General features: G+C 70.1%; 59 protein-coding genes and 1 tRNA gene (1 of these 60 cut by a window edge). 33 read left to right on the top strand and 27 right to left on the bottom strand.

All coding sequences use genetic code 11. The features are described from left to right. Positions 1 to 25 precede the first annotated feature (25 nt). On the bottom strand, positions 26 to 946 hold the full coding sequence (locus tag BJP65_RS05795; RefSeq protein WP_070408523.1) for an alpha/beta fold hydrolase: 921 nt from the start codon (positions 944 to 946) through the stop codon (positions 26 to 28). A gap of 65 nt (positions 947 to 1,011) precedes the next feature. Between BJP65_RS05795 and tsaB the strand changes: the two genes are divergently transcribed. The 4 genes from tsaB to BJP65_RS05775 are packed head-to-tail and all read left to right on the top strand — an operon-like array spanning position 1,012 to position 3,780. Then, positions 1,012 to 1,644, top strand: coding sequence for a tRNA (adenosine(37)-N6)-threonylcarbamoyltransferase complex dimerization subunit type 1 TsaB (gene tsaB, locus BJP65_RS05790; RefSeq protein ID WP_070408522.1), 633 nt, complete (start codon positions 1,012 to 1,014; stop codon positions 1,642 to 1,644). Continuing rightward, a complete protein-coding gene (gene rimI / locus BJP65_RS05785) occupies positions 1,644 to 2,237 on the top strand; it encodes a ribosomal protein S18-alanine N-acetyltransferase (RefSeq protein ID WP_070408521.1) in 594 nt (197 codons plus the stop codon). The genes tsaB and rimI overlap by 1 nt, the downstream gene beginning before the upstream one ends. Beyond that, positions 2,237 to 3,337: a tRNA (adenosine(37)-N6)-threonylcarbamoyltransferase complex transferase subunit TsaD gene (gene tsaD / locus BJP65_RS05780; protein ID WP_070408520.1), complete on the top strand. Its 1,101-nt coding sequence runs from the start codon at positions 2,237 to 2,239 to the stop codon at positions 3,335 to 3,337. Before rimI ends, tsaD begins: the two co-directional genes overlap by 1 nt. Then, the gene (locus BJP65_RS05775) at positions 3,334 to 3,780 is read left to right on the top strand and encodes a hypothetical protein (RefSeq protein WP_070408519.1); all 447 of its coding nucleotides are present in this window, start codon (positions 3,334 to 3,336) and stop codon (positions 3,778 to 3,780) included. Before tsaD ends, BJP65_RS05775 begins: the two co-directional genes overlap by 4 nt. A 9-nt stretch (positions 3,781 to 3,789) precedes the next feature. On the opposite strand, the gene BJP65_RS05770 is transcribed toward BJP65_RS05775, so the two are convergent. Beyond that, positions 3,790 to 4,977 (bottom strand): class I SAM-dependent methyltransferase, encoded by a 1,188-nt coding sequence (locus tag BJP65_RS05770; RefSeq protein WP_070408518.1) that lies wholly within the window; start codon positions 4,975 to 4,977, stop codon positions 3,790 to 3,792. 129 nt (positions 4,978 to 5,106) lie between these two features. Between BJP65_RS05770 and groES the strand changes: the two genes are divergently transcribed. The 3 genes from groES (at position 5,107) to BJP65_RS05755 (ending at position 7,972) form a co-directional block, all read left to right on the top strand. After that, positions 5,107 to 5,403, top strand: coding sequence for a co-chaperone GroES (gene groES / locus BJP65_RS05765; protein WP_039394204.1), 297 nt, complete (start codon positions 5,107 to 5,109; stop codon positions 5,401 to 5,403). 138 nt (positions 5,404 to 5,541) lie between these two features. Beyond that, entirely contained in the window at positions 5,542 to 6,483 is a 942-nt protein-coding gene (rarD, locus tag BJP65_RS05760) for an EamA family transporter RarD (RefSeq protein ID WP_055936180.1), read from the top strand. A 205-nt stretch (positions 6,484 to 6,688) separates the two neighbouring features. Further along, positions 6,689 to 7,972 carry an ABC transporter substrate-binding protein gene (locus tag BJP65_RS05755; RefSeq protein WP_070408517.1) on the top strand — a complete coding sequence of 428 codons (1,284 nt, stop codon included), beginning with the start codon at positions 6,689 to 6,691 and terminating at the stop codon, positions 7,970 to 7,972. A gap of 168 nt (positions 7,973 to 8,140) precedes the next feature. Here BJP65_RS05755 and BJP65_RS05750 read toward each other — a convergent pair whose 3' ends face one another. The 5 genes from BJP65_RS05750 to BJP65_RS05730 form a co-directional block, all read right to left on the bottom strand. Continuing rightward, complete coding sequence (locus BJP65_RS05750; protein ID WP_156784825.1) at positions 8,141 to 8,878, bottom strand: hypothetical protein; 738 nt, start codon at positions 8,876 to 8,878, stop codon at positions 8,141 to 8,143. A gap of 104 nt (positions 8,879 to 8,982) precedes the next feature. Continuing rightward, positions 8,983 to 9,765: an ABC transporter ATP-binding protein gene (locus BJP65_RS05745; protein WP_055833979.1), complete on the bottom strand. Its 783-nt coding sequence runs from the start codon at positions 9,763 to 9,765 to the stop codon at positions 8,983 to 8,985. Next, positions 9,765 to 10,697 carry an ABC transporter ATP-binding protein gene (locus tag BJP65_RS05740; RefSeq protein WP_055833982.1) on the bottom strand — a complete coding sequence of 311 codons (933 nt, stop codon included), beginning with the start codon at positions 10,695 to 10,697 and terminating at the stop codon, positions 9,765 to 9,767. Before BJP65_RS05740 ends, BJP65_RS05745 begins: the two co-directional genes overlap by 1 nt. Continuing rightward, positions 10,690 to 11,670: a branched-chain amino acid ABC transporter permease gene (locus BJP65_RS05735; protein ID WP_055936190.1), complete on the bottom strand. Its 981-nt coding sequence runs from the start codon at positions 11,668 to 11,670 to the stop codon at positions 10,690 to 10,692. Before BJP65_RS05735 ends, BJP65_RS05740 begins: the two co-directional genes overlap by 8 nt. A gap of 11 nt (positions 11,671 to 11,681) precedes the next feature. Beyond that, positions 11,682 to 12,980, bottom strand: a complete 1,299-nt coding sequence (locus BJP65_RS05730) for a branched-chain amino acid ABC transporter permease (RefSeq protein ID WP_070408515.1) — start codon at positions 12,978 to 12,980, stop codon at positions 11,682 to 11,684. A 300-nt stretch (positions 12,981 to 13,280) separates the two neighbouring features. On the opposite strand from BJP65_RS05730, the gene guaB reads away from it, so the two are divergent. The 7 genes from guaB to BJP65_RS05695 all read left to right on the top strand — a co-directional run bounded on the left by guaB (position 13,281) and on the right by BJP65_RS05695 (position 21,098). Continuing rightward, a complete protein-coding gene (gene guaB / locus BJP65_RS05725; RefSeq protein ID WP_055833991.1) occupies positions 13,281 to 14,783 on the top strand; it encodes an IMP dehydrogenase in 1,503 nt (500 codons plus the stop codon). A 74-nt stretch (positions 14,784 to 14,857) separates the two neighbouring features. Beyond that, positions 14,858 to 15,538 (top strand): TMEM175 family protein, encoded by a 681-nt coding sequence (locus tag BJP65_RS05720; RefSeq protein ID WP_070409867.1) that lies wholly within the window; start codon positions 14,858 to 14,860, stop codon positions 15,536 to 15,538. A gap of 15 nt (positions 15,539 to 15,553) precedes the next feature. Beyond that, positions 15,554 to 16,669 (top strand): GuaB3 family IMP dehydrogenase-related protein, encoded by a 1,116-nt coding sequence (locus tag BJP65_RS05715; protein WP_055833994.1) that lies wholly within the window; start codon positions 15,554 to 15,556, stop codon positions 16,667 to 16,669. A 12-nt stretch (positions 16,670 to 16,681) separates the two neighbouring features. Next, entirely contained in the window at positions 16,682 to 17,551 is an 870-nt protein-coding gene (locus tag BJP65_RS05710) for an SURF1 family protein (protein WP_070408514.1), read from the top strand. A gap of 10 nt (positions 17,552 to 17,561) precedes the next feature. Beyond that, a complete protein-coding gene (locus tag BJP65_RS05705) occupies positions 17,562 to 18,083 on the top strand; it encodes a DUF3817 domain-containing protein (protein ID WP_055834000.1) in 522 nt (173 codons plus the stop codon). Next, positions 18,080 to 19,660 (top strand): glutamine-hydrolyzing GMP synthase, encoded by a 1,581-nt coding sequence (gene guaA / locus BJP65_RS05700; RefSeq protein ID WP_055834003.1) that lies wholly within the window; start codon positions 18,080 to 18,082, stop codon positions 19,658 to 19,660. Before BJP65_RS05705 ends, guaA begins: the two co-directional genes overlap by 4 nt. Positions 19,661 to 19,730: 70 nt before the next feature. Beyond that, entirely contained in the window at positions 19,731 to 21,098 is a 1,368-nt protein-coding gene (locus BJP65_RS05695; RefSeq protein WP_070408513.1) for a glycosyltransferase, read from the top strand. Positions 21,099 to 21,202: 104 nt separating this feature from the next. On the opposite strand, the gene BJP65_RS05690 is transcribed toward BJP65_RS05695, so the two are convergent. Continuing rightward, a complete protein-coding gene (locus BJP65_RS05690; protein WP_070408512.1) occupies positions 21,203 to 21,916 on the bottom strand; it encodes an MBL fold metallo-hydrolase in 714 nt (237 codons plus the stop codon). Positions 21,917 to 21,984: 68 nt separating this feature from the next. On the opposite strand from BJP65_RS05690, the gene BJP65_RS05685 reads away from it, so the two are divergent. Then, on the top strand, positions 21,985 to 22,542 hold the full coding sequence (locus BJP65_RS05685; RefSeq protein ID WP_070408511.1) for a TetR/AcrR family transcriptional regulator: 558 nt from the start codon (positions 21,985 to 21,987) through the stop codon (positions 22,540 to 22,542). On the opposite strand, the gene ligD (BJP65_RS05680) is transcribed toward BJP65_RS05685, so the two are convergent. Together ligD (BJP65_RS05680) and BJP65_RS05675 are read right to left on the bottom strand one after the other, a co-directional pair. After that, the gene (ligD, locus tag BJP65_RS05680) at positions 22,509 to 23,738 is read right to left on the bottom strand and encodes a non-homologous end-joining DNA ligase (protein WP_070408510.1); all 1,230 of its coding nucleotides are present in this window, start codon (positions 23,736 to 23,738) and stop codon (positions 22,509 to 22,511) included. The genes BJP65_RS05685 and ligD (BJP65_RS05680) overlap by 34 nt on opposite strands. Positions 23,739 to 23,947: 209 nt before the next feature. Further along, positions 23,948 to 24,817 carry a Bax inhibitor-1/YccA family protein gene (locus BJP65_RS05675; protein WP_055834018.1) on the bottom strand — a complete coding sequence of 290 codons (870 nt, stop codon included), beginning with the start codon at positions 24,815 to 24,817 and terminating at the stop codon, positions 23,948 to 23,950. A 142-nt stretch (positions 24,818 to 24,959) separates the two neighbouring features. On the opposite strand from BJP65_RS05675, the gene BJP65_RS05670 reads away from it, so the two are divergent. The 5 genes from BJP65_RS05670 (at position 24,960) to BJP65_RS05650 (ending at position 29,831) form a co-directional block, all read left to right on the top strand. Continuing rightward, a complete protein-coding gene (locus BJP65_RS05670; protein WP_070408509.1) occupies positions 24,960 to 25,940 on the top strand; it encodes a glycerophosphodiester phosphodiesterase family protein in 981 nt (326 codons plus the stop codon). A gap of 238 nt (positions 25,941 to 26,178) precedes the next feature. Further along, complete coding sequence (locus BJP65_RS05665) at positions 26,179 to 27,108, top strand: NAD(P)/FAD-dependent oxidoreductase (protein ID WP_070408508.1); 930 nt, start codon at positions 26,179 to 26,181, stop codon at positions 27,106 to 27,108. Positions 27,109 to 27,169: 61 nt separating this feature from the next. Then, a complete protein-coding gene (locus BJP65_RS05660; RefSeq protein WP_070408507.1) occupies positions 27,170 to 28,195 on the top strand; it encodes an ABC transporter ATP-binding protein in 1,026 nt (341 codons plus the stop codon). Continuing rightward, entirely contained in the window at positions 28,192 to 29,277 is a 1,086-nt protein-coding gene (locus tag BJP65_RS05655) for an ABC transporter permease (RefSeq protein ID WP_070408506.1), read from the top strand. Before BJP65_RS05660 ends, BJP65_RS05655 begins: the two co-directional genes overlap by 4 nt. Before the next feature lie 128 nt (positions 29,278 to 29,405). After that, positions 29,406 to 29,831: a hypothetical protein gene (locus tag BJP65_RS05650; RefSeq protein WP_070408505.1), complete on the top strand. Its 426-nt coding sequence runs from the start codon at positions 29,406 to 29,408 to the stop codon at positions 29,829 to 29,831. A 57-nt stretch (positions 29,832 to 29,888) separates the two neighbouring features. On the opposite strand, the gene BJP65_RS16495 is transcribed toward BJP65_RS05650, so the two are convergent. The 3 genes from BJP65_RS16495 to BJP65_RS05640 all read right to left on the bottom strand — a co-directional run bounded on the left by BJP65_RS16495 (position 29,889) and on the right by BJP65_RS05640 (position 31,903). Further along, positions 29,889 to 30,212: a hypothetical protein gene (locus BJP65_RS16495; protein ID WP_156784824.1), complete on the bottom strand. Its 324-nt coding sequence runs from the start codon at positions 30,210 to 30,212 to the stop codon at positions 29,889 to 29,891. Between the two features lie 434 nt (positions 30,213 to 30,646). Continuing rightward, positions 30,647 to 30,853: a hypothetical protein gene (locus BJP65_RS05645; protein ID WP_055834028.1), complete on the bottom strand. Its 207-nt coding sequence runs from the start codon at positions 30,851 to 30,853 to the stop codon at positions 30,647 to 30,649. Positions 30,854 to 30,907: 54 nt separating this feature from the next. After that, a complete protein-coding gene (locus BJP65_RS05640; protein ID WP_070409866.1) occupies positions 30,908 to 31,903 on the bottom strand; it encodes a GTP-binding protein in 996 nt (331 codons plus the stop codon). Between the two features lie 80 nt (positions 31,904 to 31,983). Between BJP65_RS05640 and ykgO the strand changes: the two genes are divergently transcribed. The 4 genes from ykgO to BJP65_RS05620 all read left to right on the top strand — a co-directional run bounded on the left by ykgO (position 31,984) and on the right by BJP65_RS05620 (position 33,001). Further along, the gene (gene ykgO, locus BJP65_RS05635) at positions 31,984 to 32,106 is read left to right on the top strand and encodes a type B 50S ribosomal protein L36 (protein ID WP_055834032.1); all 123 of its coding nucleotides are present in this window, start codon (positions 31,984 to 31,986) and stop codon (positions 32,104 to 32,106) included. A gap of 20 nt (positions 32,107 to 32,126) precedes the next feature. Then, entirely contained in the window at positions 32,127 to 32,315 is a 189-nt protein-coding gene (locus BJP65_RS05630; protein WP_055834035.1) for a hypothetical protein, read from the top strand. 84 nt (positions 32,316 to 32,399) lie between these two features. Further along, on the top strand, positions 32,400 to 32,708 hold the full coding sequence (locus BJP65_RS05625) for a helix-turn-helix transcriptional regulator (RefSeq protein WP_070408504.1): 309 nt from the start codon (positions 32,400 to 32,402) through the stop codon (positions 32,706 to 32,708). Next, entirely contained in the window at positions 32,705 to 33,001 is a 297-nt protein-coding gene (locus BJP65_RS05620; RefSeq protein ID WP_055936231.1) for a hypothetical protein, read from the top strand. Before BJP65_RS05625 ends, BJP65_RS05620 begins: the two co-directional genes overlap by 4 nt. 114 nt (positions 33,002 to 33,115) lie before the next feature. On the opposite strand, the gene BJP65_RS05615 is transcribed toward BJP65_RS05620, so the two are convergent. The 7 genes from BJP65_RS05615 to BJP65_RS05590 form a co-directional block, all read right to left on the bottom strand. Further along, on the bottom strand, positions 33,116 to 33,340 hold the full coding sequence (locus BJP65_RS05615) for an RNA-binding S4 domain-containing protein (RefSeq protein ID WP_055834045.1): 225 nt from the start codon (positions 33,338 to 33,340) through the stop codon (positions 33,116 to 33,118). Positions 33,341 to 33,410: 70 nt separating this feature from the next. After that, entirely contained in the window at positions 33,411 to 33,827 is a 417-nt protein-coding gene (locus BJP65_RS05610) for a hypothetical protein (RefSeq protein ID WP_070408503.1), read from the bottom strand. Further along, entirely contained in the window at positions 33,824 to 34,228 is a 405-nt protein-coding gene (locus tag BJP65_RS05605; RefSeq protein ID WP_070408502.1) for a helix-turn-helix domain-containing protein, read from the bottom strand. Before BJP65_RS05605 ends, BJP65_RS05610 begins: the two co-directional genes overlap by 4 nt. A 125-nt stretch (positions 34,229 to 34,353) precedes the next feature. After that, a tRNA-Met gene (locus BJP65_RS16490) sits at positions 34,354 to 34,429 on the bottom strand. Positions 34,430 to 34,521: 92 nt separating this feature from the next. Then, a complete protein-coding gene (locus BJP65_RS05600) occupies positions 34,522 to 35,250 on the bottom strand; it encodes a GntR family transcriptional regulator (RefSeq protein ID WP_083285723.1) in 729 nt (242 codons plus the stop codon). Continuing rightward, positions 35,231 to 36,145 (bottom strand): DMT family transporter, encoded by a 915-nt coding sequence (locus BJP65_RS05595; RefSeq protein ID WP_070408501.1) that lies wholly within the window; start codon positions 36,143 to 36,145, stop codon positions 35,231 to 35,233. The genes BJP65_RS05600 and BJP65_RS05595 overlap by 20 nt, the downstream gene beginning before the upstream one ends. A gap of 30 nt (positions 36,146 to 36,175) precedes the next feature. After that, positions 36,176 to 36,613 carry a MarR family winged helix-turn-helix transcriptional regulator gene (locus BJP65_RS05590; protein WP_070408500.1) on the bottom strand — a complete coding sequence of 146 codons (438 nt, stop codon included), beginning with the start codon at positions 36,611 to 36,613 and terminating at the stop codon, positions 36,176 to 36,178. Positions 36,614 to 36,667: 54 nt separating this feature from the next. Between BJP65_RS05590 and BJP65_RS05585 the strand changes: the two genes are divergently transcribed. Together BJP65_RS05585 and BJP65_RS05580 are read left to right on the top strand one after the other, a co-directional pair. Beyond that, complete coding sequence (locus tag BJP65_RS05585; RefSeq protein WP_070408499.1) at positions 36,668 to 37,036, top strand: VOC family protein; 369 nt, start codon at positions 36,668 to 36,670, stop codon at positions 37,034 to 37,036. A gap of 106 nt (positions 37,037 to 37,142) precedes the next feature. Next, positions 37,143 to 38,081: a hypothetical protein gene (locus tag BJP65_RS05580; RefSeq protein WP_070408498.1), complete on the top strand. Its 939-nt coding sequence runs from the start codon at positions 37,143 to 37,145 to the stop codon at positions 38,079 to 38,081. 42 nt (positions 38,082 to 38,123) lie between these two features. On the opposite strand, the gene BJP65_RS05575 is transcribed toward BJP65_RS05580, so the two are convergent. Then, entirely contained in the window at positions 38,124 to 38,519 is a 396-nt protein-coding gene (locus BJP65_RS05575; protein WP_055936254.1) for a YccF domain-containing protein, read from the bottom strand. Between the two features lie 143 nt (positions 38,520 to 38,662). Here BJP65_RS05575 and BJP65_RS05570 point away from each other — a divergent pair, with 143 nt between their 5' ends. The 3 genes from BJP65_RS05570 (at position 38,663) to BJP65_RS05560 (ending at position 42,868) form a co-directional block, all read left to right on the top strand. After that, positions 38,663 to 39,139, top strand: coding sequence for a general stress protein (locus BJP65_RS05570; RefSeq protein ID WP_070408497.1), 477 nt, complete (start codon positions 38,663 to 38,665; stop codon positions 39,137 to 39,139). A 94-nt stretch (positions 39,140 to 39,233) separates the two neighbouring features. Then, entirely contained in the window at positions 39,234 to 41,678 is a 2,445-nt protein-coding gene (locus tag BJP65_RS05565) for an ATP-dependent helicase (protein ID WP_055834088.1), read from the top strand. A 107-nt stretch (positions 41,679 to 41,785) separates the two neighbouring features. After that, positions 41,786 to 42,868, top strand: coding sequence for an SseB family protein (locus BJP65_RS05560; protein WP_070408496.1), 1,083 nt, complete (start codon positions 41,786 to 41,788; stop codon positions 42,866 to 42,868). A 169-nt stretch (positions 42,869 to 43,037) separates the two neighbouring features. Here BJP65_RS05560 and BJP65_RS05555 read toward each other — a convergent pair whose 3' ends face one another. After that, complete coding sequence (locus tag BJP65_RS05555; protein ID WP_070408495.1) at positions 43,038 to 43,664, bottom strand: DUF1684 domain-containing protein; 627 nt, start codon at positions 43,662 to 43,664, stop codon at positions 43,038 to 43,040. 111 nt (positions 43,665 to 43,775) lie between these two features. Here BJP65_RS05555 and ligD (BJP65_RS05550) point away from each other — a divergent pair, with 111 nt between their 5' ends. Continuing rightward, positions 43,776 to 44,807, top strand: a complete 1,032-nt coding sequence (gene ligD, locus BJP65_RS05550; protein ID WP_070408494.1) for a non-homologous end-joining DNA ligase — start codon at positions 43,776 to 43,778, stop codon at positions 44,805 to 44,807. 24 nt (positions 44,808 to 44,831) lie between these two features. On the opposite strand, the gene BJP65_RS05545 is transcribed toward ligD (BJP65_RS05550), so the two are convergent. After that, positions 44,832 to 47,084 (bottom strand): S8 family serine peptidase, encoded by a 2,253-nt coding sequence (locus tag BJP65_RS05545; RefSeq protein ID WP_070408493.1) that lies wholly within the window; start codon positions 47,082 to 47,084, stop codon positions 44,832 to 44,834. Positions 47,085 to 47,190: 106 nt separating this feature from the next. On the opposite strand from BJP65_RS05545, the gene BJP65_RS16485 reads away from it, so the two are divergent. Then, entirely contained in the window at positions 47,191 to 47,829 is a 639-nt protein-coding gene (locus BJP65_RS16485; protein WP_156784823.1) for a hypothetical protein, read from the top strand. Between the two features lie 267 nt (positions 47,830 to 48,096). On the opposite strand, the gene BJP65_RS05535 is transcribed toward BJP65_RS16485, so the two are convergent. After that, complete coding sequence (locus tag BJP65_RS05535) at positions 48,097 to 48,462, bottom strand: bleomycin resistance protein (protein ID WP_070408491.1); 366 nt, start codon at positions 48,460 to 48,462, stop codon at positions 48,097 to 48,099. Between the two features lie 99 nt (positions 48,463 to 48,561). On the opposite strand from BJP65_RS05535, the gene BJP65_RS05530 reads away from it, so the two are divergent. Next, positions 48,562 to 49,002 carry a DUF732 domain-containing protein gene (locus BJP65_RS05530; protein ID WP_070408490.1) on the top strand — a complete coding sequence of 147 codons (441 nt, stop codon included), beginning with the start codon at positions 48,562 to 48,564 and terminating at the stop codon, positions 49,000 to 49,002. A gap of 365 nt (positions 49,003 to 49,367) precedes the next feature. Next, entirely contained in the window at positions 49,368 to 51,026 is a 1,659-nt protein-coding gene (locus tag BJP65_RS05525; RefSeq protein ID WP_181015991.1) for a S8 family serine peptidase, read from the top strand. 26 nt (positions 51,027 to 51,052) lie between these two features. Here BJP65_RS05525 and BJP65_RS05520 read toward each other — a convergent pair whose 3' ends face one another. From BJP65_RS05520 to BJP65_RS05510, 3 genes are all read right to left on the bottom strand, one after another. Then, positions 51,053 to 52,096 (bottom strand): ATP-dependent DNA ligase, encoded by a 1,044-nt coding sequence (locus tag BJP65_RS05520; protein WP_070408488.1) that lies wholly within the window; start codon positions 52,094 to 52,096, stop codon positions 51,053 to 51,055. 3 nt (positions 52,097 to 52,099) lie between these two features. Then, positions 52,100 to 53,278, bottom strand: a complete 1,179-nt coding sequence (locus BJP65_RS05515; RefSeq protein WP_070408487.1) for an AI-2E family transporter — start codon at positions 53,276 to 53,278, stop codon at positions 52,100 to 52,102. Positions 53,279 to 53,457: 179 nt separating this feature from the next. Further along, positions 53,458 to 53,478, bottom strand: the final stretch of a protein-coding gene (locus BJP65_RS05510; RefSeq protein WP_070408486.1) for an acyl-CoA dehydrogenase family protein. Its footprint extends 1,227 nt past the window's final position; 21 of the gene's 1,248 nt are visible here — the last part of the coding sequence; the start codon falls outside the window, past its right edge; the stop codon is at positions 53,458 to 53,460.

The raw sequence follows: 53,478 nt of genomic DNA, 5'->3' as shown, positions 1-53,478 counted from the left end.
CCCCTCGCCCGTCCGCCGACCAGGCTCAGGCGCGCGCGTCGGAGCGGCGTCGCGCCGGAGCGCGGTCGGCGGCCCACACCTCGCGCAGGGCCCGCAGGGTGAGGACGGGCTGTTCGACGTGGGCGAAGTGCCCGCTGTCGTCGAGCACACGGTCGTCGTAGTCGCGCATCAGTCGCCCCCAGGTGCGCGCATCGCGCGCGGCGACGAAGACGTCGTGCGATCCGCGCACCGACCTCACAGGGCACGCGATGCGGCGCCACACCCCGTCGTCGTGCGTGCGTGACAGGCGCGCGGCGGCGAGGAAGGCCGCGGGGCGGATCTCGGTCGCCAGGGCATCGGTGACTTCGCGGTCGACGTGCTCCGGATGCCGGAACAGCGGCCGCGACAGCGTGCGCAGCGCCCCCGTGCGGCGGAGCAGGCGCAGCAGGGGCCCAGCGAGCGGCCCGAGACCTCGCAGCACCCGCATCGCGACCACCATGCCGGCCAGCCACGGGAGCCGTACGGCGCCGGAGACCGGGCGCCGCGTCACCGCGCGTGCGCCCGCCCCGCTGGGCGACACGACACCGACGGCCACCGTCTCGCGCGGGAAGCGTGCGGCGATGTCGAGGGCGATCACCCCGCCGAGCGAGTGCCCGACCACCCGCCACCGGGGATACCCCAGCGCGCGGGCCACCGCCGCGATCGCGACCGCCAGCTCGGCCGGATCGGGGACGGGTCCCGGTGACTCGCCCCAGCCGGGCAGGTCGAGCGCGACGATATCCGACAACGGGAGCCCGAGAGCATCGGAGGCCGCGATCATCGGCTCCCAGGTGTGCCACGATCCGGCGGCACCGTGCAGCAGCACGGTCGCGACCGGACTGCCCGAACCACGCCCGGCGTGCGCCACGATCGGCCCCACCCCCGTGGGGACGACGACACGGCGCAGGTCGAGGTCGATGGCATCCATGCCCTCTCTTCGGAGCGGACGACGAAGTCGGATGGCACAGGGGAGGTGCCGGATACGCTGGAACGGTGATTCTCGGCATCGACACCTCGCTCGGCACCGCCGTGGCCGCGATCTCGCGCGACGGCGAGGTGCTCGTCGACGAGCACAGCAGCAATCCGCTCGGACACGCGGAGGTCATCGGCGACCTCTTAAGGCGGGCCAGCGCGGTCGCCCCCGCGCCCACGCACGTCGCCATCGGCATGGGTCCCGGCCCCTTCACGGGCCTGCGCGTGGGCATCGCGACCGCGCGGGTGTACGCGTTGGGGCGCGGCATCCCCGCCGTCCCCGTCCCCAGCCACGACGGCGTCGCGCTGGGCGTTCTGCTGACCGACGCCCTCACGGGCACCGACACCGGCCGCTTCGCCGTGGTGACCGACGCGCGCCGCAAGGAGTTCGCCTTCAGCATCTACGACGGCCTCGACGACGACGGGCTGCCGGTGCGCGTCACGGATGCCGCTCTCAGCCCGCGCGACGAGCTCGACGAACGCCTCGCCGCCGCCGGGGCACGCCGCTACGACGCCACCGCGGTGTCGGCCGCCATGATCGCGCTCGCCGCCGCGCGGGCGCTCGACGCCGGCCGCACCCTCGCCGACGGCGAGCCGCTGTACCTGCGCAGCCCCGACGTCGTCGCCGCCCACGCGCCCAAGCGGGTGAGCTGATGCCCACGCGCGCCGCCACCTCGGCCGACCTCGACGCGATCATGGCACTGGAGCACGCGTCGTTCCCCACCGACGCGTGGAGTCCCGCCATGATGCGCGAGGAGCTCGTCTCACCGCACGGGTGGTACGTCGTCGTCGAAGAGGCCGGCCGCCTCGTCGGCTACGCCGGCCTGCGCGCCGCGCGGGGCGCGCGGGATGCCGATATCCAGACCATCACGATCGCCGAGACGGCGCGGGGCCGAGGTCGCGGCCGGGCCCTGTTGACGGCGCTGCTCGACGAGGCCGTGCGGCGGGACGTGCACGAGGTGTTCCTCGAGGTGCGCGCCGACAACCCCGTCGCCCAGACCCTGTACGCCTCGGAGGGTTTCGCCGAGGTCGGCCGGCGTCCGCGCTACTACCAGCCCGACGACGTCGACGCCCTCGTGATGCAGCTCGACCTGCGCGGGTGGGCCACCCGCCGCGCCGAGACCCGGGGCGGTGAGCCCGCCGAGGGATCCGATCGATCCGCCGCCGTCTCGGCCACCCCGGCGCCCGAGCCCGCCGACGGAGCCGGAACCCCCGCTCCCCCCGCCACCGGAAAGGGCTGGTGCTGATGGACGCGCCCCTCGTGCTCGGCATCGAGACCAGCTGCGATGAGACCGGCATCGGCATCGTCCGCGGTCGCACGCTGCTGAGCAACACCATCGCCTCGAGCATGGACGAGCACGCCCGCTACGGCGGCGTCGTCCCCGAGGTCGCCGCCCGCGCGCACCTCGAGGCGCTGCAGCCCTCGATCGACGCCGCGCTCGCCGAGGCGGGCGTGACGCTCGCCGAGCTCGACGCGGTCGCCGTCACCAGCGGTCCCGGCCTCGCGGGTGCGTTGATGGTCGGGGTGGGGGCCGCGAAGGGCCTCGCCGTCGCCCTCGACAAGCCGCTCTACGCCGTGAACCACCTGGTCGGTCACATCGCCGCCGACATCCTCGACGACGACGCCGCCGAACTCGAGTACCCCACCGTCGCCCTGCTCGTCAGCGGGGGGCACACCTCGCTGCTGCTCGTGCGCGACCTCACCAGCGACGTCGAACTGCTCGGCGAGACCATGGACGACGCCGCGGGCGAGGCGTTCGACAAGGTCGCCCGACTACTGAAGCTGCCCTACCCCGGCGGCCCCGAGATCGACAGGGCGGCAGCCTCGGGCGATCCCACCGCGATCCGGTTCCCGCGGGGCATGTCGCGCGCCTCCGACATGGCATCCCACCGCTACGACTTCTCGTTCTCGGGCCTCAAGACCGCCGTCGCCCGCTGGGTCGAGCAGCACGAGGCCGCGGGGCAGCCGGTGCCCGTCGCCGACGTCGCGGCGTCGTTCCGCGAAGCCGTCGTCGACGTGCTCGTGACCAAGGCCCTCGACGCGTGTGCGCGCCACGACGTCCCGCGCCTGCTGCTGGGCGGCGGGGTCATCGCCAACAAGCGCCTGCGCGACGTCGCCCTCGAGCGCGCGGCGGCGGCGGGTGTGGCCGTGCGCATCCCGCCGCTGAGCCTGTGCACCGACAACGGCGCGATGATCGCCGCCCTCGCCGCGGAGCTCATCTCGTCGGGGCGCCGGCCCTCGACCCTGGCGTTCGGCGCCGACTCCACGCTGCCGGTGACCGAGATCCAGGTCGCCGAGGATCCCGATGCCGAGGCCCCCGGGCCGGGCTCCGGACGCGTCGCATGAGCGAGGCGGCCCCGCCGACGCGGCGCGCGCGCAAGGTCGCCGAGAGCGTCGAGCCCGCCGACGACCTGCGCGCCGCCATCACCCAGGCGGCGGCGTCCGCTCGGCGCGACGACGAGGGCGACCCGGAGCGCCTGCCCACGGCGCAGCTCGAGATGGCCGCCTTCGGCGATCACGTCATCCCCTACGTCCCGCCGGCGCCGCCCACCCCGCGGTCCCTGGCGCCGTGGGCGCTCGGCGTCTCGATCCTCGCCCTCGGGGCGGCCCTGTTCACCGGCTGGCTCCTGCCGCTCGGAGCGCTCGCGGCGATCATCGCCATCGTGTCGTTGCGCCGCGCGCACGACAGTCGTCGCGTCGCCGCGTGGGCGCTCGCGCTCGCGCTGACGTCGGTGGCGTTCAGCGCCGGGTGGTTGATCTGGGGGTTCTCGCAGCTCGCCGTCGTGTGACGACCGGGCTCACACCCGATCGGCCAGCAGCGCGAGCCGCTTCGAGCCGATGCGGGTGAGCAGCAGGGTCGCCGACTCGTCGCCGCGCAGCGACAGCTTCTTGCGCAGTGCGGCGGGGTCGACGTCGACGCCGCGCTTCTTGATCTCCAGGGTGCCGATGCCGCGCGCACGCAGGGCCTGGGCGAGCTTCTTCGGGTCGGCCGGGAGCTCTTCCCGCACGCGGAACGACGACACGAACGGACTTGTGAGGGCGGCGTCCGACGTGAGGTAGGCGATGCCGGGCGCGAGCATGCCCGCCTGCAGCGCGCGGGCGACCTCGCCGATCAGCCGGGCGCGGATGATCGCCCCGTCGGGTTCGTGCACGAAGGCGCCCAGCTCGCGCTGCTCGACGTCGGGGGAGTCGGCGGGGGCGGTGAGCTCCCAGGCGTCGGATCCGCGCACGACGAGAGCAGCCCGGCGCACGTTCTCGCGGGCCAGCACTCCCGACCACAGCACCAGTTCGATGGTCGACCCGTCGGCGCTGATCCACTGCGCTTCGACGTCGTCGGGAATCCGCTCGCGATCGAAACCCGGGCCGAGCTTCACGCCCCCGGGCGTGCTCTCGAGCAGAGCGAAGACCCACTCGAGCGAGGGCGACCATTCGCTCGACGACACCTGCCGCGTCTCGGAGTGCCCGGCCGTGCGGCGTGCCGGGTCGAGCCAGACGGCATCCGTCTGATCGAGGTCGGTGTCTTCGGCGCGGCCGTGCGCGACGGTCACGGTCTCGCAGAAGGGGGCGAGGTTGTACGCGGCGATCGCGGCCGTCACCTCGTCGGCGTCGACGGCGTGCACCCGGATGCCGAGCCCCGCCAGTCCGAGGGCGTCGCCGCCGATGCCGCAGCCGAGGTCGGCGACGCGGTCGAGACCGGCCGCGCGGAAGCGTCCGGCGTGGCGGGCGGCGATCGACAGGCGCGTCGCCTGCTCGAGGCCGGCGCGGGTGAAAAGCATGCGCTCGGCGAACGGGCCGAACTTGGCCGCTCCGCGCACCCGCAGACGTGCCTGACCGACGACGGCCGACACGAGATCGGGGGAGTGCCCGGCCGCGCGGAGTCGAGAGACGGCTCGGGCCGCGTCATCGGTGGACTCGATGCCGCCCACCTCGTCGAGCAGGCGGAGGCCGTCGGGCGTCAGCAGGGCGGTGAGCTCGCGGGTATCCACCGATTCAGCCTAAGCGGGCGATTGTGTTGGCACTCGCGTTGCGTGAGTGCCAGTGCTTCCCTAGACTCGAATTAGCACTCTCCCCGTGTGAGTGCTGACAAGTCTTCTGTAACGAGAAAGAGGTAGACCGTGTCGGTTTCCATCAAGCCGCTCGAGGACCGCATCGTCATCAAGCAGGTCGAGGCTGAGCAGACCACCGCGAGTGGTCTCGTCATCCCTGACACCGCCAAAGAGAAGCCGCAGGAGGGCGAGGTCGTCGCCGTCGGACCCGGCCGTATCGACGACAACGGCAACCGCGTCCCCCTCGACGTCGCCGTCGGCGACCGCGTGCTCTACAGCAAGTACGGCGGCACCGAGGTCAAGTTCGGCGCCGACGAGTACCTGGTGCTCTCGGCTCGCGACGTGCTGGCGGTCGTCGTCCGCTGATCGCGCAGTCCTGCACGAAGGCCCCGCATGCTCCGGCATGCGGGGCCTTCGTCGTTCCGTCAGCCCCGCGTCGCGAGGTGGCAGGAAAGCGGTGGGGAACGGCGGCTCGCGGCGTCGCCCCGCGCGTAGGCTGAATCGGTGACCCCCGCCGCCCCTCCTGTCTCCGGCGGCAGTACCCGCGGTGCCCTCTACGCCCTCGGTGCCTACCTGTTGTGGGGCGTCCTGCCGCTCTACTTCCTGCAGCTCAAGCCCACCGGTCCGTTCGAGGTCGTGGCGTGGCGGATCCTTCTCGCCTTCGTCTTCTGCCTGGTGCTGCTCACCGTGCTGCGCGCCTGGCGCCCGTTCCTGGCGATCGTGCGGCAACCGCGGCTCATGGCGCTCACCGCCGTGGCCGGCGTGCTCATCTACGTCAACTGGCAGACGTATCTCTACGGTGCCCTCACGAACCACGTCATCGAGACGAGCCTCGGCTACTTCATCAACCCGATCGTGACGGTGTTGCTGGGGGTGCTGGTGCTGCGCGAGCGACTGCGGGTGCTGCCGTGGATCGCGATCGGCATCGCCGTCGCCGCGGTCGTCGTCATCGTGGTGGGCTACGGCACCTTCCCGTGGATCGCGCTGACGCTGGCCTTCTCGTTCGGCTTCTACGGTCTGGTCAAGAAGCAGATCGGGCCCTCGGTCGATGCGGTGAGCGGCCTGACGCTGGAGTCGATGTGGCTGCTGCCCGTCGCCGGCGTGCAGCTGGCCGTCGTCGCGGCGTTCGGCGGTCTCACCCTCGGCACGGCGGGCACGCTGCACACGGTGCTGCTGTTGGCTGCGGGGGCGGTCACGGCCGTGCCGCTGCTGCTGTTCGCCTCGGGCGCCCGTCGCGTGCCCCTCACGGTCATCGGGTTGCTGCAGTTCGTGGCGCCGATCATCCAATTCGCGATCGGGGTGTGGGTGCTCGGCGAGGCCATGACCCTCGAGCGGTGGATCGGTTTCGCCCTGGTCTGGGTGGCGTTGATCATGCTGAGCGTCGATTCGGTCGTCGCGTCGCGCCGACAGCGCCGCGTCGTCGTCGATGTGGCGGAGCCCGTCTGACCGGCCAGATCATGCGTTTGTCGTCCCTGCCGACATATCTCCTAGTGCACCGTGACGACGCCGTGTGAAACCGTTATGCGGCCGTGATCGCGACGACTCACATCGTTAACGAACGGCAACACGCAGAAAACGCGCGGCGGCTTAGGTTTAGGACACCAGGCGGTCCTCGTGGGCTGCCCAACGTTCATTCACAGCAAGGAGCACTATGAGCGTCATCACACGTACGCGCACTGGCAAGGTCATCGGCGGCATCGCCCTGATCGGTGCCAGCGCGCTCGTCCTCGCCGGTTGCGCCGGTGGCGGCAACGACGCCGCTGCCCCCAGTGCATCGTCCGGCGGCGGCGCCGTGTCAACTGCAGACGGGACTTTCCACGTCGGCACCATCCTCCCGGCCACGGGTAACCTCGCCTTCCTCGGCCCGCCCGAGGTCGCGGGTGTCAAGCTCGCGATCCAGGACATCGAAGCCACCGGCGACGCGTTCCCGTTCACGACCGAGCTGACCGAGCGCGACTCGGGTGACACCACGACCGACATCGCGACCCAGTCCGCCACCGAGCTGGTCGACGCCGGCGCCGATGTCGTCATCGGTGCGGCTTCGTCGGGTGTGTCCTTCACCTTCGTCGACCAGCTGGTCGACGCGGGCGTCGTGCAGATCTCGCCGGCGAACACGTCGCCGGACTTCACCACCTACGCCGACGACGGGTACTACTGGCGTACCGCCCCGTCCGACGTGCTGCAGGGCCGCGTGCTCGGCAACCTGATGGTCGGTGACGGCGCGGCCAACGTCGGCGTCATCTACATCAACGACCCCTATGGCATCGGCCTCAAGGACAACGCGACCAAGGCCATCGAGGCCGCCGGTGGCGAGGTCTCGGTCGCGGTTCCCTACAACCCGGGTGACACGGTCTTCACGTCGCAGGTCGACCAGGTGCTCGCGTCGCAGCCCGACGCCGTCGCGATCATCGCGTTCGAAGAGACGTCGTCGATCATCCCGCAGCTCGTCAGCACGCAGGGCTTCCCGGCGTCGAAGGTCTACTTCGTCGACGGCAACCTGTCGAACTCGTACGAGTTCGCCGCCGGCACGCTGCAGGGCGCCAAGGGAACGCTCCCCGGCAACCCGGCCGACACGTCGTTCCAGTCGCGCCTGAAAGAGGTCGACCCCGCCCTCACCGACTTCAGCTACGCGCCGGAGTCCTACGACGCCGTCATCGTCGCCGCCCTCGCTGCGGCGCAGGCGAAGGACGACTCGGGTACGGCCATCCGCGACAACATGCAGTCCGTCTCCGAGGGTGGCGAGAAGTGCACGACGTTCGCCGACTGCCTCGCGCTCATCAACGAGGGCACGGACGTCGACTACGACGGCGTCTCCGGCCCGATCACCTTCGACGAGAACGGTGACCCGACCGAGGCGTACATCGGCATCTACCAGTACGGTGCCGACAACAAGTACACCCTGCTGAACACGGAGTTCGGCTCGCTCAACGAGTGACCTGACACCGCACGAGGGCCCGGATCCGCCAGGATCCGGGCCCTTCGGCGTTCGTGCGGGCCGGATCGGTGCCGCGCCGGCATCCGTGTCCCGGCGTGCCACAGGCTCCCGGGGCCTCGGAGGGCCCGGCGCGGCCGGCGGCAGCCCTCCGCGGCCTCGGACCCGGCGTCAGGGCGTCAGGCCGCAGACGGAGGCGGTGAAGGCGAGCAGGGCATCGGCGACCGCCTGCGGCCGGTCGAGCGGAACGACGACGTCCCGGCCGTCGACCCGCGCCACGAGGTCGAACAGGGTGCCCACCTTGTCTTCGGCTATGGCGTGGGCGTCGCAACGGATCGGCGTGACCGGCACCGCGATGGTCGTGGGGGCGTCGCCGCCGGCGACGGTGAGGCCGAGAGGCGCCTCCGTGCCCTGCGGGAAGCGCAGCAGCGGGGTCCCGCGCAGGGAGACGAGCTCGACGCTGCCCGCGGTGGCATCCGGAGTCGGCTCGATCGACAGCAGCAGAGCGGCGGTCCCGTCGCCGGACACCGACACCGCGGTGGCCGAGACGCGGGCGACGGATGCCAGGGCCTCGCGGTCGCATCGCGTCGCGCTCAGGCGGGGGAGCACCCCGAGGGCGTCGTCGACCGCCACGGTCTGCTCGAGCGTTCCCCGGTCGTCGCTCACGTCGAGCACGGCTTCCGGGGCGGCGTCGGCGGCCTCCGGATCGCAGCGCGAATCGGGGAGTGCGACGGGAAGATCGATCGTGCGCCCCGGCTGCAGCGTCTCGGGGCGTTTCGTGTCTCCGCCGCCCGTCGCGGCGAGCAGGGGCGAGCGCAGCACCGCCGAGGTCACGGTGACCGCGGCATCCGAGGTGTTCGTGACGCGGAGCTGCACGCGCCCCGAGACGATGTCGCCCCGCTGCTGCACGAGCGCGACAGACAGCGGGGGAGGCGCGGGAGGGGCCCCCGCGCATGCCGCGAGCGCGACGCCCACCAGGGTGAGCGCCGCGCTCGCGGTGTATCGACGTGGGATCAGGCCGGGGGCTCCTGGTGGTCGCGCTTGGCGTCCTCGTCGGCGGCCAGCGTTCCGAGGTACAGCTCGATGACGCGGGGATCGGTGAGCAGCTCGCGGCCGGTGCCGGTGTACGCGTCCTTGCCCTGGTCGAGCACGTAGGCCCGGTGGCAGATCTGCAGGCAGCGGCGGGCGTTCTGCTCGACCATGATGATGGTCACGCCGGCGCGGTTGATCTCGGCGACGCGCAGGAACGTCTCGTCCTGACGCACGGGCGACAGGCCGGCCGAGGGCTCGTCGAGCAGCAGCACCGACGGGTCCATCATGAGCGCGCGGCCCATGGCGACCATCTGCCGCTCACCGCCCGACAGCGACCCCGCCCGCTGGCGGCGACGCTTGCCGAGTTCGGGGAAGAGCCCCGTGACGAACTCGAAGCGCTCCGCGAAGGCCTTGGGGCGTTGGAAGAGCCCCATCTGCAGGTTCTCTTCGATCGACAGGCTCGGGAACACGTTGTTGTTCTGCGGCACCATCCCGACGCCCTTGCCCACGAGCTTGTCGGCCTTCAGCGTGGTGATGTCTTCGCCGTTGAGCAGCACGGAGCCGCCACGGATCTTCACCTGGCCGAAGATGGCCTTCAGCAGCGTCGACTTGCCGGCGCCGTTCGGGCCGATGATGCCGATCAGGTCGCCCTGGTAGGCGTCGACCGTGCAGCCGTTGAGGATGTTGACCCCGGGCAGGTACCCGGCGACCAGGTCGTCGGTGCGCAGCACCGCGGTGCGCGTGGCGGTTGCGGTGTCGGACATCAGAGCTTCCCGTCCTTCTCGTCGGCGATGAGCTCCGCTTCCGCCTCGGCGGCGGCTTCGGCTTGGATGGTCTCGAGCTGCGACGTGGTCATGTCGCCGAGATCGGTGTCGTGGTGCGCGCCCAGGTAGGCGTCGATGACGGCCTGGTCGGTCATGACGGTCTCGGGCGGCCCCTCGGCCACCACGCGACCCTCCGCCATGACGATGACCCAGTCCGAGATGTGACGCACCATGTGCATGTCGTGCTCGACGAACAGCACGCTCATCCCCTCGCTCTTGAGGTTGAGGATGTGACCCAGCAGGCTCTGCGTGAGCGCCGGGTTGACGCCCGCCATGGGCTCGTCGAGCATGACGAGCTTGGGGTCGCTCATGAGCGCGCGGGCCATCTCGAGGAGCTTGCGCTGGCCGCCCGAGAGCGACGCGGCGAAGTCCTCGCGCTTGGCGTCGAGCTTGAAGCGGCGCAGCAGGTCGTCGGCCCGTTCGGTGTTGGCCTTCTCCTGCGAGCGCCAGATCGAGGGGATCAGGGCGCGGAAGATGTTCTCGCCCTTCTGCCCACGGGCGCCCAGCAGCATGTTCTGCAGCACCGAGAGGCGCCCGAGCGACTTGGTGAGCTGGAACGTGCGCACCATGCCCTGCCGCGAGACCTTGAACGCGGGCACCCCGGCCAGGTTCGACCCCTCGAAGCTCCACCGGCCGGTGTTGGGCTTGTCGAAGCCCGTCAGCAGGTTGAACAGAGTGGTCTTGCCGGCACCGTTGGGGCCGATCAGCGCGGTGATCTGCCCGCGGGGGATCTCGAGGTGCTCGACGTCGACGGCTTTCAGGCCGCCGAACTGGCGGGTGACGCCGTCGGCGACGACGATCGGGTCGACCTTGGCGCAGCCGGGTCCGACCTCGCCCTTGACGAGCGGATGGGTGACGGTGGTGTCAGACATTGAACGACAGCTCCTTCTTGTTGCCGAAGATGCCCTGTGGTCGGAAGATCACGAGGAGCATCAGTCCGATGCCGACGAGGATGAAGCGCACCTGGCCCGCCTGGGTGGTGGACATGAAGCCCAGGATGCCGACATCGCGGAGCCCCACGATGATGCCGTTCGACAGCGACAGCAGCACCCAGAACAGGGCTGCTCCCACGATCGGTCCGAGCAGGGTGGCGGCGCCACCGAGCAGCAGTGCGGTCCAGACGAAGAAGGTGAGCGCGGTGCCGTAGTTCCCGGGCTGCACGGCGCGGGGGAGGATGAAGATCACTCCCGCGAGGCCGCCCATGACACCGCCGAGCACCAGCGCCTGCATCTTGTACGAGTAGACGTTCTTGCCGAGGCTGCGCACCGCGTCTTCGTCTTCACGGATGCCCTTGACCACACGGCCCCAGGGGCTGCGCATGAGCACGTAGACGAGCAGGGTCGCGATGATGACGAGTCCCCAGCCGAAGATGCGGACCCACCAGTCGTTCGCCGAGTAGGTCCACGGCCCGATGCCGTAGGTACCGGCCGGCAGCGGGTTCAGCGCCTGGAACTCGCGGTTGTACCCGTTGAGGCCCTGCGAGCCGCCCGTGACGTTGGTCAGGCCGACGGTCGACACGACGTAGCGCACGATCTCGGCGGCCGCGATGGTGACGATCGCGAGATAGTCGGCGCGCAGTCGCAGGGTCGGGATGCCGAGAAGGAACGCGAACAGCACCGAGGCGACGATCGCGACCAGGATCGCGAGCCACACGGGGGCCGAGAACGACAGCGTCGCGATCGCGAAGGCGTACGCGCCGACGGCCATGAAGCCCGCCTGACCGAAGTTGAGCAGACCCGCGTAGCCGAAGTGGACGCTCAGGCCGATCGCGGCGAGGGCGTAGGCCGCGGTGGTCGGGCTGATGAGCTCGCCCGCGGCGTTGTTGAAGATTGAAAGCCAGTCCATGTCGTCGTTCCTCAACCGATCCGCTCTTTACGACCGAGCACACCTTGCGGCCGGAAGAGCAGCACGCCGATGAGCACGATCAGGGCCACCGCGTACCGGAGGTCGGGTGGGATGACGATGGTGGACAGTTCCGTGATGATGCCGATGATCAGCGAACCGACCAGGGCGCCGAAGGCACTGCCCAGGCCGCCGAGGGTGACGGCGGCGAACAGCAGCAGCAGGATCGCGAAGCCCATGTCCCAGGTGACGCCGCGGTACAGGCCGTAGAGGACGCCCGAGAGGCCCGTCAGGCCACCGGCCAGCATCCAGACGATGCGGATGACGCGGTCGACGTTGATGCCGGATGCCGCGGCGAGCGACGCGTTGTCGCTGACGGCGCGGGTGGCCTTGCCGATGCGGGTTCGGGTCAGGAAGTAGGCCACCGCGCCGAGCATGACCACGCTGACGCCCATGCTGATGATCGAGGTGAGCGTGACCGTCACCGGGCCGATCGTGACGTTGTCGGTGATGCCGGTGTCGATGTTGCGCGTGCCGCCGTCGAAGAAGTAGAGGTACAGGTAGCGCAGCACGATCGACAGACCGATCGTGACGATCAGCACTTGGACCAGCCCCACCCCGCGTTTGCGCAGAGGTTTGAACAGCACGGCATCCTGTGTCCAGCCCAGCGCGACCGAGAGCGCCACGGTGAGCAGCACCGCCAGGATGATGTTCCAGCCCATGGCCGTGAACATGTAGAAGATGATCGCGCCGAAGGTGAGCATCTCGCCGTGCGCGAAATTGTTGACGCCCGTCGTGCCGAAGATCAGCGAGATGCCGATGGCGGCCAGGGCGAGCAGCAGGCCGAAGTTGAGGCCGTAGAAGAAGCGCGAGAACAACGTGTCCCAGATCGAGCCGCTCGCCGCCGTTCCCTCACCGGTGGGGAAGAGCACGTTGACCGTGTTCGTCGTTCCCACCGTGACGTCACGCGTGACGTTGTCGGGGTCGCGGGGTGCGACACCGTCGGGCAGCGTGTCGACCTGGAGCTCGGCGGTGTAGCTGCCGGGCCCGGGAACCGCGACCGACCAGCGACCGTCGGCACCGGTCGTGCCGACCTCCGAGAAGCCGGAGCCCTCGACCGAGATCTCGACGCCCTCGAGCGGTTCATCCTCGGCGCGGATGATGCCGCCGATCGTGTACTGCGATGAGACGTCGCCCGTTCCGGTCGTGGCGGCGGGTGTTGGTGCGGTGGTGGCGGCTGCGCTCGCAGGTGACGCGAAGAGCAGGCTCAGGACGGCTATCGCACTCGCGAGGAGCGAGACGACGGCAGCCATGCGGGATAGGGATCGCGATCGTGTCGCGGTGGGGGAGGAATGACCCACGGAGTCTCCAGTTCGGCAGCGCTGACGAAGTCGTCCGTCAGCTTCGACGGTCGACGCTACGAGCGTAATGTGTCGAGGGTGTTTCGCCGACCGCGTCGTTAGCGAACCGTGTCATGAGGATTGCGCGTCGCGGCCACCTGCACGGGAACAATTCCCAGGGTCCCGACGCTTAGAATTACGGGCGGAGCGCTTCGCGCGCCCCGGCCGACGTCGTCCTTTTTTCGAACAGGCGCCGCGCGCGCAGGAGGATCCATGGAGCAGCACGACCCCTTCGGTTTCATCGGACTGACTTATGACGACGTGTTGCTCCTTCCCGGGCACACCGACGTCATCCCGAGCGAGGCCGATACGTCGTCGCGTCTCACCCGTCGCATCACCGTGGCGACGCCTCTGCTCTCGAGTGCGATGGACACCGTCACTGAGGCCCGCATGGCCATCGCGATCGCCCGACAGGGCGGCATCGGCATCGTCCACCGAAACCTCTCGATCGAGGACCAGTCGTCGATCGTCGACCAGGTCAAGCGCAGCGAGTCGGGCATGGTCTCGAACCCCATCACCACGACCCCGGATGCCACGGTGGCCGAGGTCGACGCGATGTGCGCCCAGTACCGCATCTCGGGTCTGCCGGTGGTCGACCCCGACGGCGTGCTCGTGGGCATCATCACCAACCGCGACATGCGTTTCGTCTCGGGCTTCGAGCGTCAGACGACGCTGGTGAAGGACGTGATGACCAAGGACGGGCTCATCACGGGCCACGTCGGCATCCACGCCAACGACGTCATCGCGACTTTCGCGAAGCACCGGGTCGAGAAGCTCCCCCTCGTCGACGAAGACGGGAAGCTCGCCGGCCTCATCACCATCAAGGACTTCGACAAGAGCGAGAAGTACCCCCTCGCCACCAAGGACGACCAGGGTCGGCTGCGCGTCGGCGCCGCCATCGGTTTCTTCGGCGACGCCTGGCAGCGCGCCGAGGCGCTGCGCGACGCCGGTGTCGACGTCCTCGTCGTCGACACCGCCAATGGGCAGTCGGCCGGCGTCATCGACATCGTCACCCGCCTCAAGGCCGACGCGTCGTTCGCGCACATCGACGTCATCGGCGGAAACGTCGCGACGCGCGAGGGCGCTCAGGCGCTCATCGACGCGGGAGTGGATGCCGTGAAGGTCGGCGTCGGACCGGGGTCGATCTGCACCACCCGCGTCGTGGCCGGCGTGGGCGTGCCGCAGGTCACCGCGATCTACGAGGCCGCACAGGCCGCGATCCCCGCGGGCGTGCCGGTCATCGCCGACGGTGGTCTGCAGTACTCGGGTGACATCGCCAAGGCGCTCGTCGCCGGTGCCGACACCGTCATGCTCGGTTCGCTCCTCGCCGGCACCGACGAGTCGCCGGGCGAGATCGTCTTCCAGGGCGGCAAGCAGTTCAAGCAGTACCGCGGCATGGGCTCGCTCGGTGCGCTGCAGACCCGCGGCAAGAAGACGTCGTACTCGAAGGACCGCTACTTCCAGGCCGACGTGCCCAGCGACGACAAGCTCATCCCCGAGGGCATCGAGGGCCAGGTCCCCTACCGCGGCCCCGTCGCCGCGGTGGCGTACCAGCTCATCGGCGGCCTGCGTCAGTCGATGTTCTACGTCGGCGCCCGCACCGTCGAGGAGCTCAAGAGCAAGGGACGCTTCGTGCGCATCACGTCGGCGGGTCTGAAGGAATCCCACCCGCACGACGTGCAGATCGTCGTCGAGGCGCCGAACTACAAGAAGTAACGCGGCTTGACGAGGGGCCGGGCAGGCGACTGCCCGGCCCCTCGTCGTTCCGCTCCCGCGACTACGCTGTGCGCATGATCCGACGCAGGAGCCACCCCGAGGCGTCGCTCTCGGCGCGGCGGACCGAGGCGTTCACCGATGGCGTGTTCGCGATCGCCGCGACCCTGCTCGTGCTGGGCCTCACCGATCAGTCGCTGGGGACGATCCGCACGAACGACGACCTCGCGGCCGGTCTCGTGGGTCTCGCGCACCCCGTCTTCTCGTTCGTCATCAGTTTCCTGCTCCTGTGCCTCATGTGGATGACGCACGTACGGCAGTTCGAGTACATCGCGCGGATCGACGCGCTCGGCATGTGGATCAACAGCTTCCGCCTGCTGCTCGTGGTCCTGGTGCCTTTCACCTCGTCGCTGAACACCACCTACGACGATCTGCTCCTGGGGCGGGTGCTGCTGCCCGTCAACTTCTTCCTCGCGATCCTGCTCGGCTGGATCCAGTGGGTGTGGGCGGCGCGGTCCGGTGCGATCCCCGACCTCTCGCGCGACGACGCCCGTCGCATGGGGCGTGCGGGATTCAGCGCCGTGGTGCTGGGTCTCGTCGCGATGGCGCTGAGCCCGGTGATCGGGTCGATGGCGTTCCTGGTGTTCCTCTTCGACGGACTCCTCACGCGAATCCTCCGCGGCGGCAACGACCTCGCCGCGCCCGTCGATGCCGCCCGCGCTCCCGACCCCGGCGGCGATGTCGAAGGGCGCGGGTAGGCTGGAGGGGTGACCATGGAGATCGACCTCGGCCGCGCCAAGCGCGCCCGCCGCGCCTACACCTTCGACGACATCGCCGTCGTGCCGTCGCGGCGCACGCGCAACCCCGAAGACGTCTCGACGGCGTGGACCATCGACGCGTTCCCGTTCGAGATCCCCGTGCTCGGTGCGCCGATGGACTCCGTGGTGAGCCCGCGCACCGCCATCGAGCTCGGTCGTCTCGGCGGCCTCGGCGTGCTCGACCTCGAAGGCCTCTGGACGCGCTACGACGACCCCGAGCCCCTGCTGGCCGAGATCGCGACGCTGGCCGACGCCGACGCCACGCGGCGTATGCAGCAGCTGTACGCCGAGCCCATCAAGCCCGAGCTCGTGCGCGATCGCCTCGCCGAGGTGCGCGCCGCGGGGGTCACCGTCGCCGGCGCCCTCACCCCGCAGCGAACGCACGACCTGTACGAGACCGTCGTCGCCGCGGGCGTCGACCTGTTCGTCATCCGCGGCACCACGGTCTCGGCCGAGCACGTCTCGAGCGGCGTCGAGCCGCTGAACCTCAAGAAGTTCATCTACGACCTCGACGTCCCCGTCATCGTGGGCGGAGCGGCCACCTACACGGCGGCGCTGCACCTCATGCGCACGGGCGCCGCGGGCGTCCTCGTCGGCTTCGGCGGCGGTGCCGCCTCGACCACCCGCGCCACGCTCGGCCTGCACGCGCCGATGGCCACCGCCGTCGCCGACGTCGCCGGCGCCCGCCGCGACTACCTCGACGAGTCGGGCGGACGTTACGTGCACGTCATCGCCGACGGAGGCGTGGGCACCTCGGGCGACATCGTGAAGGCCCTCGCCATGGGTGCCGATGCGGTCATGCTCGGCGTGGCGCTCGCCCGCGCCACCGACGCCCCGGGCCGCGGATTCCACTGGGGTCCCGAAGCGCACCACCCCAAGCTGCCGCGCGGCCACCGCGTCGCGGTCGACCGCGTCGGACCGCTCGAGCAGGTGCTCTTCGGGCCGGCGCCCGTCGCCGACGGCACCGCGAACCTCATCGGAGCCCTGAAGAAGTCGATGGCGACCACCGGGTACTCCGACCTCAAGGAGTTCCAGCGGGTCGAGGTCGTCGTCGCCCCCTACGGGCACTGATACGGAGACCGAGTGACCGTCACCCCCGCGACCCGACCGGAGCCGCCGCAGATCTTCCCGCCCACCCTGCGGGAAGTCATGCTGCGACCCCGGTGGATCGCGCTGCTGGCGTTCTCGCTCGTCGTCGCCGGTGCCCTCGCGTGGCTGGGGCAGTGGCAGTTGGGCCGCGCGATCGACACCTCGCCGCCCGAGCCCGGCCTGACCGAGAACGTCCAGCCGCTCGCCGACGTCGTGCAGCCCGGCGCGTACCTGCCCGAGCCGCAGGTCGGACAGCGGGTCGAGGTGAGCGGCCAGTGGGTGGCATCCGATTTCATCGTCGTGTCGTCTCGTTTCAACGACGACGTCGAGGGGTACTGGGTCACGGGCCAGCTGCGCATCACGGGTACCGCTGAGCCCACGTCGGTCGCCGTCGCCACGGGCTGGACCGCCTCGCGCGAGCAGGCCGACGCCGCTGTCGACGAGCTCCAGGCCGCCGTCGACGCCGACCCCACCGCGACCGTCGAGGTCACGGGTCGTCTCATCTCCGACGAAGGCCCGTCCGTTCCGCCCCGGGGGGCTGACACCCAGACCCTCACCCGCATGTCCCCGGCGATGCTCCTCGGCCGGTGGCACGACGTCGACGACCTGCGGGTGTACCGCCAGTACATCGCCTCGCAGAGCGTCATCGGGCCCCTCGAGCCGATCTCGTCACCGGCGCCCGACGAGGGTTCGAGAGTGAACTGGCTGAACATCTTCTACGCGGCGGAGTGGGCGATCTTCGCCGGCTTCGCGCTGTACCTCTGGTACCGCCTCGCACGTGACGCGTGGGAGAAAGAGGTCGAAGACCTCGAAGACGAGTACGCCGACGCGCTCGCGGCGGGGGCCTCGGCAACCCGCGACTAGACTGGCATCCATGCCCCGTGCCCCGAAGCTCGCCTCGTTCCCGGCGATTCGCGGAGCCCTGAAGTTCTACCAGATCTGCTCGGTCATCACCGGTATCGGCCTGCTGCTGCTGGTCGCCGAGATGATCCTGAAGTACACGCCCCTGCACATGGAGCTGTTCCTCGGCGGATCGGGTGGCTTCCTGTGGTTCGCGGATGCCATCCCCGGCCCCGATTGCCAGTGGTTCTCGCTCTTCGTGCCCTGGACCAACGAGTGCAGCATCCTCTCCACGGGTGACGGCGTCAACGTCTCTCTCGCGATCCTCGTCGCGCACGGCTGGTTCTACGTCGTGTACCTGATCTCGTGCTTCCGCGTGTGGAGCCTCATGCGCTGGCCGTTCCGTCGGTTCGTGTTCCTCGCCCTCGGTGGCGTGGTGCCGTTCCTCTCCTTCATCCTCGAGGTGCGCACCGCCCACGGCGTGCGCGCCTATCTCGCCGAGCGCGAGGCCGCCCTGGCATCCGCTCCCGTCTCTGCCCCGGAAGGCCAGCGGTGACCGAACAGACCGAAACGTCCCAGCGCCCCGTCCTCGTCGTCGACTTCGGCGCCCAGTACGCGCAGCTCATCGCCCGTCGCGTCCGCGAAGCGGGCGTGTACAGCGAGATCGTGCCGCACACCGCGACCGCCGCCGACATCGCCGCGAAGAACCCCGTCGGCATCATCCTGTCGGGTGGCCCGTCGTCGGTGTACGAAGAAGGCGCCCCCCGCCTCGACGAGGACGTCTTCGACCTCGACGTGCCGACGCTGGGTATCTGCTACGGCTTCCAGGTCATGGCGAAAGCCCTCGGCGGCGAGGTCGCCAACACCGGGCTCCGCGAGTACGGCGCGACCGACGCCACCGTCGTGACCGAGGGCACGCTGCTCGAGGGGCAGCCCGCCGAGCAGAACGTCTGGATGAGCCACGGCGACCAGGTCTCGCGCGCACCCGAGGGCTTCGAGGTGCTCGCCCGCACCGCGCACACCCCCGTCGCAGCCTTCTCGAACGACGCCCGTCGTATGTACGGCGTGCAGTGGCACCCCGAGGTCAAGCACTCCGACCACGGACAGCGCGTGATCGAGAACTTCCTGCACAAGGCCGCGGGACTCCCCGCGGACTGGAACAGCGGCAACGTCATCGCCGAGCAGGTGGAGCGCATCCGCCAGCAGGTCGGCACCGGCCGCGTCATCTCGGCCCTCTCGGGCGGCGTCGACTCGGCGGTCTCGACCGCCCTCGTGCACGAGGCCGTCGGCGACCAGCTCATCGCCGTGTTCGTCGACCACGGACTCCTCCGCCAGGGTGAGCGCGAGCAGGTCGAGAACGACTACGTCGCCTCGACCGGCGTCCGCCTCATCACCGTCGACGCGCGCGAGACGTTCCTCGACGCCCTCGCCGGTGTCAGCGACCCCGAGCAGAAGCGCAAGATCATCGGCCGCGAGTTCATCCGCGCGTTCGAGAAGGTGCAGGCCGACCTCGTCGCCGAAGCCGCGGCCGAGGGGGAGCAGGTGCGCTTCCTCGTGCAGGGAACGCTCTACCCCGACGTCGTGGAGTCGGGCGGCGGTGCGGGCACCGCCAACATCAAGAGCCACCACAACGTCGGCGGTCTTCCCGAAGACCTGCAGTTCGAGCTCGTCGAGCCGCTGCGCACCCTGTTCAAGGACGAGGTGCGCGCGATCGGCCGGGAGCTCGGGCTTCCCGAGGCCATCGTCGGCCGTCAGCCCTTTCCGGGGCCCGGTCTTGGCATCCGCATCGTGGGCGAGGTCACCGCTGACCGTCTCGAGATCCTGCGTGCGGCCGACGCCATCGCCCGCGCCGAGCTGACCAAGGCCGGACTCGACGACGAGATCTGGCAGTGCCCCGTCGTGCTCCTCGCCGACGTGCGCTCGGTCGGCGTACAGGGCGACGGTCGCACCTACGGTCACCCGATCGTGCTGCGGCCCGTCTCGAGCGAAGACGCCATGACCGCCGACTGGACGCGGCTGCCCTACGACGTGCTGTCGAAGATCAGCAACCGCATCACCAACGAGGTGCGCGACGTCAACCGTGTCGTGCTCGACGTGACGTCGAAGCCGCCGGGGACGATCGAGTGGGAGTGAGCTTCGGCTGACTCCTGACGCGCAGCGGTGCCGGCCGGGGAATCGGCGGCGCGTGGGGGAGGATGGAGGCGTGACTCTCGGCGACTTCCCCGACGCGTGGTACCTCATCCTGTCGAGTCGGCTCATCCCCGATCTCGACGGGGGGTACACGATCTCCGCCCTCGCGCGCGCCGGGCAGATGGCCGAGGCGGGAGCGGCTCCGCTGCTGTTGACGGTCGACCCCGGCACCGTCGACGCCCACGCGGCGCATCGGGCGACCTTCGTCGAGCGCGGGGTGGCGGCGGCACCCGGGATGTTCCGGAACCTCTTCGACGAGGCCGCGGCACCCGACGGAGGAGCGGCAGCGTGGGTGCGGCAGGCGGCACGCGAGGGTGGGGCCGACCCGGCGTTCGAGTACCGGAGCGTCGCCGGGGGAGCCATCGAGCTGCCCCAGGTCGCCGACCCCGATTGGCACCTCACCACCGCACCCATCGTGATCCGGGATGCCGCGGGCGAGCCCGTCGGGGTCGTCGACGGATTCGGCGCCCTGTACCGCGCGTGGCTGACCTCGCTCGCGTCGGGCCTGCGCGCCGAGAACGACCGCCCCATCGTCGTCATCTGCGAGTCGCGTCAGCTCGGCGAGCTCATCGTGGGCTGGGGCGACGACCGAGTGCGGATCGTCCACACCGTGCACACCATCCATCTCGAACCGCCGTACCGGGAGGACTCCGACCTGAACGCCCTGTGGAGGCGGTGGTTCGAGATCTCGCCGCGCTTCGACGCGGTGCTCTGGCCGACGGCGTACCAGCGTGACGACGTGCGCGACCGCTTCGGGGCGGTGGCGAACGACCTCGTCGCCCCGCACGCCGTGGTGGGTCCGAAGGTCAGCGTCCCCTCGATCGATCGCGACGCGGGCCGGGTGGTCGTGCTCGGTCGCCTCGCGCCCGGTAAGCGGCTCGGGCACGCCATCCGTGCCTTCGCGCGAGTCTCGGCCGAGGTGCCCGGGGCGCGTCTGGAACTGTGGGGAGAAGGGGCGCAGCGCGCCGACCTCGAAGCCCTCGTCGTCGAACTCGGCCTCGACCAGGTCGTGACGCTCCCCGGACTCACCACCGATCCCGGCGCGGTGCTCGATCGGGCCGCGGTGTACCTCACGACCTCGGCCTTCGAGGGGCAGGGGCTGGCGCTGGCCGAGGCCCTCGCGCACGGCACCCCGGTGGTCGCCTACGACATCCGCTACGGCCCGCGCGACATGCTGGCCGGGGGAGGCGGCATCCTGGTGCCCGACGGCGACGAAGACGCGCTCGTCGACGCACTGCGGCGCGTGCTGACGGATGCCGCGCTGCGCGAACGCCTCTCGACCGAGGCCCTCGATGCGGCGACGACGCTGAGTCCCGCGCGGGCGATGCAGACGCTGGCCGCAGCGTGCGCCGAGGCGCTGTCGCGCGACCGGCGGCGCTGAGCCCGGCGGGGGCGGGGCGCTGCGGCGGGGCGGCGTCCCTCGCTCGGACCCTCAGCCCCGGCGGGGGCGGAGCCACCGTCGCGCGCGAACCCCGCGAGCCCCGCTCAGCCGCGCGCGGCAGCCCTCACGGCGTCGGCGGCGGCGGCCGGTGAGCCGTGGAAGGCGGGACCGTGGCCGGGCAGGACCCACTCGGCATCCAGTCCGGCGATGCGGTCGAGAGAGGCCATCGCCTCGGCGGGGTCGTCGGTGAACGGTGCGGGGGCGGCGCCCATGCGACCGGTGAGCACGTGGCGCGTGGTGAGCGCATCGCCGACGAACACCGCGCGCACGGCGGGGGAGTGCACGGCGATGCTGCCCGGGGAGTGTCCGGGCATGCCGACCACGCGGGGGCTGCCCGGGAGCTCGAGCACGTCGCCGTCGGAGACCTCGTTCACCTCGGTCAGCCACTGGGGGCGCACGCCCTTGCGGATCCCGTAGGCGGCGAAGCTGAGCAGGGGGCCGAGGCGGATCGGGCCCATGGCCGCCTTCGGCTTGGAGCCCCCGCGGGCGCGGTCGGCGTCGGCGGAGTGCACGTAGACGGGAACGCCGTGCTCGCGGCGCAGGCGCTCGGCGAAGCCGACGTGGTCGCTGTCGCCGTGGGTGAGCACGACGCCGCGGATGTCGTCGAGGGTGCGGCCGATGGCATCCAGTTCTCGAAGCAGATCGGTGTGCATGCCGGGGAGTCCGGCGTCGACGAGGGTGATGCCCTCGGGAGTGACGATGAGGTACGAGGCGACGATGTCGTTGCCGATGCGGTGGAGCGACGGAGCGAGTCTCATGAGGGGCCTTCCTGAATGGCTACGAACGTTAGCCATGATAGCTTATATCCGTAGCCATGGGAGGAATCATGCCGACTCCGGAGAGAACGAGCCTCGACGAGATCGTCGATGCGGCAGCGCGACTGCTCGACGAGGGCGGACCGAGCGCCGTCACGATGCAGGCCGTCGCGCAGGCGGTGGGGGTGAAGGCGCCCTCGCTCTACAAGAGGGTGCGCGACCGCGAGACTCTGCTCGCGCGCGTCGGGGAGCGGGCCGCCGACGAGCTCACCGCTCGGCTGACGGCGGCATCCGACGATCTCGACGCCCTGTTGATCGCGTTCCGTCGCTTCGGCCACGATCGTCCCGAGGCGTTCCGTCTGCTGTTCACGACGGTGGTGGATGCCGAGCGCCTCGCGGCCACGAGCGCGCCGGTGCTGCGGGCGACCACGTCGGCGGTGGGCGAGAAGCACGCGCTCGACGCCGCGCGACTGCTGACGGCCTGGGCCACGGGCTTCGTGACCATGGAGCTCGGCGGGGCCTTCCGGCTCGGCGGCGACCTCGATCAGGCGTACGACTACGGTCGCGCCCACCTCGTCGCCTCGCTGTCGAACGCTCACGACGGGGATCGGCCGGCCCAGGGGTCGTAGTCGGCGATCAGGTCTTCCTGCGCCGGGCGCTCGGCATCCGGAACGTGCTGCAGATTCACCCGCACGCGGTACCAGAGCGAGCTCGAGCCGCGCATGCCGTCGACGAGCACGTCGGCCGGGTGAAGGGCAGAGGTGGCGTCGGGATGCCGCTGCTTCCACGTCTCGAGTGCCTCCAGCGCCTCGGGCTTGGTCTTGGTGCGCGCGACCTCGATGAGCGGCATGGTCGACGCGCGCCGGCCCGAACCGTCGCCGCCGCGCGGGGGCTTGTCGGCCGGCCCGAGCTCCTTCGCGAGGGCGAGGAGCGCGTCGAGAGACCCCGCCGCGTCGTCGATCCCGGCGTGGGGATCACCGAGTGTCGCGAAGCGCTCGGGCACGGTGAGGACGGTGAACTCGTCGGGGCGGCGGTTTCGCACCTCGTCCCAGGTCAACGGTGTCGAGACGCGCGCGTCGGGGAGGGCGCGCACGGAGTAGGCCGATGCGACCGTGCGGTCCTTGGCGTTCTGGTTGAAGTCGACGAAGACGCTCTCGCCCCGCTCCTCCTTCCACCAGCGGGCCGTGGCGAGCCCCGGCGCGCGATTCTCGACCTCGCGGGCCAGGGTTTCGGCCGCGAGACGCACGTCGGCGAAGTTCCACTCGGGGCGGAGGCGCACGAGGATATGCAGACCGCGCGACCCCGAGGTCTTGGGCCAGCCGACGAGCCCGTGGTCTTCCAGGACGTCGCGGGCGATGAAGGCCACGTCGACGATCTGCGACCAGTCGACCCCCGGCATCGGGTCGAGGTCCACGCGCAGCTCGTCGGGATGATCGAGGTCTTCGGCTCGCACGGGATGCGGGTTGAGGTCGAGGCAGCCGAGGTTGACGACCCACGCCAGGCCCGCGGCATCCCGGATCACCGTCTCTTCCGCGGACGTGCCCGAGGCGTAGCGCAGGGTCGCGGTGTCGATGAAGGCGGGGTGGTTCTCGGGCACGCGTTTCTGGAAGAACGGCTCCTGGTCGAGGCCCTTCGAGAAGCGCTTCAGCACCATCGGCCGCCCACCGGCGCCCCGGAGCGCCCCCTCGGCGACGGCGAGGTAGTAGCGCACGAGGTCGAGCTTGGTGAGGGCGGGCTCGGCGAACACGACGCGATCGGGACTGGTGACGCGCACCTCGTGTCCGTCGATGTCGAGGATCTCGGCGGGCGTCTTCGCGGGGCTCATGACGCGACGCTAGCGTCGGGACGCTCGGCCGCGGCACCCCTTGCGGCGCTCCTCCCCGGCGTTGAGTGTCCAGGACACGCCGTACGTCGACCTGGTCGCGCGGCGTGTCCTGGACGCTCAACGGGAAGGCGGCGCGGGATATGCCGCGACTCGACGCGACGACGAAGGGCCGCCCCGAACGGGACGGCCCTTCATCGTGAATCGGTGCGTCAGTTGTTGCCGCGGATGATCGCGATCATGCGCAGGATCTCGACGTACAGCCACACGACGGTGACCATGATGCCGAAGGCGCCGACCCACGCGTAGACGCGCGGGGCGCCGTTGCGGACGCCGCGCTGGATCTGGTCGAAGTCGAGCACCAGCGAGTACGCGGCCATGATGACCACGAGCACACCGAGGATCAGACCGATCGGGATGCCGGCGATGGTGGCGCTGCGCAGACCGAACGCCATTCCGTCGGGCAGCACGCCGAAGAGCATGAGGCCGACGTTCAGCAGGCTGAAGACGAGGTAGCCGACCATCGCGATCATGAAGATCTTGGTGGCACGCTTCGAGGCGCGGATCTTGCCGCTGGCGAAGAGGGCGAGGGTCACACCGACGACCGAGAGGGTCGCGAGGGTCGCCTGCACGACGATGCCGGGCAGCATGAACTCGAAGAACGCCGAGATTCCACCGATGAACAGACCCTCGAACGCCGCGTAGGCGATGAACACGGGGACCGACGGCTTCTTCTTGAAGATCGCGACCATGGCGAGCACGAAGCCGCCCAGGCCGCCGATGATCATCGGAGCAACGCTCGGGTTGGGGTTGGCGACGCTGACGCCGCTCATCGTCCAGATCCAGCCGACGACGGCGGTGACGACGAGGATGCCGAAGAGGGCGAGGGTCTTGAAGACGGTGTCTTCGACGGTCATGCGACCGGTCTGGGCTGCGCTCGCCGCGGGGGCGGCGTACGCCCCTTCGATCGACGCGTCTGCGGCGGGATCGACGGCCGGGGGCGGGCTGTAGCGCGTCTGGGCGCCACCGGCTCGAGGGTCCTGGAACGCCGGGTTGCTGAATGCCGGGTTGTTGAGGGCCACGGGAACTCACACTCCAAAGATGGTGATCACAGCACCGTGCTGTCAGACAACACTAGCCGAGGGGGCCGCGGGATTCCTTGTGCTGACTGGGATTCTGCTTTGAGCGGACCCGTTGTTCACCCGGCGTCGTTAGCGTGACGGAATGCCCCTCGTGATCGGCCATCGCGGCGCCCCCGGGTACCTCCCCGAGCACTCCCGCAGCTCGTACGCGCGAGCGATCGCCGCGGGAGTGGATGCCGTCGAGCCCGACGTCGTCCCCTCGAAAGACGGCGTGCTCGTCGTGCGTCACGAGAACGAGATCAGTGCCACGACCGATGTCGCGACGCGTCGCGAGTTCGCCGACCGGCGCACGTCGAAGACGATCGATGGCGGGCGGCTCGAGGGGTGGTTCACCGAGGACTTCACCTGGGCGGAGCTGCAGACCCTCCGGTGCCGGGAGCGCATCCCCGCGATCCGTCCCGCCAGCGCCGCCCACGACGACACCGAGCCCGTGCTGCGCCTGCGCGACGTGCTCGATCTCGCCCGCGAGGGGGGAGTCGGGGTGGTGCTCGAGATCAAGCACGCGGCCGCGTTCGCCCGCCTCGGCTTCGACATGGCCGAGCTCGTACGCGACGAGCTGCGCACGGCGGGATGGACGGATGCCGTCGACTCCCTCGTCATCGAGTCGTTCGAGCCGCTGGTGCTCACGCGGCTGCGTGACCTCGGCATCCGCGTTCCGCTGGTGCAGCTGATCGAGGCCGACGGCGCGCCGTGGGACCTGCGGGAACGCGACGGCGCCGATGCCACGGGGTACGCCGCGATGCTGACCCCCCGGGGGCTCGACGGGCTCGCCGCCGAGGTCGACGGCATCAGCCCCGACAAGCGCCTCATCCTCGCCCCCGACCGCTGGGGCCGCGCGCGCGGTCCGGCGCCGCTCGTGGCCGAGGCGCAGGAACGCGGTCTGCGCGTCTTCACTTGGACATGCCGTCCCGAGAATATGTTCCTGCTGCGCGCGTATCGGCGGCCCGGCGGCGCCGCGGCGTTCGGCGACCACCGCGCGGAATGGTCGGTGCTGCGCGACGCGGGGCTCGACGGGGTGTTCGTGGATCATCCCGACCTGGGGGTCGAGTTCTTCCGGAGTTGAGCTGCGCTCGTGTGCGGGACGGCGGCCGAGCGCCCTGCGGAGCGGGCTCGGCGCGTGCGCCCGGGCATACGCGGGCCAAACTCCTGAGTTCTCGGTCGGCGGTCACCGTCCTCGCCGGTGTTCGTCGGCCGTGCCGAGGTTTCTCAGGAGTTTGGGCCGGTCCGTGGCGGTCGCGAGTCCGGGAGCGTCCCGACGCAACCCCGTCCCTCGGCCCCGCATGGCGCGGGAGGATGACCGCATGACAGTGGATGTGACGGTCGTCGGCGGCGGGATCTCCGGGCTCGCGTGCGCGCGAGCGGTGCAGGATGCCGGGAGGTCGGTGCGCGTGCTCGATCGGGGGCGCCGCGTGGGTGGGCGCCTGGCGAGCCGCACGATCGACGGGCGCGCGGTCGACCTCGGCGCGTCGTACTTCGTCGTGGGCGAGGCGGAGCGCTTCGGCCATCTCGTCGCCGACTGGGAGGAACGGGGTCTCGCCCGCCCCTGGACCGACACCTTCGCCGTCATCGACGCCGACGGCGGGCAGACGCCCAAGCCCGGTCCGATGAGATGGGCGGCTCCGCTGGGCTCGCGTTCGCTGACGCTCGACCTGGCCGAGGGGCTCGACGTGGTGTCGGAGCACGTCGTCGAGCGGGTCGAGCCGTACCGTGTCGACGGTCGCGACGCCGGCGAGGTGGTGCTCGCGATGCCCGCCCCTCAGGCTGCGCGGTTGACGGGTGAGGCTCCGGGTGGCGCTCAGGACTGGGAGCCGGTCATCGCCGTGATGCTCCGGTGGGACGACAGGCAGTGGGATGCCGACCTGCACGGTGCCTTCGCCGACGGCGACGCCGACGTGTCGTTCCTCGCTGACGACGGCGATCGTCGCGGCGACGGTGCTCCCGTGCTCGTGGTGCACACCACCGCCGACCGCGCCCGACGGCACCTCGACGACCCCGACGCGGCGATCGCGCCCGTCGTCGCGGCGACCCGCCGACTCCTGCGGATCGATGCCGATCCCGTCGCCGCGCGCGCCCACCGCTGGACCTTCGCCCGACCCGTCGAGGCGACCGGGGAGCCGTTCTTCCGCTCGCCCGGGCTCTCGGCCTGCGGTGATGCATGGGGAGAGAGTGCGGCGGTACGCACCGCGTGGTCGTCGGGCGACGCTCTCGGCCGGGCGCTGGCGGCATCCTGAGTCCTGGCATCCGCGAATCGCGAGACGAGGCACGTCGGAGCTCCCCTCTAGGGTGGGGGCCATGGAAGCCGGTATCGAAGTCGCGGGAGTGAGACGGTCGTTCGGTTCGGTGCACGCCGTGCGGCAGGTGACGTTCACCGCCGCACCGGGCCGCGTGACGGGACTCGTCGGACCGAACGGCTCGGGCAAGACCACGCTCATGCTCATGCTGGCGTCTCTGCTGCGGCCCGACGACGGTGAGCTGCGCATCGGCGGCATCGACCCCGTCGCCGACCCGGCCGGTGTGCGACGCGTGCTCGGATGGATGCCGGACTCCCTGGGCGCGTGGCCCAGCCTGACGGCGCGAGAGGTGCTGGTGGCGACCGCGCAGCTCTACGACCTGTCGCGTGACGCCGCGCGTTCCCGCGCCGACGAACTGCTCGAGCTCGTCGACCTGACCGCGCTCGCCGCGGCACCTGCCCGCGTCTTGTCGCGCGGACAGAAGCAGCGTCTCGCTCTGGCCCGCGCGCTCGTGCACGACCCGCGCGTGCTGTTGCTCGACGAGCCGGCCTCGGGTCTCGATCCGCAGGCGCGCATCGCGCTGCGCGTGCTGTTGCGACGCCTGGCCGCCGAGGGACGCACGATCCTGATGTCGAGTCACGTGCTGTCCGAGCTCGAAGAGGTCGTCGACGACGCCGTGTTCCTGGTCGACGGACGCACCGTCGCGGGCGACCGCATCGCGGCGGCGGCGACGCGCGTGCGGGGGTGGCGCGTGCGACTGGCGACCGACTCCTCGAGGTCGGTCGAGGCGGCGCGCGGAGATATCGCGGCGGCCCTCGGCCGCTCCGGCGACGAGATCGGTCTCGACCGGCGCGATGCTCTCGTGCCGTTCGCCGACGACGCGGGTGCCGTCGCGGGGCTGCGCGCTCTCGTCGGCGCGGGCCTACCGGTGGTGGAGTTCGCTCCCGCCGTGGGTGATCTCGAGCACGCCTTCCTCGACCTGCGGTCCGAGTCGGCGCCGCCTCCGCCTCCGCCGGGCGCCGCCGCACCGGGGCCGACGGCGCCCGCCGTGCCCGATGACCGCGACGACGAGGGGAGCCGCGCATGAACCCGCACCGCCTGCGCACGATCATCGGGATCGAGCTGCGTCAGCGCGTCCGCTCGGTGGGCTGGTACGTGCTGCTCGGGATCTTCGCCGCGATCCTGCTCGGCATCATGGTGCTCTCGCTCGCCGCGTTCTCGCTGTGGAGCGGCGGCAACGAGTGGTTCTTCTCGCTCGTCATCATGCTCGTGCTCCTGCTCGTGCTGCTGGTGTCGCCCACGCTCAGCGGCAGCGCGGTCAACGGCGACCGCGACGGCGCGACCCTTGCTCCCGTGCAGGTGACGCTCGCCACGACGACCGAGATCGTGATCGGCAAGTTCCTGGCCGCCTGGATCTCCGGTCTCGCCTTCCTCGTCGTGGCCGTGCCCTTCCTCATCGTGTCGACGTTCGCCGGGGCGCTGAATCCGGGCGTGATCGTGAGCTCGCTCGGCATCCTGATCCTCGAGGTGGGCATCGTCGCGGCGATCGGGGTGGGTTTCAGCGCGGTGGTCGCGCGGCCCATCTTCTCGGTGGCCAGCACGTACCTGGTGGTCGCCGCGCTCACCATCGGCACGCTGCTCGCCTTCGGATTGGGCGGCGCCGCGCTGCGCACGCCGCAGGTGACGGTGAGTCGCGACGTCGACTGGAACGCGGTGCCCACCGGCTGCGACCCGGGCGCGCCGAGTCCCGGGGCGGGGTGCCCCACCTACGACGAGCTCGAGTGCGTCGAATCGAGGTCGTACGGCGAGACCCCGCGCTTCGACCGCGTGTGGTGGCTGCTCGCGGCCAACCCCTTCGTGATCCTCGCGGATGCCACGCCGCCGACGTATCGCGACGGCTACCCGTCCGACCTGTTCTCGCAGATCGCCTCGGGTGTGCGCCTCGCGCAGATCGAGCCCGACCCGGCGCCGCGCTACGACGCCTGCGCCGACCCCGCGGGCAGCGCTTACGACTACCCGACCACCGAGGAGCAACTCGCGGGCACCGCGCCGAGCTGGTTCGTGGGGCTGCTGCTGCAGGCGGTGGTCGCCGGTGGGCTGCTGTGGTGGGGAATCTCGCGAACGCGCACGCCCGCGAAGCGCCTGCCGCCGGGGACGAGGATCGCGTAGCGGCTGAGGGGCGCCGCCCGACCTTCGCGTGAGCCTCGTTTTCACCCGGGAGTTGGTCCGTCGAGAACGTGCACTGTACCGGTTTCACCCCAGGTTTGTCGGGGTGGGTGGGCCGCTAACGTAGTTTCATGAGCGACCACTCGAAGCTTTTGACTACCGAGGCAGGACTAGAGCAGCTTCGGGCGGTCGCGTCCGAGAAGACCGTGGTTGCATACGCGTTGCAGGGATGCAACGACCTCGCGATGTTCGTGAACCTTCCTCTGGCTGAGCCCGGGCCGGTCTACGGCTGGGTGGGGCTGTGGCGCAGCGTCGAGGATCAGGTCGCCGGTGCGCCACCGCACACCGTGATTGCTGGGGGATCCTCGACCACGGCGAACGAGCTCGGGGCGCTTCTCGACCGCTCCCACCCTCTCGCGCACCGATCGAGCCAGCTGGTGGGCGGCGACACCGTCTTTGTGCACTCGACTAGCGCAAGGAACGTCGAGGTGCCGGTGCGCCGGGTGAGCGACACGACTCCGTTGCTCTCAGCGTGGATGCGGGCGGCCGCTCGCTAGCTCACAGCATCGTGGGGGCGGCCGCAACAACGCGACGGCCCCCACGACTCTTGTCGTTCAGAGGGTTCGAGGGTCTTCTCGTACATAGACACCGCAGGTGATTGTCCAGCCTGCGAGGGAAACCCATCCCGACATCGATGCCCCGAATTTCTTACCTTTCATCGCGAAACCGACGTCAGTCTTGTTGCCGTAGAAGCCTGTGCCCCACCAAGGCCCCAGGTCTTTCTTGCCGCCGCTGTAGGAAGGTCCCCACGAGATGTCGAGGTTCCGGCCTGTGATGATTCCGGCCGTGGAGTGGAGTGAATAATCAACTCGCGCCCTTCCGCCGGCCTGGCTTGTGTAGATGTAAGCCGTTCCGCAGTTGTTATTGCTGGCTGCCATGGTTCTCAATCGCCCGGGGGTCTCATTGAGGCCACACATCGTCAGACCCTCTCGAAGCGCCCGGGCTCGATCTGACTCCGAGAGTTGATCGCAGTTCCACGTCAGCGTTATGACGCCCGCGCGATCCACGGTTACACGAGAATCATCCGCCTGAGGTGCGGTCGACTGCGCAATTGCGGCGGGGGACGGAAGAGCGAGAGCCAAGACTCCCGCCACGAGAACCGTCACCGTCCACTTGCGTCCGAAAAATCTCGTCATGTCCCCTCCAAATGTCCGTCTGCCTTGTGCGGGGACAGTATTGGAGTTGGCAGTCGCTCAGAAGGTGGTGCTGGATTCGTGCCCGGGGTGAGGGATGAGCGAGTAGAGGGTGATCAACTCTCGGACTCAGGGGTGGCGCCCAAAAAGCAAGAAGGATGCCACGCACGCAGATGCGTTCAGGCGTGACCCTCGGCGGCGGGGAACCCGGGATCGTCCGCCGGGGCGTCGCCGTCGAGCGCGTCGCCCGTGTGGTTGTCGAGCTCGACGTGTTCCTCGGACTCGGCGGCGTCTTCGCGCACCTCGTCGGTCACGGCGTCGGTGGGGGCGGCGGAGTCGGCGTGGGCGTCGTCGGAGTGGCGGGAGGGGATCTCAGGAGTGCTCATGCGGCCACGTTGCGCCACGCGGCCGCCACGGTGAACCGGCTTGACAGGTCGTCGTCAGTCGGTGGCATCGGGGATCGACGACTCCACCGCGGGCCAGGCGGGCAGCGGGTCGTCGAACAGCGCCCAGGCCGCGGGGCCGCTGGCGAGCTCGTCGTCGGTGAGAGCGGCCCGGTCGAGCACGTGCGCGAGCTTCGGCGCCGAGAGGTCGAGGCCGGTGAAGGCGATCTCTTGGCCCATGCCCATGAGTCCGTCGTCGGCACCGATCGGTTCGAGCCAGATCGCCGAGCCGACGTGCTCCCACCGCGCCAGGATGCCGGGGCGTGAGGCCAGGCGACAGAATCCCGCGGAGCGCACGAGGCGTCCGGCGGCGCCGTCGTCGAGCCGGTCGAGCGCGGCCGACAGGCGGGCCGGGTGGAACGGCCGCAGCTGCTCGTAGCGCACCGTCATGACGCGGTTGTCGCGCATGTAGGGGTCGTGCTCGGCGTTGAGGGCGTGCACCCAGCCCGCTCGCTCGAGGATCTCGCCGTCGCGGGGAGCTTCCGAGTGCAGGTCGCTGAGCGGATCGCGCGACAGGCGCACCACGGCGGTGGGGTTCAGGTGCGAGGCGAGTGCCATCTGCACGGAGAGGGCCGCGGTGGGCACCTGCTCCCAGTTGATCCAGACGATGCGTGTCGCCAGCTCTAGGGCCAGGGCCGCCTGCCGCGCGCGTGCACCGACGTCGGCGCGGGTGTCGCCGGGACGAGCGGATGCCACGAGGGGCGCCTCGTCGAGCAGGTCGCCCACCATGTGCCGGGCGTCGACGACGCAGACCGCTTCGACCTCAGCGCCGCCGCGCGAGGCGATCGCGTGGATGAGGTCGACGTCGGTGCCGAGGTCGACGACGGCGTGCGCGGTGCTCGGGCGTGACCGCGGGTGGGGAAGGGCGTGGGAGGACCGGAGGTCGGCGAAACGCAGCAGGTGCAGCGGGCGATCGAGCGCGGCAGCGGTGCGTTCGGCGTAGGCCCGGCGTTCCGGTGCGCAGACGCCGAGGATGGCGATCGTGCGGGGCATGGCATCCACCTCTCGTTTGTCAGGGGGCTCCCGACACCCTACCGTGTTAGTGAGAACGGTTATCAACAAGGAGGATCCCCATGAAAGTTCGCGCTTCGCTGGCGTCACTCAAGAAGCAGCCCGGTGCGCAGGTCGTTCGCCGCCGCGGTCGGGTGTTCGTGATCAACAAGCAGAACCCGCGCTTCAAGGGGCGTCAGGGGTGACGCCTTCGTAGAATCGCCCCATGGAACTCGGGGCGCTCGCTGTGGGGATCGCGATCGGTGTCGCGGTGGCGGGCGCGGGGCTCGGCATCGGGCGCCGCGCCCAACGGCGACGCGACGACGATGACATCCGCGCGGCGGCCGAAACGGCGTGGATGCGGGCCGCGTTCGGCGAGGGTCGGTCGAGCGGAGACCGCGACGACCTGCCGTGACGTGCCGTCGGCACGCGAACGAGAATCGCTCCCAATAACCTGAACACATTGCAATTCGTGCATGTGTATGGTCGAGTGGATGCCGTGGACAAGATCGCGGGACTCGACGAAGCCGCGGAACTGTTCAAGGTTCTGGGCAACGAGTCGCGTCTCGCGCTCGTGTGGCTCCTGAGCCGCGAACAGCTCACGGTGAGCGTGCTCGCCGAGCAGGCGGGCCTGTCGCAGCCGTTGGTGTCGCAACACCTGCGGACACTGCGCCAGGCGGGCTTGGTGAGCTCGGAGCGCGAGGGGAAAGAGATTCGATACGCCCTCGCCGACCAGCATGTCGCGCACGTCGTGCTCGATGCGATCGCCCACGTCCAGGAACCGAACGACCAGGGGAACGAACAATGAGCACCACCGAAACCCACGCCGAGCACTCCGTCGACGAGCACGCCCACGGCGACGACTGCGGCCACCAGAAGATCGAGCACGGCGACCACATCGACTACGTGCACGGCACGCACCACCACGCCCTGCACGGCGACCACTACGACGAGCACGAGTCGAAGGCCGAGCACACCGTCGACGAGCACCGTCACGGCGACGACTGCGGCCACGAGAAGATCGAGCACGACGGCCACGCCGACTACGTGCACGACGGTCACCGCCACTCGCTGCACACCGACCACTACGACGAGCACTGATCCGCCGCTGAGCCGAGCGGCATCCCGTGTCACGAGCTCGGGATCTCGCCTGCCGGGCCCGCTTCTCCTTCGGGGGGAGCGGGCCTTTCCCGTGTCAGAGGGGGTGCGGTGACGTCACGGCTGGACGCGGAGCGACTGCCCCTCGAACGTCACGACATCGCCGACCTGCAGCTGTCGCCCGCGCTGGCGTTCGACTTCGCCGTTCACCTTGACGTACCCGTCGATGATCGCCTCTTTGGCGTCTCCACCGGAATCGACGATGCCGGCGAACTTGAGGAACGCGCTCAGACGAATGCTCTCGCTGCCGATGAGGACGTCCTGGGGTGCGGGGCTGGTCATCGCTCCAGTCTGGCACCGGTCACGGCGTGGGCGCGGGTTCCGAACGCCGGGCCTTCCGAGGCGGCGGCGCTCAGCTTGACGCCGACGCCTGGGCTGCGAGCCTCCATCGGTTCACATGGGGAGGCAGCTCGGTGGTCAGAGTGACCCAGAAGAACTCGTCGTTCATCGCGCGGTAGCCGGAATGCGAGGCGATGTTGCGCATCGTCCTCAGGGCGGTGAACACCTCAATCGGGGTGGTCGCCAGGAAGTCGGCGAACTCGTCGGTCTCGAAGAGCGCAGCCGCCCGGATGATCGCCATCGAGCCGGACGCGTGAGCGGGAGAGTTGCGCTGGAATGCGTCCCTTCCACCGCTCGTCGCGTGGGTGAGGAACGCGTCGATCGCGTCGACGCTGTCCAGGAAGTTCTCCTGCGAAACGTCTTTCCGCGGACGATCGGTGCGGGGTGCACGAGTGAAGGGCTTGGCCGGCACGGGCTCGGAACCCGTCACAACGCGGCCATCGGTGTCGAGTCGAGGAATGCGGGGCGCCGCTCGTCGTCGACGATCACGTCGACGGAGAATCCGGTGAGCTTTTCGACGGCATTCACGAACGCCGCGATGTCGAAATAGCCGCGCCCGCTCTCGACGCGGGCGAGCAGGTCGATGTCCGACGAGAAGTGATCCGCTCCCGTGGCCACCGAGCCGAAGACGCGGATGTCACGGAGCCCGTGACGCAGTCCCGCCTCGACGATCGCCCCGGCATGCTCTTCGACGGCCAGACTCGGCCGGTAGTCGGCGGCGCGGAGGAGGCGCTCGAAGGCGTCTGCACTGGGGTTCCTCGTCCCGGATTCCACGGCCGCCACATTGGGCTGACTCATACCCGTGGCTCGCGCCAGATCGGCCTGAGACATCCCCCGGTCGAGGCGAGCGGCTCGCACCAGCTGCGACGCTCGGCTGTGGTCGAAAGTCCCTGTCACGGTATACCTCCGTGATATAGCCTACGCGTGGCGACGTTCTCCTGCCCGTGGTGCGGAAGTGGACGCGACGGCGGGAGTCGAACCCGCCACGCCTTCGGTTATGAGCCGAGGCCCGGGACCGCCCGGATCGCCGCGATGTGCCCTCACGCTAACCCGGGCCGCGGACGCGCGGTGCGGGCGTTGCGAGAAGTGACGACAGATGTCGCCGTGTGGCGCTCGACCCCGCGTCAGCGCGCGCGCCGCCCGTCGATGATCGCCCGCGTCGAGTGGTCGAGGTGCGCGCGCACGGCCCGCTCGGGCTCGTCCAGCGCCGCCCGCACGTAGGCGCGATGCTCGGCCGTCAGCGTCCCTGGCGCGTACGCCGGACGCACGTGGGTGAGCAGCAGGTGCATCTCGGAGTCGAGGCGCCGGTACTCCTCGGCGATCCGCGGGCTGCCCGCGGCATCGACGAGGGCGAGGTGCACGCGGGCGTGCGCGTCGAGCGTGGCGGGCCAGTCGCCCGAGGTCTCGGCGTCGGCGAGGGCGTCGAGCGCCGCGTCGACAGCGGGCGGATGGATGCCGCGATCCCGCACGATCCGCAACGCCTCGGTCTCGAGGGCGCAGCGCAGCTGCTGCAGCGCGATGAGTGCGTCATCGTCGAGCAGCGAGACCCGCACGCCTCGATAGGGCTCGGCGGTGACGAGGCGTTCGCCGGCCAGGCGGGTGAGTGCGGTGCGAGCGGTGTGGCGCGAGACGCCGTGCGTCGCGCTCAGCTCTTCTTCGCGTAGCGGGGTTCCGGGGGCGAGCTCTCCCGACAGGATGCCGGAGCGCACCGCGTCGGCGACGAGGTCGGCGGCGCGGGGGCCGGGGGAGTCCGCGATGGCGCGGCCGGGTGCCGTCGAGGCGCGGGTGTCCCGCCCGGCACCACCGCGTCCAGCCGCGGCGCGCGCGGAGCCGTCACGCCCGAGCCGTGGCATCCGGAACCTCCTCGCGCCGACGCGACGGAACCGAGACCACGGCGAGGCCCACCGCGATGAGCGCGAGGCCGACGGCTCCCACCGGGGTGAGCTGCTCGTGTAGCACGAACAGCCCGAGCAGCGTCGCCGCGAGGGGCTCGGCGAGCGTGAGGGTCGAGACCGTGACGGCGGTCAGCCGTGCGAGCCCCCAGCCGAACAGCAGGTAGGCGATCGTCGTCGTGATCACTCCGAGCCAGAGCGCGAGCGCGAGGCCGTTGGGAGTGAGCAGCCAAGAGGACCCGGCTACCAGCAGCACCGGCAGGCTCGCCACCGCGGCGACACCGAAGACCGTGCCCATAACGCGGGTGGAGTCCCACCCCCTCTCGATCAGCGCCTTGCCGCACACCGTATAGAGGGCATACGACATTCCCGCGCCCGCCGAGGCGAGGAGGCCGCTCGGAGCGAGCGCGATCGAGCCGCCGGTGACTCCCGACACCAGCACGACACCGGCGAGGGCGATGGCGGTGGCGAGCATCCAGCGCGGCGAGGGGGCGCGACGCAGGCGCACGGCATCCACGATTCCGGTTGCGATCGGCGCGGAACCCAGCGCGACGACCGTGCCGATGGCTACGCCGTTCTCGCGGGTGCCGAGGAAGAAGAGGGGTTGGTAGGCGAGCACGCCGATTGCGGCGAGGGCGACGAGGGTGGCCGTCTTGGTCGACGACGCCGTGGGTGCTTGCTGCGCCTCGGGTGATCGGCGGCGCAACAGTGCCAGCAGGCCCAGAATGCCGCCGCCCACGACGATTCGCGCGGCACCGACCGCGAGGGGAGAGGCGTCGACGCCCGCGAGCGCTTGCGCGGTGCCCGTGGTCGAGAAGCACAGGGCCGCGGCGAGGACCGCGAGAGCGGGAAGCATGCACAGATTGTTACACAATCTGCGGCGGATCTACCCACGCAGCGCGTGCACCATCGAACGCAGCGCGTGCAGGGCGGCGGCCTGCTCGGCGTCGGACATTCCGCTGAGCATGCGACGTTCCACCGAGCGCACGGCAGCGCTCGCCGCCTCGAGGGAGCGGAGGCCGCGCGCGGTGAGACGCGTGGGCAGTGCCTTGCCGACGGGAGCGGCGTCCGGGCGCTCGACGATGCCGTCGCGCTCCAGTGTCTGGAGCAGCACGTTCATCGACTGCCGCGTGACGAATGCCCCGCGCGCGAGGTCGGAGTTCGACAACCCCGGACGCTGGGCGAGGAGCTCGAGGCAGGAGTAGTGCGTGATCGTCATGCCGAGGGGGCGCAGGACGTCCTCCATCGCGGAGCGCAGCGCGCTCGCCGCCTCTTTGAGCAGGTACCCCAGCGAGGTGTCCAGATCGATGCGCTCTTGCGTCATGTCAGTATTCTGACATACAGTGGATGTCAGATAACTGACACACAAGGAGATTCCATGCCTGTCACCGGCCCCGACTTCCTTTCCCTGCAGGTGCGCGATCTCGACGCCTCGCACGCCTTCTACGCGCGCTACCTCGGACTCGAGCGCTCACCCGCGGGACCCCCGCACGCCGTGGTCTTCACCACGACGCCGATCGCCTTCGCCCTGCGCGACCTCGCGCCGGGGACGGACCTGAGCGGTGTGGCGCAGCCCGGGATCGGCGCAGCCGTCTGGCTGCACGCCACCGATGTGCAGCAGATCCACGACGCACTCGTCGCCGACGGTCACCGCATCGTCACGGACCCCATCGACGGCCCCTTCGGCCGCACGTTCACTTTCGCCGATCCCGACGGATACCACGTCACTCTGCACGACCGGGCCTGACCGCCGGTCCTCGTGGCCGCGCTCGCGCGCCGCGGTCGCGACGGGCGGCCCGGGTGGCCCGGTCTTCGCGGTCGGAGCGCGCGGGAGTGCCCGCTAACGTAGGTGCATGGCGACGACGACGGGGCGAGGCGTTCTGGCGCTGAGCACCGCCGGCGGACTCCTCGTGCTCGGCCTCATCCTGTCGTTCGTGGTCGATCCCTTCACCCGCGCTCCCGTCGTCGTGGACGCGACGACCGAATGGTTCGGCCGCGGTCTGCTGCTGCTCGGGGTCGTCTGGGTCGTGATCGGCATGGTCGCCGCCCGCACCAGCCTGGTGCGTCGCCCCGGCGCCGCTGCCGCGCGCGCGACCTGGATCGCGTCGACGCGACCCTGGCGGGCCCGCGAGTCCAGCCTCGGACTGCTGCCGCTCGACCGGTGGTTGATGATCCTCATTCCGGGCGGCCTGCTCGTGGCGACCCGCATCGTGCAGACGCCCCGCGACGGCCTGTGGGGCGCGGCCGTGGCCATCGCCAGCTGGCTCGTCTTCGCGATCGTCGTGCGGCTGCTGCTCGGCAAGCGCTCGCCGTGGCCCATCATCGCGGCCGTCGGCGGCGCGCTCGTGCTGCGCTGCGTCGTCGCCCTGACGGCGGTGGCGCTGTCGGGCTCCGAGGGCATCTGGTCGGGGTTGTGGACCATCCCCGCGGTGCGGGTGCTCTATCTGACGGGGGCGTTCGCCCTGCTCGCCTGGGTGTTCGTCGCCGCCGGGTGGTCGCTCCGCCCCCAGCTCGGACGCCGTCGCGCGACCGGTATCGCCCTGGCCGGCATGGGCGTGGGGTGCGCGGTCCCCGCGGTCACGGTGGCGTTCATGGGAGCGGGTGCTGCGCTGCGGTCGTGGAACGAGCAGGTGGGCGTGCTTCCCTGGGACCTCGCGCGCTTCGCCGGCGCGCGGGACGGAGCCTTCCCGGTCGAGCTCGTCATCACCACCGCGGTGATCGGGGCGGTCGTCACGCTCGTCGGCATCCTGCTCGCCCTTCCCCGACGGGTGTACGAGCGCACCGCACGCTGACGCGCCGGGGTGAGCCGCCGTGCGCGCCGGCCCACGCGCGGATCACCGGTCGAACGGACCCCCGCGACGGAGCTCGCGCACCTCTTTGCCGAGGGGCATGAGCGAGACCGGCACGAGCTTGAAGTTGGCGATCCCGAGCGGGATGCCGATGATCGTGACGCAGAGCAGCAGGCCGGTGACGACGTGCTCCAGTGCCAGCCACCACCCGGCGAGGATGACCCATACGACGTTGCCCAGGAACGAGCCCACACCGGCGGTGGGCTTGGACACGATCTCGCGACCGAACGGCCACAGTGCGTACAGGCCGATCCGGAACGCCGCGATGCCCCACGGGATCGTGACGATGAAGATGCACAGCACGATCCCCGCGGCGAAGTAGCCCAGGAAGAGCCAGAAGCCCGAGAGCACGAGCCAGAGGACGTTGAGGATGAGGCGCATGTCCCCATCATGACCGGCCGGGCTGTGTGGCATCCGGGGTTTGACAGCCCCGGGCCTATCCAGGGGCAGGACGACGCGCAAGCGCCCCGCCCGTCGAGACGCGGAGGGCTAGCGTGAGGCCCATCCGAGGGAGAGGAACCCCCATGACCGACGTCACCCGCGCCACCCCCGAGCGCCGCACACTCTCGAGCTTCAGCGACTACACCGGAGCGCAGGCGGCCGTCGACCGCCTCTCCGACGCCGGCTTCCCCGTCGAGCACACCGCGATCGTCGGGCACGGCGTGCGCATCGTCGAGCAGGTGACCGGCCGCCTGACCCGCGGACGCGCGGCGGGTCTGGGCGCCGCCTCCGGTGCCTGGTTCGGCCTGATGATCGGCGTGCTGCTGGGGCTGCTCACCCCCGGAGGATTCCTCGGCCTGCTGGTCTGGGGCCTTGTTCTCGGCGCCGTGTGGGGTGCGGTGTTCGGCTTCGCCGGTCACGCGTTCACCGGCGGCCGCCGCGACTTCTCGTCGGTGCAGGGACTCGAAGCCGAGCGGTGGGACGTGACGGTGGATGCCGAGCACTACTCGCGCGCCCAGTCGCTGCTGTCGTCGGGGGCGGCGGGCGAGGCGCGGGCGTAACGTTTCGCCGGGGCGGGGGTCTCGCGACATCGCGGGAGCCCCGCGGCCGGCTCGGAGGGCCGATGTCGGAGGCCCCGCCTAGACTTGACCCGCCATGACCGACGCCTCCACTACGCCCCTCATCGTCGGCGGGTCCGCGCCGTCGGACGCCCGCCCCGACGCCGACCTGCTCGAGGGACTCAACGGTCCCCAGCGCGATGCCGTCACCTACCGGGGTCAGGCGCTGCTCATCGTCGCCGGCGCCGGATCGGGCAAGACCAGCGTGCTCACCCGGCGCATCGCCTCGCTGCTGCGCACGCGCGAGGCGTATCCGAGCCAGATCCTCGCCATCACGTTCACGAACAAGGCCGCGGGTGAGATGCGCGAGCGCGTGCACCAGCTCATCGGGCAGAAGTCCGACGGCATGTGGATCTCGACGTTCCACTCGGCGTGCGTGCGCATCCTCCGGCGCGAGGCCGAGCAGTTCGGCTTCACCAAGGCGTTCACCATCTACGACTCGGGCGACTCGCGCGCTCTCATCAAGCGACTGGTCAAAGAGCACGAGGGCGATTCGTTCGGCCTGACTCCCGCCGGGACGCAGAGCCGTATCTCGAAGCTCAAGAACGAGCTCGCCGACGCCGAGTCGTACGCCCGCTCGGCCAACATGAGCGACCCGGCCGAGCGCGTCTTCGTCGAGATCTTCGGCTCGTACCAGCGCGAACTGCAGCGGTCCAACGCCTTCGACTTCGACGACCTCATCGCGCAGACGGTCTACCTCTTCCGCGCCTTCCCGCAGGTCGCCGACGTGTACCGCAAGCGGTTCCGGCACATCCTGGTCGACGAGTACCAAGACACCAACCACGCGCAGTACGCCCTCATCCACGAACTGACGCGGCCCCCGGGATCCGACGCCGAGCCGATGTCGGCCGGCGGCGGAATGATGATCTTCGAGGCCGAACCCGTCGGCGAAGATGCGGCGTCCCTCACCGTCGTCGGTGACTCCGATCAGTCGATCTACGCCTTCCGCGGCGCCGACATCCGCAACATCAGCGAGTTCGAGCGCGACTATCCGGGCGCCAAGGTGGTGTTGCTCGAGCAGAACTACCGCTCGACGCAGAACATCCTGTCGGCGGCCAACGCGGTCATCTCGAACAACTTCGACCGCAAAGAGAAGAAACTCTGGACCGACGTCGGCGCGGGCGACCCCATCATCGGCTTCACCGGGTACTCGCAGCACGACGAGGCGCAGTTCGTCGCCGACGAGATCGAATCCCTGCACAAGAAGGGCGTCGACTACTCCGGTGTCGCGGTGTTCTACCGCACCAACTCGCAGTCGCGTGCGCTGGAAGAGATCTTCATCCGCTCAGCCGTGCCGTACAAGATCATGGGCGGCACCAAGTTCTACGAGCGCGCCGAGATCAAGGACGCCCTCGCGTACCTCGTCGCCGTCGCCAACCCCGCCGACGGCATGGCCGTGCGCCGCATCCTCAACCGTCCGCGCCGCGGCATCGGCGATGTCACCGAGACCGCGATCGCCCGCTACGCCGCCGAGCACGGCATCACCTTCCGCGATGCGCTGGCCAACTCGGCGCAGATCGGCGTCGGACCCAAGCTGCAGAAGGCCATCGACCAGCTCGATGCGGTGCTCACCGAGGCCACGGCGATCATGCTGCCGGCATCGGGAGAACTCGCTCCCTCCACGTCGGTCACCGAGGGACTCACGCTGCTCCTGAACAAGAGCGGTTACTTCGACGCCCTGCGCGCCAGCCGCGACCCGCAAGACGAAGCGCGCCTCGAGAACCTCGACGAGCTCGTCGCGGTGACGCGCGAGTTCGCCCGCAACAACCCCGAGGGCACGATCATCGACTTCCTCACCGAGGTCACCCTGGTGGCGGATGCCGATGACCTCGACGACGCGTCGGGCTCGGTCTCGCTCATGACCCTGCACACAGCGAAGGGCCTCGAGTACGACGCGGTGTTCCTCACCGGCGTCGAAGAAGACCTGTTGCCGCACCGCATCTCGGCCAACGAGCCGGGCGGTCCGCAAGAGGAACGCCGCCTCTTCTACGTCGGCATCACGCGAGCCCGCAAGCGCCTGCACGTCTCGCTCGCGATGACCCGCGCCCAGTTCGGCGAGGTCACCGTGGCCATGCCGAGCCGGTTCCTGCAAGAGATCCCGGCCGACCTCATCGACTGGCGTCAGTCGCCGGGCGACGTCAACGGTCGAGGTGGCTCGCAGTCGCGCGCGCTGAACGCGCGCGGCGGCCGATGGGCCGGTCAGGGCGGCTCGGGGGGCAACCGCTACGGCGACGACCTCGTACCGCTTCCCAAGCGTGCGCCGGCCGACCCGAGCAAGTTCCCCAACCGCATTCCGGCGAAGGTGCGCGACAACGGCGACCTGGTGCTGGCCGCGGGAGATCGCATCCGTCACGACGACTTCGGCGAGGGGCGTGTCGACGCCGTCACCGGCGAGGGCGCGAAGCGCGTGGCGCACGTGCGCTTCGACACGGTGGGGCCGAAGAAGCTGCTGGTGAAGATCGCGCCGATCGCGAAGGTGTGAACCGGCGCGGCGTCGGACCACGCCGCGCCATCTCAGACCACGACGGGGCGAGGTCGCGGTCGGGCCGGCCGGACCCGCGACAGGGACCGCCCGGATAGGCTGGAACAATGGCCCTCTTCTCGCGCCGCAACAAGTCCGATTCCGACGACGCATCGGCCGACCGGCCCGACAGCACCATCGAACCGGGCGAGCAGCCCGTCGACCCCGCCGGTCCGAGCGACGCCACCCCCGCCGCCCAGCAGGCCCCCGCCGCCCCCACGGTCGGCATTTCGATGTCGTCGTTCCGGGGTGTGGGTGCCGGTCCCGAAAACCCTTCGGCGCCTCCCCTCTCGGCGCGGCCGTCCGCCCGCCAGCCCGGACCGATGGAAGCCCCCGAGGCTCCCGAGACGGTGCAGGGTCTGCGCGACAACGCTCTGCTGGGGATCGCCCTCGCCGAGATCAAGGACCAGCCCGAGCCCGCGCAGCTGCTCAACGTCGCCCGTCAGCTCCTGCAGGGGCACGTCTTCCTGCGCGTGAAGGGTGACGCGCGCGCCCTGCTCGCCGAGGGCAAAGACCTTCCGTTGGCCGTCGCCAACCGCGGCGACGAGCAGCTCGTGCTCGCCTACAGCGGTGGTATGGCCCTGCGCGCGAGCGTCGAGGCCGACGGCGACCACGACACCTCGGCGATGGGTCAGCCCGTGATGGCGCTGCTGCAGCACGTGCTCGGCGGCTCGTACGCCGGCATCGTGCTCGACCCGGCCTCGGGCGACAACCGTGCCGTGCTGCCCAAGGCGCTGCTCGAGCGCATGGTCGCCGAGGTCGACCCTGAACTGCGGATCAAGACGGCCCTGTGCGAGACGCGCGATGAGACCACGGCATCCACGATCGTCGACGCCATGGTGGCCGAGGCGCCGATGTGGATCGCCGTCGCCCAGACCGAAGAGGGCGGACCCGTCGGTGTCGCCGAGTCGCGTTCAGCCGGTGGCGAGCGCTATCTCGAGGTGTTCACGCACCCGCTCGAGCTGCTCGCGCTCGGCCGCGGCGACCAGCCCCTGCCGGTCAAGCCGCTGCAGTTGGCGAAGGCCCTCGCCGGCGACGCGGAGCTCACCGGCGTGCTGATCGACCCGGCCGGCCCCTGGATCCGCCTCACGCGCGACGAGCTCGCTCCCGTGATCGCCCTGGCGGCGGAAGACACCGCGCCGACCTCCTGATCTCTCGACGACGACGGGCCGCTTCCTTTCGGAGGCGGCCCGTCGTCGTTGCTGTCTGGGTTCCCTGGTGCAGTGGACCGCCCATCGCTTCAGCGGCGCCGGGCTTTGGCATCCGTCCCGCGATGGCCGAGGGATCCCGCGCGGCCACCGGGGATCGCGCCGGCCCGGCTCAGACCCCGTACAGCTCGCCCACCGGCACGGCGACCGGGAGCACGTTGCCCGCCGGGGCCAGAGGACAGGCCCACATCGGGTCGTAGGCGCACGAGGGGTTGTACGCGAAGTTGAAGTCGATGACGAGGCTGTCGGGCGCGGAGCCTTGGCCGAGGTCGGCGCCCTTGACGGTGTCGAGCAGGTAGCGACCGCCGCCGTACGTGCCGCCCGGGCGCCCGGCGGAGCCGTCGCGGACGGGGATGAACAGCCCTCCGGCGTACGAGGTCAGCCGCCACACGTCGAGAGAGCCGGTGTCGGGCAGCTCGACGCGGCCGATGCGCTCGAACTCGACCTCGCCGTCGGTGCCGGTCGTGGCGACGAACGACGCCTCATCGGCGTCGAGCAGCGGAACCTCGAACCGCCAGGCGGCGTCGTACGGGGCGATCGGCAGGCCGACGAAGCCCTCGCGCTGCTCCGGTAGCAGGGGAGTGGCGGGGTGATCGGCCAACAGCGCGTCACGCTCGATGCGCCAGAGCTCGTGCGCCTCTTCGGGATCCTCGGCTTGCCGCACGGCGTCGTACAGAGCGAACACGCGGCGGCGCCAGTCGGCGATGTCGAGGGCCTTACGGGCGGCGGCGGAAGTCATGATCTGAGCGTAAACCGAGACCGGATGCCGAGACCCCGGGCTGGACACGGGCACCTCACGCTGAGCGCAACGGGGGAGACGCCGACGGCTCCGGCGCACTAACGTCGGGGCATGGCATCCCCCCGCATCACGCTGACCGTGCCGGGTCCCGAGGGCGACCGCGAGATCGGCATCTCGAACCCCGATCGCGTGCTCTGGCCCGAGGTGGGCATCACCAAGCGGGAACTCGCCGAGTACCTCATCGCCGTCGCCGACCCCTTCATCGCGGCGAACGGGCATCGGCCGGTGTCGCTCGAACGCTTTCCCGAGGGCGTCGGGGGCGAGGCGTTCTTCTCGAAGAACCCGCCCAAGGGGGCGCCGGCGTTCGTCGAGGCCGTGACGGTGACCTACAACAGCGGGCGGCGGCATCCGCAGCTCTTCCTCGGTGAGATCGGCTCGGCCGTGTGGGCGGCGCAGATGAACACGATCGTGTTCCATCCGTGGGCCTCGCTCGCGAGCGACGCCGACCATCCCGTCGAACTGCGCATCGACCTCGACCCGCAGCCGGGCACGGGGATCGCCGAAGCGGTCACCGCGGCGCACGAATTGCGCACGGTGCTGCGCGAGGCCGGGCTCGAGGCGTGGATCAAGACGAGCGGCAACCGTGGTCTGCACGTGTTCTGCCCGATCGAGCCGACCCACGAGTTCCTCGACGTGCGACACGCGGTCATCGCCGCGGCCAGGGAACTCGAGCGACGGATGCCGGATGCCGTGACCACGAGCTGGTGGAAAGAGGAGCGCGGCCAGCGCATCTTCGTCGACTTCAACCAGGCGAACCGCGACCGCACGATGGCCGGCGCCTACTCGCCCCGCGCTTTGCCGACGGCCACCGTGTCCACGCCGGTCGAGTGGGACGAGCTCGACGGCCTCGACCCGCTCGCGTTCACCGTGCGCAGCATTCCCGAGCGGTTGGCATCCGTCGGTGATCCGTGGGCGGGGTTCGCCGAGAAGCCCGGGCGCATCGACACGCTTTTGGAGTGGTGGCAGCGCGACCTCGACGACGGCCTCGGCGAACTGCCCTTCCCGCCGGAGTTCCCCAAGATGCCGGGGGAGCCGCCGCGCGTGCAGCCGTCTCGTGCGAAGAACCCCGCGTCGGACGGCTGAGCGACCCGACCGACGCGAGGGGCGTCACAGACGGGGACGGCCCGTGCGGCCGCGACGCAGGAGAACCACCCCGAGTCCGCCGACGATGAGCAGCGCGCCGAGAACGCCGCCGGTGAGGGCGCCGTCTGCCGACGTGCCGGTGCGTCCGAGTTCGCGTGTTCCCCCGGCGTCGTTCGGCACGGGAACGGCCGTCGACGTGGGCTGGGGGAGGGGCGTGTCGGTGGGTGTCGGTACAGGTGTCGGTGTCGGTACCGGTGTCGGGGGGACGGGCGTCGGGGGAACCGGGGTGGGAGTGGGAGTCGGCGCGGGGAGCACGGAAAGGAACCCCGCGGCATCGACGAGACCGGATCCCGTCACGTCTTTGCGCTCGACACCCGGAAAGATGAACGGAACTTCTCGAGAGGTCGAGGTGAGGGCCGCGGTCACCTGAGCGGGGGTGAGGTCGGGGTTCTTCTGCAGCCCCAGGGCCGCGACTGCCGCGGCGGACGGAGCCGCCGCTGAGGTACCGGTGAAGGAGTAGGTTCCCGGCTCGTCCGGCACCGGAGTGCCGAAGAAGTTGGTCCAGACACCATCGAGGCCCGTCAGGGTGGGCGCCCCGGCGATCGGCTGCGGCAGGGCCTTCGTGCTGGGGAAGGGCTCGAAGTACAGGGTCAGCGGCCCGGTGCCGCTGAAAAGCTCGATGACGGAGGGGTCGGCGGCGTTGGCCGCCACCACGCTGACGCCCGACGGCGTGCCCGCGTGCCCGTAGATGGAGGGGCCGACGATGTCTCCCCCCGTGTTCTCGAAGTACTCGGCGCCGCGAAGGTAGCTTCCGGTGAAGATGGCCTTCACACGCGGAAGAGATGCAGGGATGCCGTCGGTGGTGTTGCGAACGACGACGAAGTCGTATTCGCCCCCGGTGCGGAGGTCGCCCTGATCGGGTTCGAAAGCCAGCGTCTGCAGGGGCAGTCCGAGAGGCTGCGACGGAGTGATGCGAAGGATCTTCCCGTCGGAATCGAGCACGGCTGCCATCAGCTGGGTGTCGGACGCCCTGATGGCCTGCGCCCACTGCAGCATGATGGTCGCCGACGGGTTCGCCTGGTTATGCAGGTTCGGGTACGTCAGGGTGTCGGTCGGGTCTGCCTGTTCGGAGGGGCTGAAGTCGAGGCAGTCCCCGGTCATCTCGTTGTCGCGAAGGTAGGCCGCCACGGACGGGGGGCAGTCTGTGGGACGGTACTCAGGTGTCTCCCACGACGAGATGACGTGACCGGTACTCGGTCCCACACTGGCGAACGACGTGTCATTGCCGGCGGCGGTGAAGAAGGGGATGCCGTCGGCGACGGCGTCTGAGAGGGCGTTCGAGGCCGGGCCGTCTTGGAACATCAGTTCGCCCGAGTACCCGAGGTCATCGACGATGACGTCGGCGCCTGCGTGTGTCAACGCGTCCACGGCGTCGACGAACCCCGCCTGCCCACCGGATCCGCTGGCGAACAGAAGGGTCGACCCCGGCGCGATGCTGTGCACGAGCTGGGCCATGGCACGCCCCTCGTCGGATCCGGCCTGACGGCTCTCTTTGACGACCTGCACCGGCTGTGCGTAACCGCACGGGTTGCTGTCACCGGGAAGGAGCCCGGCGGCGATGTCCTGTTCCGGCGTGCTCAGGGGGTCTGTCCGTGTCGCGTAGGAGTCCGAGATGATCCCGATCTTCACCCCCGTGCCGTCGACGCCGTAAAGCTCGCGCGCGAAGGGAACGTTCAGGGGCTCGGCCAGGTTGGCTTCGATGGTGCGGCAGGAGTCGGTCGGACGCGCGGCCGAGGTCGTTTCTGCTCGGGCGCCCACGATGTCGCGGCTCACCCCCGATGTCGTCGGGGCGATGTTCTCGAGGACATAGGCGATATTCGGAAGGGCGGCGACCGTCGCCAGCGCTGCGGCCGGGATCGTCGCGTCGACGACGAGATACTTCGCCGCCACGTCGTCGACGGTGCCGAGCTCGCGGATGGCAGCGAGATCGCCGTCGGTGGGCGGTGTCGTGTAGTAGATCGTCACGGCGATACCGCCGGGGGAGACCTGCAGACTCGCCGGCCCGCCGTCGACGGTGCCGAGGGTCACCGACTGCTCGTCGATCTGCCGCGATGCTTCTGCGGGGTCGTCCGACAGGTCGAGCTGAGTGACCTGCAGCAGGCGTCCCGAGAGCGTGTCGGACCCATCGTCGTCCGGTCCCGGTGCCGCCGATGCCGCGGTACCCGCGAGAAGGGTGGTGACCAGCGAGCCAGTGATCACGGCGCTGACAACGGTCATTCTGCCCAGACGGTGCACGCTTATCCCCCAAGAGCCAGCGGCCCCGAGCAGAGCCGGGCTCACAATAGCAGCCCCCGAGTTCGCGGCCAGAAGCTACGCTCCTGTCGTGATCATCGCTCCCGATCGAGACCCGCGTGGAGTCGTCCTGTTCGCCCCGGGTGCCGGTGGAGACCCCGCTCGTTACGGAGCGCTCATCACCGCAGCGAGGGATGCCGGGTTCATCGTCGCCGCCCCCGTGCATGAACGCTTCGACGTCAGGACCGTGACGGATGGCCAGGTTCGAGAACGCGCGATCAGCCTCGCCGAAGTGCTGAGGGAAACCGGCCGCGAGGATGTGCCCGTCGTCGCCACCGGGCATTCGGTAGGAGGATGGGCCGCACTCTGCCTGGCCGGAGCGCAACCGTGGAGCAGAGACGGGCATCGCCTCTCGGTGCCCGTCGAACCTCGCGTCTCGAAGGTGATCGCGTTAGCTCCCACGCTCGGCTGGTTCCGCGCGCCGGGTGCGCTCGATCGACTCCGTGTTCCGGTCGTCGTCATGACGGGAGCGGCAGACAGGGTGACGCCTCCGTCAACCGTGGATGTCCTGCGCGCTGCCCCCGCCACCATCAGCGTGCGAACCTACCCCGGTGTCGGCCATCTCGATTTCCTCAGTTCGCTGCCTCCGAACGTGTCACCGACACCCGGCCTCGACCACCATGCGTTCCTGGCGACGCTTACTCAGGATTTCGTACGAGAACTCGCATAGCTGCGGCCCCGACCGGTCGGTCTTTCCTCGCGCGGGTGGAACGAGTGGACGACCGAGGTGGGCAGCCCTGGGGCGACGCTCCGTCGTGCTCGACACCGAGGGCAGGAAGACCACCCCTCAGTCCAGCACGTCGCCCAGGTCGTACTTGCAGCTCGCATCACAGACGAATGAGGTCACATCGACGCTCCGCGTGACCGGAGAGGATTGCCTCATTCCCGGAGGAGTCGACGACCACGCGGCCAGCAACACCCAGGGCGTGGAACAGCGCTAAGCGATGTTCTCGATTAGATGCAGCTGCGTCCCATCGCGGTCGATGAGGAATCCTGCTCGTTGCCCCCAGGGCTGCACCTGCACGGGAAGCAGCCGCGGACGCCCCGAGGTCTCCTCGGCGACGCCGGCCTCTTTGATTTGCCGGTACAGCTCGTCAACGTCATCGACGCGGACGCTGCACATGAAAGAACTCTCTTCGGGCACGAGATCGGGAAACGGGAAGAACTCCAACTGGAGTTCCCCACGGCGGAGAATCAGCCAGCTTTCATTCCGATGAGCCAGCCCGAATCCGAACCCCCCATAGAACGCGATCGTCTCATCGAAGTCGCGAGACGGCAGATTCGGCACCGCGCGGTCGGTCATGCCGGAAGCCTACTGGCACCCCGAAGAATGACTCAGACACGTGTCAGTGGGGCGACGAACGTGGGTTCGACCGGAATGCGATTTCGCTAATCTCTGGATATGGACCGTTACGCAGGCGTCCTCGCGGTCGCGGCCAGCATCGTGCTTCTCAGCGGGTGCACGAGCACCAGCACACAAGAGACGATCGTGGTCTCCACCACCCCCGGTCAGACGGCATCCTCGACGCCGATCACCGGAGGCACCATCACGAACGGCGACTCCACCATCGAACTCGGCGACTCCACCGCCGAGGTCACCCACAGCGATGTCACGCCGGGGCCCGACACGTTCGTCGCGCAGGTGCGTAACCAGCTCGGACAAGAAGCAACCGTCGTCACCGCGTCGGACGATGCTCTCGTCGCGGCGGGACAGTCGGTGTGCACCCAGATCGCGGACGGCGTCGACGACGAAGACGTGAAGGTCACCGTCGACGGAACGAAGCTCTCGTTCGGCCCCTCCGTGGCCCTGACCGTCCTGGCTCAGACTTTCCTCTGCGCGTAGCCCTCACCGGGTCGATGGGCCGACGGTCGGCTCACGACACGTCTCGTGCACCGTCGCCGCTCCCGCCGTGCGGATGCGCACTCGACGTTCTGCCATGCTGAACGCAATCGTTCCGATCCGGCCCGCATCGCACCACTGATCGGAGACGGCCGAACGCGAATCCTGGGGAGGATGCCGTGCGCACGAAGGCGCCTGTGACCGTGGTGACGACGATGGCTGCGGTGGCGGTGATGGTCTTCGCCGGGGTTCCCGCGGCGGCGTCCGCGGCGCCGACGAGCTGTCGAACGGTACCCGTCGACGCGGACCCGATCCTTCATTCCGACGCGGCGCGCAGTGAGTTCGGCGTGGACGGGTCGGGGGTGAGGGTGGGGATCATCTCCAACTCCTTCTCGACACTGCCCTCGCCGGAGTACAGCTCCGTCGACGACAACATCGCCGACGGCCTGCTGCCCGGCCCCGGCAACCCGTGCGGGTACACCACCCCCGTGCAGATCGTGGTGGCCGACCCGCCCGGCATCCAAGACGACGAGGGCCGCTCGATGGCGCAACTCGTGCACGGGATCGCCCCCGGTGCGGAACTGTTCTGGGCCAGCGCGGGGCCGCAGCTCGGTGAGATGGGCACGGCGATCACGGAGCTGCAGAAGGCGGGGGTCGACGTCATCGTGGACGACGTCATTTTGCCCGGGGAGCCGTTCTTCCAGGAGTCAACGATCAGCCAGCAGATCGCCGCGGTGCGCGCGGCGGGCATCACCTACCTCTCGGCGGCGGGGAACGACACGGCCCTGGCGCGAACGCCTCGCCCGAAGCAGGACGTCACGCCCATCGGCGGCTGGCGGACCGAGCAGTACCGCCCCGTCGCGTGCGACCTCGACGCGAAGGATCCCGACCAGAAGTCCGTTCTGGATGCCATCACGAGCGACGCCCTCCGCCAGGATGCCGTGTCGTTCGACTGCCTCGACTTCGATCCCGGCGAGGCCGTCGACGTCGTCTCGAACATCACGACGCTGCCCGCGGTCGTGGCAGTCAGCGACAAAGAAGCCCGGCTGCCGATCGTTTTCCAGTGGGCGGAGCCTTTCGGTGGACCGGAGGGGACCGGGACGGCCAAGGCACGTTTCGAGATGTTCGTCACCTTCGCGGGGCAGGGCACGCAGGTGATCGAGACACTGATCCCGGACTCGCCGCTGCGCTCCTCGTCCCCGACGGTCGACATCACGAACCTTCTCGACCCGACCGACCTCACCGCCGACGAGCTCGACATGGACATCACGATCGTGCGGTATCTCGACGGCACGCCCGAGTCCGACCTCGCGCCGGCGCTCGGCTACATCGTCCCCACTGACGGCCTGCAGTGGGCCGTATCGGCGGAGTATTGGCGATCAGAGGGCCCGGACGAGGTCGGCCGGTCCATCGTCGGGCACAACGGTGCCCCGGCGGCGATCACGGTGGCGGCGACCGGTGCCACCACCGACGAACGCCTCGAGATGTTCAGCTCCATCGGACCCGTCCGATACTTCCTCGGACCCGAGGACGATGCGACGGGAACGGCCGAACGTCTCGCCGAACCCCGGAAGATCGTGAAGCCCACCATCCTCTCGGTCGACGGATCACAGCAGACGGTGTACCCGCAGGGCCCCGAGACCGCCCCGGGCGTCTGGCGGTTCTACGGAACCTCGTCGGCGACCCCGGTGGCGGGAGGAGTCGTGGCGCTCGCTCTGCAGCTGGATCCCGACCTCACGCCCGACGAGGTGGAGACCCTGCTGACCGAGACGGCCTCGCCGGTGGCGTCGCCCTACGTCTCGATCGCCGACGACGACTCGGTTGGCGCGGGCATCATCGACGCGCGCGCACTTCTCACCCGGGTGGCGGAGGGGCTGCCGCCCCTTCCCGCGGGAGCGCCGCCGGTTCGCATGCTCCCCGTGACCGGAGCGGCGTCCGTCGGGACAGCGTGGGGAGCGGGAGTGCTCGGGATCGGGCTGCTCGCGGTCGGAGCGGCCGTCGTGGTCGGTCGTCGGCAGCGGGTCTGACGCAGCGCACAACCGCGCGCCACCCCTCAGTCCAGCACGTCGCCCAGGTCGTACGACGTCACCGTCTCGAGCTGCGCGAAGGTGCACGAGCGGGCGTCACGGTCGGGGCGCCACCGGTCGAACTGCACGGTGTGGCGAAAGCGCATGCCCTCGAGCTGGTCGTAGCGCACCTCGAGCACGCGCTCGGGGCGCAGGCGCACGAACGACACGTCTTTGGATGCCGAGAAGCGCGAACGGTCGGTCTCTCCGACGACCGCTTCTCCTTCGGCGTTGCGCTCGACGAGCGGCGCGAGCTCGTCGATGAGTTCGCGGCGGCGGGCGTCGGTCCACGCCGATACCCCGCCGACGCCGTGCAGGGTGCCCTCGTCGTCGTAGAGACCGACGAGCAGTGACCCGACGCCCTCGCCAGACTTGTGGATGCGATACCCGAGCGCCACGACGTCGGCGGTGCGGGCGTGCTTGATCTTGAACATCGTGCGCTTGTTCGGCGCGTACGGCTGGGCGAGGGGTTTGGCGATCACGCCGTCGAGGCCGGCGCCCTCGAACTCGGCGAGCCACCGGCGCGCGAGGTCGGGGTCGTCGGTGGTACGGGTGACGTGGACGGGGTGCGGCACGGCGCCGAGCAGGTTCTCGAGCTGGGCGCGGCGTTCCGAGAAGGGCTCGGTTTGCAGGTCGCGGTCGCCGCGCGCGAGCAGGTCGAACGCGATGAACATCGCCGGCGTCTCGTTCGACAGCATCGTCACGCGCGACGCGGCGGGGTGGATGCGCTGCGACAGGGCCTCCCAGTCGAGTCGCTGCTCACCGCGCTGCCCGCGGGCCACCACGACCTCACCGTCGATCAGGCACGGCTCGGGCAGGATCTCGGCGAACGCCGCGACCAGCTCGGGGAAGTAGCGGGTGAGGGGCTTCGCTCCGCGGCTGCCGATCTCGACATCGGTGCCGTCCCACGACACGAGCGCGCGAAAGCCGTCCCACTTGGGTTCGTAACTGAACCCTCCCTCGACCTTGGCGTGCTCGGGCACCGCGGGAACGGACTTCGCCAGCATCGGTGCCGGGATGTCGTAGGCCATGGCTCAGCCTTCGCTCTCGCCCCCGGCGAGCGGCACGGGGTTCTTGCGCTTCTTGCGACGCGCCCACTCGGCGGGCCGGTCGGTGCCGTTCCAGACGCTGACGATGCCCCAGACAACGGCGGTGAGAGGCACGGCCAGCAGGGTGCCGAGGATGCCGCCGATCGCGGTGCCGCCGGCCAGCACCACCAGCACGACGAAGGAGTGCAGCTTCATGGTGCGGCCCATGAGCACCGGCTGCAGGAAGTTGCCCTCGAGCTGGTTGACGAGCACGACGACGCCGACGACGATCAGCGCCACGATGGGGCCGTTCGTGACGAGGGCGACGAGAGCCGCCAGGATGCCGGCGGTGACCGCACCGACGATCGGGATGAAGGCGAGAAGGAAGACGAGCACGGCCAGGGGCAGCGCGAGCGGCACCTGCAGGATGAGCAGACCGATGTAGATGCCGATCGCATCGACGGCGGCGACCGAGGCGGTGCCGCGCATGTACGACCCGAGCACCGTCACCGTCTTGTCGCCGATGCGGCGGGCGCGGTCGTAGTGGTCACCGCGGAACGGGCGCAGGACGAACTCCCACATGCGCGGGCCGTCTTTGAGGAAGAAGAACAGGATGACGACCATGAGCACGAAGCCGGTGACGAACGACGCCACGGCGCTGACCCCCGCCAGGGCGCCGCTGCCGAACTGCGAGCTGGTGACGAAGTCCTGAACGCCCTGGATGAGGCCGTTGACCTGGTCCTGCGAGATCGCGAAGGGCAGCGTGTGGTACCAGTCCTGTGCCTGCTGGAAGCCCTGCACGGCCTGCGAGCTGAGATTCGGCCACTGGTCGACGACGGCGTTGACGACCAGCCAGCCGAGGGCGCCCAACACGACGACGACGGCGAGCAGAGTGAGGAGGGTCGCCAGGACCGCCGGCACTCCCTTGCGCCTCATCCACATCGTCACCGGGCCGAATGCCGAGGCGAAGATGAGCGCGAGGATCAGCGGGATGATGACGAGCGTCACCTGCTGGATGCCCCAGATGAGACCGGCGACGAGGATGACCACGACGATGATCTGCAGCGCACGGACCGCGAGGCGCCCGAACCCGTCGGCCCAGAGGCTCTTCGGGGGCGTCTGAACCGCCTGAGCGACGGAGGTGATCGCGTCGCGCGGCGCGGGATGACGAGAGAACAGGCCCATGCTCACAAGGTAGCGGGGCCCTCCGACATGGCAGGCGCGGGTTGCGCGGTGTCGTGGCGCCGGATAGGGCCGCGGGGATGCCGGAAGCCGGGGCGTTCCGCGGGCCCCCGGGCGGTCGCCGAGGGCCGGTGACCGCAGCCCCGACGCCGAGGAGGGCGCCGGGGCCGTGGCATCCGGGATCAGACGAACGCGCTCATCCC

It is taken from the genome of Microbacterium sp. BH-3-3-3 (assembly GCF_001792815.1).
Taxonomy (GTDB): Bacteria; Actinomycetota; Actinomycetes; order Actinomycetales; family Microbacteriaceae; genus Microbacterium.
This window is presented reverse-complemented; position numbering and strand designations above follow the sequence as displayed.

What these genes read in the sequence shown, in the direction of transcription:
- BJP65_RS05795 (WP_070408523.1), bottom strand. Translation starts at nt 946, where the DNA reads ATGGATGCCATCGACCTCGACCTGCGCCGTGTCGTCGTCCCCACGGGG.
- rimI (WP_070408521.1), top strand. Translation starts at nt 1,644, where the DNA reads ATGCCCACGCGCGCCGCCACCTCGGCCGACCTCGACGCGATCATGGCA.
- tsaD (WP_070408520.1), top strand. Translation starts at nt 2,237, where the DNA reads ATGGACGCGCCCCTCGTGCTCGGCATCGAGACCAGCTGCGATGAGACC.
- BJP65_RS05775 (WP_070408519.1), top strand. Translation starts at nt 3,334, where the DNA reads ATGAGCGAGGCGGCCCCGCCGACGCGGCGCGCGCGCAAGGTCGCCGAG.
- BJP65_RS05755 (WP_070408517.1), top strand. Translation starts at nt 6,689, where the DNA reads ATGAGCGTCATCACACGTACGCGCACTGGCAAGGTCATCGGCGGCATC.
- BJP65_RS05745 (WP_055833979.1), bottom strand. Translation starts at nt 9,765, where the DNA reads ATGTCCGACACCGCAACCGCCACGCGCACCGCGGTGCTGCGCACCGAC.
- BJP65_RS05740 (WP_055833982.1), bottom strand. Translation starts at nt 10,697, where the DNA reads ATGTCTGACACCACCGTCACCCATCCGCTCGTCAAGGGCGAGGTCGGA.
- BJP65_RS05735 (WP_055936190.1), bottom strand. Translation starts at nt 11,670, where the DNA reads ATGGACTGGCTTTCAATCTTCAACAACGCCGCGGGCGAGCTCATCAGC.
- BJP65_RS05730 (WP_070408515.1), bottom strand. Translation starts at nt 12,980, where the DNA reads ATGGCTGCCGTCGTCTCGCTCCTCGCGAGTGCGATAGCCGTCCTGAGC.
- guaB (WP_055833991.1), top strand. Translation starts at nt 13,281, where the DNA reads ATGGAGCAGCACGACCCCTTCGGTTTCATCGGACTGACTTATGACGAC.
- BJP65_RS05720 (WP_070409867.1), top strand. Translation starts at nt 14,858, where the DNA reads ATGATCCGACGCAGGAGCCACCCCGAGGCGTCGCTCTCGGCGCGGCGG.
- BJP65_RS05715 (WP_055833994.1), top strand. Translation starts at nt 15,554, where the DNA reads ATGGAGATCGACCTCGGCCGCGCCAAGCGCGCCCGCCGCGCCTACACC.
- BJP65_RS05705 (WP_055834000.1), top strand. Translation starts at nt 17,562, where the DNA reads ATGCCCCGTGCCCCGAAGCTCGCCTCGTTCCCGGCGATTCGCGGAGCC.
- BJP65_RS05690 (WP_070408512.1), bottom strand. Translation starts at nt 21,916, where the DNA reads ATGAGACTCGCTCCGTCGCTCCACCGCATCGGCAACGACATCGTCGCC.
- BJP65_RS05685 (WP_070408511.1), top strand. Translation starts at nt 21,985, where the DNA reads ATGCCGACTCCGGAGAGAACGAGCCTCGACGAGATCGTCGATGCGGCA.
- ligD (WP_070408510.1), bottom strand. Translation starts at nt 23,738, where the DNA reads ATGAGCCCCGCGAAGACGCCCGCCGAGATCCTCGACATCGACGGACAC.
- BJP65_RS05670 (WP_070408509.1), top strand. Translation starts at nt 24,960, where the DNA reads ATGCCCCTCGTGATCGGCCATCGCGGCGCCCCCGGGTACCTCCCCGAG.
- BJP65_RS05665 (WP_070408508.1), top strand. Translation starts at nt 26,179, where the DNA reads ATGACAGTGGATGTGACGGTCGTCGGCGGCGGGATCTCCGGGCTCGCG.
- BJP65_RS05660 (WP_070408507.1), top strand. Translation starts at nt 27,170, where the DNA reads ATGGAAGCCGGTATCGAAGTCGCGGGAGTGAGACGGTCGTTCGGTTCG.
- BJP65_RS05655 (WP_070408506.1), top strand. Translation starts at nt 28,192, where the DNA reads ATGAACCCGCACCGCCTGCGCACGATCATCGGGATCGAGCTGCGTCAG.
- BJP65_RS05650 (WP_070408505.1), top strand. Translation starts at nt 29,406, where the DNA reads ATGAGCGACCACTCGAAGCTTTTGACTACCGAGGCAGGACTAGAGCAG.
- BJP65_RS16495 (WP_156784824.1), bottom strand. Translation starts at nt 30,212, where the DNA reads ATGGCAGCCAGCAATAACAACTGCGGAACGGCTTACATCTACACAAGC.
- BJP65_RS05645 (WP_055834028.1), bottom strand. Translation starts at nt 30,853, where the DNA reads ATGAGCACTCCTGAGATCCCCTCCCGCCACTCCGACGACGCCCACGCC.
- BJP65_RS05640 (WP_070409866.1), bottom strand. Translation starts at nt 31,903, where the DNA reads ATGCCCCGCACGATCGCCATCCTCGGCGTCTGCGCACCGGAACGCCGG.
- ykgO (WP_055834032.1), top strand. Translation starts at nt 31,984, where the DNA reads ATGAAAGTTCGCGCTTCGCTGGCGTCACTCAAGAAGCAGCCCGGTGCG.
- BJP65_RS05630 (WP_055834035.1), top strand. Translation starts at nt 32,127, where the DNA reads ATGGAACTCGGGGCGCTCGCTGTGGGGATCGCGATCGGTGTCGCGGTG.
- BJP65_RS05620 (WP_055936231.1), top strand. Translation starts at nt 32,705, where the DNA reads ATGAGCACCACCGAAACCCACGCCGAGCACTCCGTCGACGAGCACGCC.
- BJP65_RS05615 (WP_055834045.1), bottom strand. Translation starts at nt 33,340, where the DNA reads ATGACCAGCCCCGCACCCCAGGACGTCCTCATCGGCAGCGAGAGCATT.
- BJP65_RS05605 (WP_070408502.1), bottom strand. Translation starts at nt 34,228, where the DNA reads ATGTCTCAGGCCGATCTGGCGCGAGCCACGGGTATGAGTCAGCCCAAT.
- BJP65_RS05600 (WP_083285723.1), bottom strand. Translation starts at nt 35,250, where the DNA reads ATGCCACGGCTCGGGCGTGACGGCTCCGCGCGCGCCGCGGCTGGACGC.
- BJP65_RS05595 (WP_070408501.1), bottom strand. Translation starts at nt 36,145, where the DNA reads ATGCTTCCCGCTCTCGCGGTCCTCGCCGCGGCCCTGTGCTTCTCGACC.
- BJP65_RS05590 (WP_070408500.1), bottom strand. Translation starts at nt 36,613, where the DNA reads ATGACGCAAGAGCGCATCGATCTGGACACCTCGCTGGGGTACCTGCTC.
- BJP65_RS05585 (WP_070408499.1), top strand. Translation starts at nt 36,668, where the DNA reads ATGCCTGTCACCGGCCCCGACTTCCTTTCCCTGCAGGTGCGCGATCTC.
- BJP65_RS05580 (WP_070408498.1), top strand. Translation starts at nt 37,143, where the DNA reads ATGGCGACGACGACGGGGCGAGGCGTTCTGGCGCTGAGCACCGCCGGC.
- BJP65_RS05575 (WP_055936254.1), bottom strand. Translation starts at nt 38,519, where the DNA reads ATGCGCCTCATCCTCAACGTCCTCTGGCTCGTGCTCTCGGGCTTCTGG.
- BJP65_RS05570 (WP_070408497.1), top strand. Translation starts at nt 38,663, where the DNA reads ATGACCGACGTCACCCGCGCCACCCCCGAGCGCCGCACACTCTCGAGC.
- BJP65_RS05565 (WP_055834088.1), top strand. Translation starts at nt 39,234, where the DNA reads ATGACCGACGCCTCCACTACGCCCCTCATCGTCGGCGGGTCCGCGCCG.
- BJP65_RS05560 (WP_070408496.1), top strand. Translation starts at nt 41,786, where the DNA reads ATGGCCCTCTTCTCGCGCCGCAACAAGTCCGATTCCGACGACGCATCG.
- BJP65_RS05555 (WP_070408495.1), bottom strand. Translation starts at nt 43,664, where the DNA reads ATGACTTCCGCCGCCGCCCGTAAGGCCCTCGACATCGCCGACTGGCGC.
- ligD (WP_070408494.1), top strand. Translation starts at nt 43,776, where the DNA reads ATGGCATCCCCCCGCATCACGCTGACCGTGCCGGGTCCCGAGGGCGAC.
- BJP65_RS05545 (WP_070408493.1), bottom strand. Translation starts at nt 47,084, where the DNA reads ATGACCGTTGTCAGCGCCGTGATCACTGGCTCGCTGGTCACCACCCTT.
- BJP65_RS05535 (WP_070408491.1), bottom strand. Translation starts at nt 48,462, where the DNA reads ATGACCGACCGCGCGGTGCCGAATCTGCCGTCTCGCGACTTCGATGAG.
- BJP65_RS05530 (WP_070408490.1), top strand. Translation starts at nt 48,562, where the DNA reads ATGGACCGTTACGCAGGCGTCCTCGCGGTCGCGGCCAGCATCGTGCTT.
- BJP65_RS05520 (WP_070408488.1), bottom strand. Translation starts at nt 52,096, where the DNA reads ATGGCCTACGACATCCCGGCACCGATGCTGGCGAAGTCCGTTCCCGCG.
- BJP65_RS05515 (WP_070408487.1), bottom strand. Translation starts at nt 53,278, where the DNA reads ATGGGCCTGTTCTCTCGTCATCCCGCGCCGCGCGACGCGATCACCTCC.